The sequence below is a fragment of the Actibacterium sp. genome (genome assembly GCF_055134745.1).
This window is the reverse complement of record NZ_JBSRVX010000015.1, coordinates 1-56,436: the sequence shown is the minus strand read 5'-3', so window position 1 is coordinate 56,436 and position 56,436 is coordinate 1. Positions and strand designations below refer to the sequence as shown.

Sequence of the window (56,436 nt, the reverse complement as noted above, 5' to 3'; positions counted from 1 at the left end):
GTTCGGGGTCGATTTCCGATGGGGCGATGCGCAGGATTGCCGCCGTTTCCGCCACCAGCAAATCGCGCACGAATTCGCGGGCTTTCGTTTCGCCGCGTTCGGCCACGAGTTTGCGGATATCGACCGCCGTGCCGGGCCGGGCCGTTTGCCCGTGATCGTCAACGCATTCGAACAGCGGGCCTGCAATCACCGCAAAATTCGACCGCTGGCGACCCCAGTTCATCGGAGCGATGGTAATGGTTGCACGATCGGGATCGCAGGCCAGAACCTGCCCCAAACTATCCAGCGCGGCCTTTGCGGTCAGCAATGTGCCGAACTGGCGCTCCAGCGTCTGGCGGGTCTCGTCATGCCGGGTCAACAGGCCGACATCGGCAATGGGGCCCCAGGCGATGGTCAATCCCGGCAGGCCCCGGGCGCGCCGGTTACAGGCGATTTCCTCAAGCCCCATATTCGCCGCCACATATGACGATTGCCCCATCGACCCAAAGCGGGCTGCGACCGATCCGAACATCCAGAAATGATCCAGATCGAAGCCGGTGGACAGATCATCCAGAATGATCGCACCTTCCAGCTTGGGTGCGATCACCCGGCGCAGCCGAGCCTGCGACAGGTTAGCGAAATTGTCATCCTCCAGAACCATGGCGGCGTGAACGATACCTGAAAGCCCCTGACCGGCCGCCGCGATCTGATCCATCAGTTCGCCCATTGCAGCGCGATCGGTGACATCGACGGCGCGCACCTCGACCCGGATGCCCGATGCCACAAGGGCGGCCTGATCTTCGGGTGCCATAACCCCGGACCGGCTGATCAGCCACAGGGTATCTGCCCCCTGCCCGGCCAGCCATTTGGCCGTTTCCAGGCTGAATCCGCTTGTGCCTCCTGTGACCAGCCAGGCACCCCGTATCGGGCGCGGTTGGACTTGTGACATGGCCCGCACAGCGGGCGGTGTGACCAGAACCTTGCCGATATGACCCGAACGCTGCAACAGCCGGAACGCATCACCGACCATCGCACCCGGAAATATCCGAACCGGCGGCACTTCAAAGTGGCGGTTGGCAAAGCCCGTCACTACCCGGCGCATGACCCGATCTGCCGCAGCGGGGCGGTGGTGCAGCAACTGGTCCACATCCACACCGAAATAGGCAATATTGTTGCGCAACGGGCGCATCGACAGCGCCGAATTCATATAGAAATCTTTCTTGCCCAACTCGATGAACCGCCCGAACGGCGCAAGACAAGCCAGCGTCTTTTCCATCGCCTCGCCGGCAAGCGAATTCAGCACGACATCGACGCCGCGCCCGCCGGTCAACTGCATCACCTGATCGGCAAAGGCCAGTGTCCGGTTGTTCAGAACGTGATCGGCGCCGATTGCCCGCAACAGGCGTCGCTTTTGCGGCGAGCCCGACGTGGCAATGATCCTTGCGCCAATAGCCTTTGCGATCTGGATCGCAGCCAGACCAACGCCGCCGGCGCCGCCGTGGATCAGCACAGTCTCGCCCGGTGCAAGCTGGGCCAGTTCGACCAGAGAATAATCAGCGGTGAAGAAGGTCACCGGTATGGATGCGGCCTGGATCAGGTCGATATCGCCGGGCAGCGCCATCACGCTGGCCGAAGACACCGTCACATGGCTGGCAAAGGCGGCCGGGGCGAAGGCAAGCACGCGGTCGCCCGGCGCAAAGCGCGCCTGCGGCCCGGCGCGGGTCACGGTTCCGGAACATTCCATGCCCAGCGTTGCGCCCGCAAAACCGTTTTCCAGTGCCTCGGGTGGCAAAAGACCCTGCGCCCACATCACATCGCGGAAATTGAGACCTGTGGCCGCAACCTCGATCTCGACCTGATCGGACAGGGGATCTTGCCGCGCGGCGCTGCGCCACTCAAGCCGCTCGAACGAACCGCGCCGGTCCTGTGTCAGAACCATGCGACCCGCTCCCGCAGCCCAGGCCGCAAGGCGAACCGGCTTGACCCGCGTCGACTGCGCGTCTTCGCCGTTCAGCATCAGTTCCTGTTCCGCGCTGGTCGCGATCAGGTCGGCCACCGTTCTGGGGGATGTGCCCGGGGCAACGCACAGGGTGCGAATATCGCGGCCGGTTTCGTTGACAACCGCCCGGCGCCAGCCTTTCAGGCTTGCGCCTCCATCAAGGCCTTCCTGTATGATCCAGCAAGGGGCGCTGCGGGCAGCGTCATCGCGGAACGCCTCGGACTGGCGCATTGCGATCTCATCCAGCCCGCCTGTTGCGGTGAAGACCCGCACCTGCAAAGGCTGGCCTTGTTCAGCGGAAAGCGCGCGCAAACCATCGGCCAGCGCACCTTGCCCCGATACATCGAACCGTGCCGCGGCGGGCGCCGGAACAGTGGTTCTTGTGGCGGATATAAACCTGACGCCACCCGCGCCGACCCATGCCGATTCCTGCGGAATGCAGCCCTGTGCCGCTAGCAGGGTCTGGAAACGCTCCAGCGCGTCCAGGCGATCCTGCCGCCGGGCCAGCAGCGCCAGATAATCCGGGACTGGTTCGACCGACAGCAGCGCCCCGCCCTTGCGCAGCAATTCACCCGCAGCGGCCTGATGGGCCGGGGCAAGGCGCGTGGTCATGTCAATTCCGATGACCAGATCGAAACCGCCGTCACTTTGTGCCTGTTCGATGGTGCCGATCCGCACCCCCAGATCATCAGGCAAGGTTACCGACAGTGCCTGAACCCGATCCTGATCTGCCCCGGCGACCATTACATGGCCGGCATCGCGGGCCAGTCGTTCCACGATGGCGGTATCGACCTGTCCCAGCGTCAGAACCCGCAAACCGGCCAGATCGGTTTTGCGCAAAACCGCCAGCGCCGCCTGGGACAACACATTGCGGGCGGGTGGTTGCACAGGCGGCGCATCGACGGGGATCTCCAGCGCATCCAGAATGTCGAACAGATCATCCTGCGCACCCGGCGCCACCTGAACCAGTAACGACAGCAGCGTATCCATATCAGGCCAGGGACAGTCACCATTGCCGGGTTTCTCGACCCCCAGCGCGGCCAGAATGCCCAGCGCGGTTTCATTGCCAGCATCGTCCTGCAGGGCTGAGGCGGTCACGCGATCCCAGGCCAGACGACCCGCCAGCGCCTCGCGCAAGACGGTCAGATCGTCTGGTTCGGCCCCGTCTTCGGCGGACTGGGCGGCAAGGGCATGACGCAGGTCACACAGGGCGGCGGTGGCGACAGGAACGGGCTGTTCGTCCCACAGGGCCGCCGGGCCATCGGATGTGAAAGCCGCCGGTCGCAGGCGCAGTTCATCAATAGTAGCGACCACCGCGCCGGTCGCGTCGACATAGGCCACATCGGCGCAGATACCATCGAGGCTGGCCCGCACGAGTGCCACGCGCGCACCGTGGATGGGACCGGCACCGAATAGTCGCACGCGGCCCATACGGGCGGGGACATAGGTGAACCCCGAACCCGAACCGTGTTCATCAAGTATCAGGATCAACGCATGCAACCCTGCATCGGCGCGCATGGGGTTCAAGTGGAACCCGTCATCCGCGTCACAATCCGCCAATATCGCGTCAACCCGCTGCCCGTGTCGCGACGCGGCGGCGACCAGCGCGAAGTGCGGGCCATAGTCAAGCGTGACATTGGCCATTGCCTGATACACGACGCTGCCCGATTCCGCGGCACAAAGACCGATTGCGGCGGGTGTATCATCCGTGGGCGTGGAGGACAGCGCATATGCCGCCAATGCCCAATGCCCACGTTCATTCGTTTCCAGACTAAGGCGACGGGTTGCCGGCTCATATCGCACGCGAACCGAAACGGCAGTGCTGTCATCCAGAAAGATCGGGCGCAGGATTTCCATATCCTGCAATTCCACCCTTGTATCGCCGGACAATTGAGTTGCGGCGGCGATCAGCATTTCAAGCATTGCGGTGGCGGGAAAGATGATCCGTCCGCCCGCGCGGTGATCGGCCAACCAGGGCAAACGGGCCAGCGACAATGTCGCCGTCCATACCGGCGTATCCAGCGACAGACGGCCACCCAGCAAGACGTGCTGCGCCGTTCGGCCAAACAGGTCGATCCCGCCATCAGGTTTCAGTTCGTATCTGGTTTTGTCGAACGGATAGGCCGGCAATCTTTCGCGGAACGGACGCGGCGCCCCCATCAGAATATCCTGTTGCATCTGCGCGCCCCCGGCCAGGGCCGCAAGCGCAACGGTGCGCGCATCGCGTGTTTCATGCGGACCAGTTTCCAGGCTGCCGATAACCGTGGCCGACAGGCCCACATCCTCGATATTGTCGCGGATATTGGCCTGCAGGATCGAACGCGGCGATATCTCGACGAACATACTGATGCCGTCACGTGCCATGGCCTGGACCGCAGCCCGGAACTGCACCGTATCGCGCGCATTGCGCCACCAGTAATCGGCATCCAGTTGCTCGCCCTCGACACGAGTTGCCAGACAGCCCGAATACAGGCTGATCGGCGAGGCATGGCCGGATATCTGCGACAGGTCGGCATACATCTCGTCTCGCAGCGGATCTACCATTCTGGAATGATAGGGGTGCCCTATGGAAAGCATCTTTCCGGCGATGCGCGCCTTGCGCGCGGCGGCGACTAGTGCGCGGATATCTGCATCGGCCCCTGATACGGTCACATTCGCGGAGGTATTGTCGGCCGCTATATCGACTTGCACCCCCAGGTCAGCGATCAGCGCCTCGATGCGCGGCCGACCCGCTGCCAGCGCCGCCATGGTGCCGCTGCCTGCCAGGCGGGACAATGTGCGCGACCGGCGGTGGATGATAAGGACGCCCGTTTCAAGGGTGATCTTGCCGGCGGCATATGCGGCGGCGACCTCGCCCACCGAATGACCCAGCGTCGCCTGCGGCTTCAATCCGAAAGCGGCCAGCGCATCAACCAGCGCCACCTGAATTGCGAACAGCAGGGGCTGGGCGATCACGGCTTGCGACAGCAATTCTTCCAGCCCGTCCTGCATCAGATGATCCGACACATTGATGCCGCCCTGCGCCACGAACAGCGCACTGATGCGGTCAAGGCCGTCGCGGAAGACGGGGTCGGTCGCATAGAGGTGCCGGCCCATCCCTTCCCATTGCGCGCCATTGCCTGAAAAAACAAAGCCGACCGCGGCGGTTTCACTGCCGGATGTGCCCTCTGCGATGCCGCAAGCCTTGTTGCCGGTCAGCCATTGCGACAGGTTTTCACGCAGTGTTTCCGCCGAACCCGCCGCCAGGCAAAGCCTGTGGCGGCGTACGGGCAACCGGGTATTGGCCGCCAGAACCTGCGCGGACAATGCCGCGTTTTCATGTTGCGCCAGGTCGCGCCATTCCTGCGCCAGGGCGCACAACGCCGTGGGGCTGGCGGCGGTAATGCGCAGGGCCTGCGGCAGTTCCGGGGATGTCTGGCACGCAACCTGCACATGGCCGGGCTGCCGGATGACCGCATGTGCATTGGCGCCGCCAAAGCCAAAGGAATTGACCGCCGCATACCATGGCCGGTCGCGGGCCGGAATAACCGACTGAACCCGCGCCAGCCGGATATTCAACGCCTCGAAATCAATATTCGGGTTCAGCGCCTTTGCATGCAACGAGGCCGGAATAACCCCGTGTTCCAGCACCATCTGCGCCTTCAGCAACCCCACCAGCCCGGATGCGGGCTCCAGATGGCCGAAATTGGTTTTGGCCGAGCCGATCATCAAGGGCGTCGATCGCTTCTGGCCATAGGCGCGCCCGATCGCCAGGGCCTCCAGCGGGTCGCCGACTTCGGTTCCGGTTCCGTGCGCCTCAAGATAGGCCAGATCGTCGGGGGCGATATCGAAATCGGCGATGATGCTCTCGATCAGTTCGGCCTGACGTTCACTTGAGGGCAGCACCACGCCGGCTGTGCGCCCATCGGTATTGACCCCGGTTGCCACCAGTTCAGAACGGATATGATCGCCCTGCGCAATCGCCAGATCGCTCCGCCGCAGGATGAAGACCACCGCGCCCTCGGATCGGACATAACCATTGCCATCCTTGGCAAAGGCCTTGCACAACCCATCTGGCGACAACATGCCGGCCCGCGAAAAACCGATGAACGGCAAGGGCGACAACAAGAGATTGACCCCCGCGACCACAGCCGTGTCGATCTCGCCCGACGCGATGGCCCGCCGCGCCAGATCCAGCGCCACGAGCGAGGACGAACAGGCGGTATCAACCGTGAAACTGGGGCCGTGCAGATCCCAGGTATATGAAATGCGATTGGCCAGAATCGACAGCGTGTTGCCCAACATGTAGTGGGCTTCGACCAGCGTGGAGTCCTGCAGCGCCGTCGTCGAATGGTCGGCCGCAGAGGCGCCGACATAGACGCCGGTGCGTTCCTTTCCCAGTTTCGCCGGGTCGATACCCGCGTGATCGAAGGCCTGGGCGACGACCTCTAGCAGGATGCGCTGTTGGGGGTCCATTTGCAGGGCTTCGCGCGGGCTGATGCCGAAATAGCCCGCGTCGAAAACGAACGGATCCTCCAGCGTTCCCGCGCGGTTGACATAGGTCGTGCCGGCGCGGTCGCGGTTGGTGTCGTGAAACCGCACCTCTGACCATCGGCCCTGTGGCATTGTGTCAACGGTGCAGCTTCCCCGACGCAGCACCGACCAGGCCGCATCGCTGTTGGCCGCACCCGGCAAACGGGCGGCATAACCAATAATCGCCAAACTGTTCGAAGATAGCTTCAATAATCCTGCTCCGAAGGCCGCGACATGTGCCCGTCATATCTACGGATCAGTATGCTGCTTTGCGGCATTTTCACAAGCTGCTTCGCGCGCAAAGACCGCGCAGACCCATCGGCATCGCACAACAAGACGCGTGAAAGCGGGGGGATGTGAAAATACATATTCACGGATCGAAGCCAGCCAGGCATCGAATACCTCTTACAAAGATCAATCACTTACGCACCTTAGCGTTGAGGCCCCAGTAAAGTATTATCACATTGCGAAAACGCACAAAGGGTTGACTAAATATTAGGCATCATTTCGCGCATCACGATACTTCACCGGCGGTTAGTCGCGCCAGAATCTGCGATCTGTCAAGAAGCCACAACGACATGAATCTTTTGCAAGAGCCTGCATAATATACAAAAAACGGCCCGCGCCGCCGCAATTTAGGGCTTGGTTCGCAAGTTGTCATATGACTATCGCATTTTGGGTGCAGCTATCGACAAGAGGCACGCACCTGTGCCAAGAAATAGCGCGATCTTATGCTTGGAAGATCGTTTTTGAAGAACAAAGCGCGTAATTAAGGGCTGTCGCACAGGCAATGATTTTAAGATATTTTCAAAGTAAGACAACGCGTCGCAACGCCCAGCTTATCGGCGAACATTTTGATAGGGACTATTACCTCAAGGCGAATCCGGATGTCGCGGAAGCGACCATTGATCCCGTCAAGCATTACATGATGTATGGCTGGCGCGAGGGGCGAAACCCGCGGCCGGATTTTTCAACATCTGACTATCTGGCGGCCAATCCGACATTGCTGGAACGCGGAATCAACCCGTTCCTGCACTATCTGACGATTTCCGCCGCCACGGCGAACACGGTCCAGGCTGGCGAAGCCCATGACGACCCCGTGCAAGACACGCCTGACGAGGCCGAGAGCAGAGTTGCCGCAGCCATCCACGATCACTTTGATGCGGGCTTCTATGCGGCCAGCTATCCAAGCGCTGCCGCCAGCGGCCTTGATCCGGTGACCCATTACCTGCGGATCGGCTGGAAACAGGGGCTTGATCCCACACCTGACTTTTCGACAAGCTATTATCTGCAGGCCCATCCGGATATTGTCGCGGCCGGCGTCAATCCGTTTTGGCATTATGTGGTTTCCGGCCAGTTCGAAGGCCGCCTGACGGCCCAGCCTGGCGGATACAAGGCGCTGGCGCTAAAAAAACTGCAGCCGCTGGAAAAAGAGGTGCAAAGCTGGATCGAACACTCTGCCCCGCCCCCCGAAGCGGTTACGCTCGATCAGGTTCAGGCGGCGGTGCATGCCGCGATTGCGACCAGTAAAAAGCTGGTCGTCAGCTTTGGCCATGACAACTTTGTCAAGATAAGCGGCGGTGTGCAGTTGTGCATCCAGCGCGAAGCCGAGGCCGCGCAGCAATGCGGCTTTACCTATCTCAACATCCGCCCGGCCCAGCCACTGCCCCGTCTGGCCAAGGCATCGGATGCCGACGAACATCTGGTCTGCCCGATCCTGGACGGGACAGAGCTGGGAACGATGCCCTTTTCCGATCTGATCACTTTGGCGGGGGCATTCGAATCCTGGGGGCTTCAGACCGATTTCGTGGTGCACAGCCTGTTGGGGCACCGCCCCGAAATGATCGCCGACATGATTTCGGCGGCGGGCGAAAACCGATGCTGGTTCTGGCTGCATGATTTCTTTTCAATATGCCCCAGTTATGTTTTGCAGCGTAACGATGTCGCGTTCTGCGGGGCACCGGCAACGAATTCGATGGCATGCTCGATTTGCCGGTATGGCGAAGAACGGCGTGAACATCGCGAACGGATCAAGGCCTTTTTCAGTCGCCTGTCGGTAAATGTCCTGGCCCCATCCGCCCCGGCCCGAGATTTTTGGCTGGAGCGTGCCGACTTGCCCTGTGCCAGCATCGCAACGCGGCCACATGTTGATCTGACCATCAGGAAAAAGCGCAAGGCGGAAACCCGGATTCGAAGCGATGTCGTGCGCATCGCCTATATGGGTACGCCAATGGCCCATAAGGGATGGCAGGTTTTTCAGAATCTATGCCGTCGGTATGGCAATTCCGGCCGGCTGCAATTCTATTACTTCGGCAATCACGATGTGGACACGACCGCCCGCAAGATCAATGTTCACGTCACCAAAGAAACCCCTCTGGCAATGGTTCAGGCGTTGGCCGAACATGACATAGACATCGTTCTGCACTGGGCATCATGGCCAGAGACGTTTTCCTTCACGACATACGAGGCCGTTTCAGGCGGAACCTTTGTGATAACAAACCGGCAGTCTGGGAATGTCGCGGCCACCGTATCCAAGCTGAAACGCGGCGCAGTGCTGGAAAGCGAGAATGATTTGGAAGAGCTGATGAAGGGCGATGGGATCATGATGCTTGCGGCGTCGCGGCGTTCTGAATGCGACCGGTCAACCGTCACCTATTCACTGGGCAGCATGACAGTGCCTTCGCTGGAACGGGAGAACGCCTGATGGCCATTCACGCATTCACCAGCTTTTCCTACAGCTATCTGAACCGCGCGCGCGTCTGGGCGCAGTCCCTGCGGGCCCAGCATCCTGACTGGGTGATCTGGGCGGTGATGACCGACAAGGAGCCGGAAGGTTTTCGCTTTGATCTGGCAAGCGAAGACTTTGATCGCCTCATCACGGCGGAAGATCTGTTTGGCGAGGTGACTGACCCATGGCTGTTCGGCATGGATATCGTCGAGGCCTGCACAGCCGTCAAAGGCCGCGCATTGGTCGAGATCATGAAAGAGCCCGACGCCGAACAGGTTTTCTATTTCGACCCGGATATCGCCGTCTTCGCACCGATGACGCCTGTCGTGGAACTGCTGAACGACTATTCGATCGTGCTGACCCCGCATCAGCTTGACCCGGATGACCGTAAAGTCGCGATCATGGATAATGAAATCACCTCACTGCATTATGGCGTGTTCAATCTGGGCTTTGTGGCGGTGAAGAATGACGATGAAGCAAAGCGCTTCGCGGCCTGGTGGGAACAGCGCCTGTTCGACTGGTGCCATGACCGGCTGGATATCGGGCTGTTCGTCGATCAGAAATGGTGCAACCTTGTTCCATGCTTTTTCGACAATGTGAAAATTCTGCGCGATCCCGGCTATAACGTCGCCAGTTGGAACCTGAGCCGGCGCAAGATGTCGATCACGCCCGAAGGCGAACTGCTGATCAACGGCCATTTGCTGCGTTTCTTTCACTTCACCAAACTCGGCCCGATCGGCGACGTGATGACCCAGCGCTATGCCGGGGACAATACCGAGATTTACGAGCTGTGGACATGGTATCGGGCACAGATCGACCGCAAGACCGATGACAATATTCCCAAAGGCTGGTGGTATTACGGAACCTATGACAATGGCGAAAAAATCGCCAAGGCGACACGGGTCATGTATCGCACCCGAAAAGACCTGCAAAAAGCATTCACCCAGCCGCGTTTGACCGGGCCCGGTTCGTTTTTCGAATGGATGAATGCCAATGCCCGCGCGGCAGGATGAGGATGGGCGCCCAGAACGACGTTCAGGGCGCGCTCCTTTCATCTGGAGTCACGCCGCACATTCCAGCAACATCGTGCCCGCACCAGTGTTCGAGATCGGGATGTGATAATTCTGGCTGCGCAGCGTAACCTTGTCGCCCAGCGCGCCGCGCATCATCATCCACATCAGAAATTCGGTGCCCTGCGCGCCAGCCTGGCGCACCAGTTCGTGGCGGGTGATGCTGGTCAGGCTTTCGGGATCATCTACGATCTTTTCCATGCACATCTTGTCGAAGTCGCGATTGATAAAGCCCGCCCGCTGTCCGTCCAACTGATGTGACAGGCCCCCCGTGCCCAACACGACGACCTTTACATCCTGTGGATAGCTCAAGATCGCCTTGCGCAACGACTTGCCGAAATTCAGCGCGCGGCGCAGCGTGGGGATCGGATGTTGAACGGTGTTCGCACTGATCGGAATGGCGCGCGGCATCGCCGGATTGTCAATCAGGCCCGGCCAGAACAATTGCATCGGTACTGTGAAGCCGTGATCGACCGCCAGTTCCTGGCACGATGTGATGTCGAACTCGTCTGCGACCATTTGCTCGATGATATGCCACGACATGCGCGGATCACCGGGAAAGGGCGGTAATGGCTTCAGGCCCCAGCCTTCGTCTTCGTTGCGGTATTCATGCGCTGCGCCAATCGCAAAGGTGGGCATCTTGTCCAGAAAAAACCCAAGGCCGTGGTCATTATATATATTGACCACGACATCCGGCTTTACCCTTTCCAGCCATTCATGCACCGGCGGATAACCGTCGAAGAACGGCTTCCAATACGGGTCGTCGAACATATCATTCGCGATGGCATTTCCGACGGCGGGGATATGCGATGTGGTGATACCGCCAAGAATTCGTGCCATGTCAGCGCCCCGCATCCAGAAGTTTCTGTTTGAATTCGTCGGTGGTCATGCCTGTCTGCTGGGCACCGACATCCTGAACCGACAACTGGTAAATTCCGGCGAATTTCGCCAGGTAATAAATGTTGCCGCCCGCTTCGATCATGGCCAGAACGTTCTTGTCGCGGCAGGCCTGTTTTTGCTGTTCGTTCAGGCCGTATTTTTCAAAATAGCCCTCGGGGTCTTTCAGATACGCTTGTCGGTTTTCGGCCCTGTTGAAAGAATAGCACATCTTGTTCAGGGCATAGCCCTTCATGGCCTGTTCGCCATCGAACAATGTGGTGCCCGGAATATCGGCATGATGGTCAAATTCGGATATGTCCATCCCGTCCTCCTGTCGGTTCACGCCCAATACAGGCGCATGGGGTTATCCACGAGCAGCTTTTGTTGCTGTTCGGGCGTTCGCGCGATCCTTGGAATATAATCGACCAGCGCCCCGTCATCGGGCATATGGGTCGTCATGTTGGGGTGCGGCCAGTCGGTTCCCCACAAGACACGGTCTGGAAAACGATCAACCACCGCAGCACAGAACGGCACAACATCATCATAGGGCGGCCCCTGCAGCGACAGGCGTTCGGGGCAGGTTACCTTTGACCAGATGTTTTCGTTTTCCGCCATGATCCGCAGGAAACGCTGGAAATCCGGATGGTTTACCCCTTTGGCCACATCGGGACGGCCCATGTGATCGACCACGATCGTCGTGGGCAGCTGTTTCAAAAACGGTTCCAGTTCGGCCAGATCCTGGGCTTCGAAATAGACCACGATATGCCAACCCAGATCCTTGATCTTGTCGGCGATGCCCAGGAACACCTCTTTGGGGGTGGCATCTACCAGCCGTTTGACAAAATTGAACCGCACGCCGCGCACGCCCGCAAGATGCATGTCTTCCAGTTCGGCGCGGGTGATATCGGGGCCGACGCTGGCGATGCCGCGCGCCATATCCCCGGCCGCACGGCAGGCATCGACCATGGCGCGGTTATCCTTGCCGTGGCAGGTGGCCTGAACGATCACATTGCGTTCAAACCCCAGAAAATCGCGCAGTTCAAACAGCTTGTCCTTGCCTGCATCGCAGGGCGTGTATTTGCGTTCGGGCGCAAAGGGAAACTGTGCCGCCGGGCCGAACACATGGCAATGCGCATCAACCGCCCCCTTGGGCAGCTTGAAATCCGGTTTTTTCGGATCAGGGTGAAAGACAAGCCAGTCAGCGTCCATCGTTCTTTCCTTATGCGAAAACGGTTCCGTCCATCAGTTTGCGGGCGGTGCGCAGGATCGCGGCTGCCTGGACGGATCCGGTATCATCCAGTGTCGCCACGACCGTCATCTCGCCTGTCGGGTGTTCGATCGACAGGCTGCGTTCGCGACCCTGGCCTGTTGCCGCCAGATCATGGGCCGAACTGCCCTTCAGCAAACAGGCCGTGGCGACGCTGACAGCGCCGAGCACCCCGATCGTCTTGTGACAGCGATGCGGGATGAAGGTGCGGGTCGAAATGGTGCCACCCTGGCGCGCGGCGCTTACCATCGTCATTTTCGGCACCGATTTCTTTTCGACATCGCCCAGGTTCATCAGCGGCCCGCATAGCAGGCGGATGCGCTCCAAGCGGGCGCGCAGGGCTGTGTTTGTCTCCAGCGCCTCGGGGGTTTCGTCGCCAGTGATCCCCATATCGGTGGCACGCATCACCACGCAGGGCATACCATTGTCGATCATGGTAACGGCGATACCGTCAATCACATCGACCGCATTGCCGGTGGGCAACAGCGCGCCACTGGACGATCCGGCCGTATCCTTGAATTCGATCGGCACGGGGGCGGCTGTGCCCGGAACGCCATCAATCCTGGCGGTTCCGTCATAGCGCACCTTGCCGCCAGGGGTTTCCACCCGGGCCACACCAACCTGACCTGTGTTTTCCATGAAGATCGACACGGGTGTCACGTCGCCCATTGGGGTGACAAGGCCACGTTCAATGGCAAACGGGCCGATGCCGGCAAGGATATTGCCGCAGTTCTGGGCGTCAGTGACAATGGCCTGATCGACAAAGACCTGCAGAAACAGGTAATCGACATCAACGCCGTCGCGGGCCGATTTGCGCACGACAGCCACTTTCGATGTCAGCGGATCCGCGCCACCCATCCCGTCAATCTGGCGTGGGTCGGGTGAGCCCATCACCCGCAACAAGATCGCGTCACGGGCCGCCCTATCGGCAGGCAGGTCGTCGGCCAGGAAATACCCGCCCTTCGAGGTGCCACCGCGCATCCACATGGCCCGCACGCCATCAGACATATTTCAGCCCCTTTTCGGCAAGACGGGCGCGCATGTCATAAATGTCCAGTCCCAGCTCGCCTTTCGCCAGACGGTCGCGCTTGGCTATCTCGTTGGCCTCGCGTTTTTGCGCCTTGATCAGAACGTCTTCGGCCTCGTGGCGGCGCACGACGCAGACACCATCATCATCGGCGACGATGATATCGCCGGGATTGACCAGCGCCCCCGCGCACACGACCGGGACATTGACGCTGCCCAGGGTTTCCTTGACCGTGCCCTGCGCAAAGATCGCCCGAGACCAGACCGGAAAGTTCATTTCCTTGAGATCACGCACATCGCGCACCCCCGCATCTATGATCAGGCCCCTGACCCCGCGCGCCTGGGCCGAAGTGGCCAGAAGATCGCCGAAATAGCCATCCTCGCAGGGGCTGGTGGGTGCCAGCACCATGATATCGCCAGCCTGGCATTGTTCGATGCAGACATGCACCATCCAGTTGTCGCCCGGCGGCGCGCTGATGGTCACGGCAGAGGCCGCCAGGCGGACACCGGAATAGATCGGGCGCATATGGCTGGCCAGCAAGCCCTTGCGGCCCTGGGCCTCGTGCACGGTGGCCACGCCGCATGCCCCCAATGCATCAACCACCTTGGCATCGGCGCGTTCGATGTTCTGAACGACGATGCCGGCCTGTCCGATCAGCGTGCTCATACCAGCTCATCCACGGTTTGCGGAAAGATCGCCTGAAAGCCTTCGGCGTATTTCGCATTGCGCCCGCCTGACTGCCCGCCAGAGTTGCGGCGGAAATGATTACCGCGGTTTTCGGCGACGTTTTCATAGAAGTGCCACAGATGCTCCTGGCCCTGCATGCACTGGATCGCGGCCCATTTCTTGTCCCAGACATCGGTGATGTCCAGAAACACATTGGGTTTCCATTCCATCTGTTCGGTCTGGTGCGGCTCGAACAGATACAGTTGCGGCGCGCCCAGAACCTTTTGTCCGGGGTTATGCCCCCAGGCCTGCGCGATCATCCGGCATTCCAGCGCGAATTGCGTCGTGTTCATGTGATCGGTGTTATAGGGGTCCCATTTGGAATGGCTCATCATCCATTTGGGCTGAACTTCGCGGATCACATCCACCATGCGATCCTTGGTTTCGCGGCCCAGATCCAGCGGATAATCCCCCACATCGAAAAAACGAATGTCGTTCACGCCCAGCGCGGCGGCGGCGTTTTCGGCCTCGGTGCGGCGCTCGGCCTTGACCTTTTCAAGGGTCATGCCCGCCTGTTTCCACAGCTTGGCGCTTTCGCCACGTTCGCCGTAAGACAGGCACACAACGGTGACTTCATAACCCAGCTTTTGATGCAGGGCGATTGCGCCACCCGCACGCCAGACGAAATCGGCTGAATGTGCACTGATGACCAGAGCGGTTTTTTTGTCGGACATGATGGTTTCCACTTCCCTCGGATTCCAGATGGCTTGGCTGGCGCGAACATGCCCGCCCGAAAGGTGCTTGCCCATTTCAAACCGATATCAGAGTATAATATTTCGCTATAGCACGTCATACGAGGGGCTAATGAACGCTGGAATTCCCAACATCCGGCACCTGCGCGTATTCCGCGAGGTCGCGCATCGCCACTCCATATCGCTGGCGGCAGAGGCATCGCATCTGTCACAACCCGCCGTGACACAGGCAATAGCCAAATTGGAATCCCAATTGGGCACAGAGCTGTTCCACAGACGGCGCACGGGTTTCGTTACGACAGAGATCGGGACAACCTTTCTTATGCGGATCGAAAGAGCGCTTGCGTTGCTCAATACTGGTGCCCGCAATGCTGTCAGGATTGGCGACCGTTCCGCGCGCAGCGGTTTCAAGGGGTTTGACCGGCTGGTTACATCGGCACAGTTGCGCGCGCTGGTCGCGGTGTCTGATACGCAAAGTTTCAGCCTGGCCGCGCGCCATATCGGTATATCCCAACCGTCCCTGCACCGCTCGGCGCGCACACTGGAAAGCCTGTCGGGCGTTGCGCTTTTTTCCCGTACCAGCACACGGGTAGAATTGACGCCTGCCGCCGAGGCGCTGGTCATGAATGTCAAACTTGCGTTTTCTGAAATTCGCCAGGCCCTGGACGAGGTGAAGGAATTTCAGGGCCACGACGACAGCCGCGTCGTCATTGGCAGCCTGCCGCTGGCGCGCACCTTTATTTTGCCAAGGGCAGTGCATGACATGATTCAAACTACGAAGGCTGTTCAGATCAGGGTTGTCGACGGCCCGTATGAAGAACTGTCAAAGGGACTGAAGCATGGCGAAATCGATATGATCATCGGCGCGCTGCGCAGCATTGAACAATCGGAAAACATCGTTCAGGAAACACTGCTGCACGATCCGCTGGCGATTGTTGCAGGCACCGGGCATCCCCTGGCGGGGCGCGATCACGTGACATTGGCGGAAACGCTGCGCTATCCATGGATCGCCCCGCCCCTGTCGACACCTGCCGGGCAATATCTGTACGATACACTGCGCATCCAAGACCTGCCACAAACCCCGGTTCGCACCGTTTCGTCGTCTCTGATCTTTCTGAGGGGGATGCTGGCCCAGGGCAACTACCTGACGATCATCTCACGTCACCAGATACGCGAGGAAGAGCGCCAGGGATTGCTTGTGCCGCTGGCAGTGGATCTTCCCAACAGCGAACGCGCGATCGGCCTGACATTCCGGCGCGGCTGGCGCCCGACAAGCATCCAGTCGCGGTTCATCGAGCTGTTGCGCGAAAGCAGTCGAAATGTTGAGTGCGACAGCGCAGCCTTGTGATGTCCTATTGCAAAAATCAATATTGGCCCCGTGGTTTTTATTGGGCCGAACCGGGCTGCGCTGATATCTGCGGTTCGAAACTGCATGATTGAAAACATGTCCGGAACCTCGCAATCAAATTTCGGCAATGCCCCGCTTATCGCCTTTATCGGCTTTGGCGAGGCTGCCGGTGCCTTTGTCATTGGATGGCGGCAGGAAGGTCTTGCCCCCAAGGTGCGCGCCTATGACATCAAGACAGACAGTGATGCAACCCGTGCGGCGAAACTGGCCGAGTATGCCGCAGCGGGGGTTGAGGGCTGCGACAGCCTGAAACAGGTATTGGCCGGGGCGACATTGATCTTTTCGACAGTCACGGCCGATCAGGCCCATGCCGCGGCGCAGTCCGCAGCGCGGTACCAGTTGGCCGACGCGCTGTATCTGGACTGCAACTCCTGCGCGCCAGGCACCAAGCGGCACGCGGCCGTTCTGATACAGGCGGCGGGCGGGCGATATGTAGATACGGCTGTGATGGCACCCGTGCACCCCAGGCTGCACAGAACGCCGTTCATTCTAGCCGGGCCAGATGCAGGTGCCGCGCTGGAACACCTGAATTCAATGGGCATGTCCTGCACGACGGCGCAGGGCGATATTGGCGCCGCCTCGGCAATCAAGATGACGCGCTCCATCATGATCAAGGGGCTGGAAGCACTGGTTGTGGAATGCGTTCTTGCCGGGCGAAAGGCCGGTGTTGACGATATTGTTCTGGAGTCTCTCGACGTCAGCTTTCCCGGGTTTGGATGGCGCGACAGATCGGCCTATATGTTAGAACGGGTCATGACACATGGCGTTCGGCGCGCAGCCGAGATGCGCGAGGTCGCCCTGACCGTGGAAGAGTTGAACCTTGAAGGCCTTATGAGCACCGCAACCGCCGCGCATCAGGAAAAGATCGGCAACCTGAAACTGAATGCTGCCCGGATCGGCGAAGGCGATTATGCCAAACTTGCAGATGCGATCCTTGCGGCGCTGGAACAGCAAGGCCGGAATTGAAAGGAACCGAACCGTGACCGTAAAAAAGGAATATGACGATATTCCAGGCACATACGTCTTTGATGCGGACCGTTCGCGCGAAGGCTATCACCTGAATATGTTCTGCATATCGTTGCGTCTTGCTGAAAACCGGGCGGCGTTTCAGGCTGATGAGAGGGCCTATCTTGATCGCTATCCCATGACCGACGCCCAGCGTCAAAGCGTGCTGGACCGCGACTGGAACGAGATGCTGCGGTTAGGTGGCAATATCTATTACACATCGAAACTGGCCGCCAATGATGGCATCACGTTTCAGGAACTGGCCGCCAGAATGACCGGCGTCACGTCGGAAGAATACCGCGCGATGATGTTGTCGGGCGGGCGGTCAATCGACGGCAATCGCTATACATCTGAATGGGAAGGTAAGGACTGATGGCACGTATTACAGCCGGGGTCGGTTGCAGCCATGTGCCCGCGATCGGGGTCGCGATGGACACAGGCATTACCGAACAGCCCTATTGGAAACCCGTGTTTGAAGGGTTTGAAAAATCCCGCGAATGGATGGCCAAGCAGAAACCCGATGTGGTTTTTCTGGTCTATAATGATCACTGCACAGCCTTTTCGGCGGAAATGATCCCGACATTCGCCTTGGGATGCGCTGCCGAATTCAAACCCGCCGACGAGGGCTGGGGCCCCCGCCCGGTGCCTGTGGTCAAGGGGCATCAAAAGCTGGCCAGCCATATCGCGCAATCGGTGATCCTGGATGAATTCGACCTGACGATCATGAACGCGATGGAGGTGGATCATGGCCTGACCGTTCCGCTGTCACTGATGTTCGGGCAAGTTGACGAATGGCCCTGCCTTGTGATCCCGCTTTGTGTGAACGTAGTTCAGTATCCACCCCCGACAGGAAACCGCTGCTTCAACCTGGGCAAGGCGATCCGTCGGGCGATCGACAGTTATGATGAGGACCTGAATGTCGTCATCTTCGGCACCGGCGGCATGTCGCATCAGTTGCAATACAAGCGCGCCGGCCTGATCAATGCCGAATGGGATCAGCGCTTTCTTGATATGCTGACCGAGGATCCTGTCGCCGCCAGCAAAATACCGCATGTCGAATATCTGCGTGAGGCCGGATCGGAAGGTGTGGAAATGGTCATGTGGCATGTCATGCGGGGTGCGCTGGACGATGATGTAACCGAGGTGCACCGTCATTATCATGTGCCGGCATCGAACACAGCCGTCGGTCATATCATTCTGGAAAACAAGACGAACTGAGGACAGTCATGAGAGTTTGCATAGCTGGTGCCTATGGTGCCTTCGGGATCAAGCATCTGGATGCCATCGCCGCGATTGATGGTGTGAGCGTGACCAGCGTGATGGGGCCAACCCGCGCCAAGATCGACGCATTGGCCGCCGAGCGCGGAATCGGTCACGCCGCAACCGACATGGCCGATTGCCTGGCCCGCGACGATGTCGATGCTGTCATCCTGGCCACACCGACGCAACTGCACGCCGAGCAGGCAATTGCCTGCATGCGGGCGGGCAAGCCGGTTCTTGTCGAAATTCCCATGGCCGACAATCTGGCTGACAGTCAGGAAATCGTCCGCGTTCAGGAAGATACCGGCATTCTGTGCATGGCGGGCCAGGTGCGCCGGTTCAACCCGTCGCATCAGTGGATTCACAACAAGATCGTGGCCGGAGAGCTGAAAATCCAGCAGATGGATGTTCAGACCTATTTCTTCCGTCGATCGAACATGAATGCCAAGGGCGAACCGCGCAGCTGGACCGATCACCTGTTGTGGCATCACGCCTGCCATACCGTCGATCTGTTTCAATATCAGACCGGCGAAACCGTTTCGGAATGTTTTGGCCTTGAAGGGCCGCATCATCCCGAACTGGGGATCGCTATGGATATGTCGATCGGCATGAAAACGCCGTCAGGGGCCATTTGCACCTTGTCGCTGTCGTTCAACAATGACGGCCCTTTGGGGACGTTCTTCCGCTATATCTGCGATAACGGCACCTATATCGCCCGATATGACGACCTTTATGACGGCAAGGAAAACCCGATTGATCTGAGCGATGTCGCCGTTTCGAACAATGGCATAGAGTTGATTGATCGCGAATTTTTCGCTGCGATCCGCGAAGGGCGTCGTCCCAATGGCGATGTTCGCGATGTGCTGCCTGCCATGGAAACACTGGACCGGATCGAGCGTTCATTCAAATAGGCATAGGGGCTCGCAAACGCCGGGCTCGCTCCAGAACTCTGTTCAATTTCGGCGCGTGGCTGCGAAGAACCACGCGCCGCATATGTATCAGTTCGCAATCATGTGCAGACGATCCTTTATGATGCTGTTCGCATCCGACATGATCCGGTTGACCAGCTCGGCCACGGTCGGAATGTCGTGGATCAGCCCCATGACCATGCCGGCGCTCCAGACTCCGTAATTGATATCGCCCCGACGCTGCCCCTCGCGCCCACGCGTGCCGACGACAAGATCGCGAACATCGTCGAACGTGCAGCCGGCGGCCTCCATCTCGACCACCTTCTTGCTGATATCGTTTTTGACCACGCGCACTGTGTTCCGCATGGTGCGGAACATCAGTATCGTGTCACGCTCGTCCTGATCGACCATGGCCTGTTTGAAATTCTGGTGGGTATTGGATTCCTGCGTGGCGCAGAAACGGGTTCCCATGTTGATGCCATCGGCCCCCAAGGCCAGTGCGGCCACAAGGCCCCTGCCATCGCCGAACCCGCCAGAGGCAATCATCGGAATGCTGATCTTGTCCGCTGCGGCCGGGATCAGGATCAGGCCGGGAATGTCGTCTTCACCAGGGTGGCCAGCGCATTCGAACCCGTCGATGGATATAGCGTCGACACCCAGTTTTTGCGCCGAAACGGCATGGCGGACAGCGGTGCATTTATGAATGACCTTGACCCCATGCGCCTTGAAGTCGTCAATATGTTCGGCCGGGGCATAGCCGGCGGTTTCGACGATCTTGATACCGCTGTCGATGATCGCGCGGCGATATTCGGCATAGGGCGGAGGTGTGATCGTGGGCAGAATGGTCAGGTTTACCGCCAGTGGTTTGTCGGTCATTTTCTGGGCGCGGGCTATTTCTTTGGCCAGATCGGCGGGGGTTGGCTGGGTCAGCGCGGTAATGGTTCCCAGCCCGCCAGCGGCTGACACCGCGGCGGCCAGTTCGGCGACACCAACCCACTGCATGCCACCTTGCATGATCGGATGCTGTATTCCGAACAGCTCTGTAAATCGTGTTTTCATCGGTTTTCACTTCCACAATTAGCCGAGCATTCTGGCCGAGACGACCGGCCGAAACAAACGACGTTCTAATCACTGGACAGTAAAGACTGGAAGTCTTCAGTCAAGAGATACCGATGCCGCCCTGTCGAAACGACACCTCACTGATGTTGACTTATTTAGAACAGCGTCCCATACATATTCGATAAGCCAGCCTTAGCTATGTAAGGCTATTTATCAATTGTCGGCTGATTGATCCAGATATCGCCACATATTGCAAAAAGAAAAGTGAACGATGATCGTACCCCCTGACGCCAGGCTGAAACTCGACCCGCAGGACGAATACACGCATGTCCCCGAAGCGGCCTCTAACTATAACGAAAGCATGTATTTCAATGCCTTCGATCTGGCTGCAGGTGGCGGTGTGTGGATGCGTATCGGGAATCGGGCGAATGAAGGCCATGCCGAGGTATCCTGTTGCGTCTACCTGCCCGGCGGCGAAGTCGGGTTCATACACAGCCGCGCAGGCATATCCGACAACAAGGAGATGAATGCGGCCGGCATGCGCTTTGAGGTAATAGACCCCTTTCGGCGGCATATGGCGCGCTATGAAGGCGAACTTCTGGTGATGCAAAACCCGCTGGACATGGCCAACCCAAGCGTTGCCTTCAAGACCAACCCAAAGAAGCACGCCCTGATTGAACTGGAGTTCGAAGGCGTATCACCCATGTATGGCGGTGAAATCGTCAAGAAGGACGGCTCTCCCTATGATCTGGACCCAAAGACGGCAGTCTTCCGGGGGCACCTTGAGCAGCACGCGGTGGTGACGGGGCATATCACGGTAGACGGTCAAAAGATGACGCTGTCCAACGGCACCGGGTATCGCGATAAATCCTGGGGGCCACGGTTCTGGCACAGTTTCTTCTGGTATCGCTGGATACCCGTCACGTTCAACCGTGATTTCGGCTTTCTGTTGTCGGTCAACGGGCGCCCGGACAAGGCCCCGGTGATCAATGGCAATGTTATGCGCAATGGCGTTTTCGAACATATCGAGGCGGCAACAATCAAATCCGAATGGGACGCGGGGTATTACCATCGTGGCTTTGTAGCGAAAATCGAGACGGCAGAGCGATCATACGAGGTGACAGCAAGGGTGCGGTCGCTGATCCCCTTGCGGCACAAGGCGCAGGCGGGTCAGGATCCCGGCACGTTCACCCGTATTTCCGAAGCGCTGACCGAATATGAATGCGATGGAATGACAGCCTTGGGAATGTCAGAATTTTGCGATGTCGTCACCAACGGCATTCCCAAGTCGATCGAACAGGGGCACGACTGACCAAACTCTTTCAACATATCCTGACAGACAGAACGACCCGGGGACCAGAATGCGTATGTTTGAAGGACTGAAAGTCATAGATGCGGCTGGTTATATTGCGGCCCCGGCCGCAGCAACCATTCTTGCGGATTTCGGTGCTGATGTCATCAAACTGGAACCACCCGGCGAAGGAGATGGCTTTCGCAAGGTTTACAAGCTGCCCAATATGCCTGTGTCAGAACATAACTATATGTGGATGCAGGTTGCCCGCAGCCGGCGTGGAATTGCGCTCGATCTGCGGACACAGGCAGGCCAGGCAGTGTTGCATCGCCTGATCGAAGAGACCGACGTCTTCATCACGAACGCCCCTCCCCCGAGCCGAAAGCGCCTGGGAATCACCTATGATCAGTTGTCCGGTATCAACCCGCGTTTGATATATGGATCGTTGACTGGCTATGGCGAAACCGGCCCCGAGGCGGGCAGGCCCGGTTTTGATGCAACAACCTATTGGGCACGCAGCGGACTGACAGATATCGTGCGCACCTCTGCCGATGCCCCGCCCGCGAGTGCGGCCAATGGCATGGGCGACCAGCCCGCGGGCGCGATGCTGTTCGGCGGGATTGCGGCGGCGCTGTATCGGCGCGAACGCACCGGAAAAGGGGCGGAAGTCACGACATCCCTGATTGCCAACGGCGCCTGGGCCAATGCGATCATGATACAAGGGGCACTGGTCGGCGCCGAGGTTGAATACCGTCAACCCAGGACAGAGCCCAGAAACGCCCTGCAGAACTTCTATCTATGCGGCGACGGGCGGTGGTTCATTCTCAGCCTGATTGCCGAAGAAAAGCTGTGGCCTCTTTTCGCGGAACAGATCGGGCGCCCGGATCTGATCAGCGATCCAAGGTTTGCGCTGCTTCCTGATCGCCGGAAAAACGCGCGCGATCTGACGGTTGTTCTGGATCAGATTTTTCCGACCCGCAGCAGCGCGGAATGGCAAAAGCAATTTGACAGCATCGGGTTGACCGCCAGCGTAATCGCCAAGACAGGCGATGTCGCGCATGATCAGCAGATGCGCGCGGCAAAAGCCCTTCTGCCAGGAGAGGGCATTCCAGGAACGGGACTGACTGTCGACAGCCCTGTTCAGATATCAGGTGAAGAAAAGCGATTGCCACAGCGCCCGCCGGAGCTGGGCGAGCACAGCGAGGAAATCCTGCGGCAGGCGGGCTTTTCTGCCACCGAGATCGCGGAATTGCGCGCGGCCGGCGCTTTTGGCGCATAAGCAATGTCGGCACGTTCATTCCTGCGCGATCCAGCGCGGATTGTTGACCGAGAGCGCGGCCTTCAAAGAAGCGCGCAGGTGGTTGATCAATTGGGGGTCTGACAGCGACAACTGCCCGTCACGGATCGCGTCCGCAAGTTCATGCCTAAGGTCTTCCAGTTCGCCAGTATGTCCAAGCATGCAGGATAATGAGCGCCCCTCCTGGCGCTCGATATCATCGCGCAATTGAAGATCGCGCTGAACTTTTCTCAAGACATTGATCGTCACCAGCGTCTGAAAGCGATGATATCCTTCAAGCTCGGGCAGCAGCTTTTGCTCCAGATAGTCTGCCGCGGCCTGAACCAGAACATCATTAGATGGAACCGAGCTGCTCATACCGTTTCTCGCGTCTGACTTTGTGGGGTGATCGGGCTCATCGGTGCAGCGGTGCACCTGATCCGCCTTACGCAATTGATCAATCCGGCGACAACCACACGAAAGTCAGACCCGCGCATCAGGCAGCGCTTTCTACAAGTTCGAAAAAATCCCATAATGGCTCCTCCATCCTGCGCCCGATTGCGCACAGTTCGACGCCAGCCGGACGCCCATCCTGCGTTCTTGCCGTTCCGCGCCGAACACAGGAAATGGCCCATTTAAGATTCGCGAACGCCTCCCAGAACCGCACGTGTTTTGGATCGACTGGCGCCCCGCCCGAATTTTCATAGGCGCCGAACAGGTCATCGCGGCTTCCGAAGCCACCAACATGACCCTCGCCGCCGAAACGCCAGGTGCGCATGCACAGGACACCAAAATCCTGCACCGGATCGCCGATACGCGCGATTTCCCAATCCAGAATGCACCGAAGGCCGGTATCGGGGTCGACGATCAGGTTACCGGTTCGGAAATCGGCATGTGTCAGCGTCTGGCGCGAGGTCTGCGGCAGGTTTTCACGCACCCAACGAAGCGCATATTCAAACGCCGGATGCCCCAATTCCATATCGTCGATCACGCCGCCATACAGCGACAGTTCCTGTGCGGGGGTAAGCGTCTGCAGGAATCCCAGGTTGGTGGTCGGGGTGGCATGTATACGCGCCAATGCGACACCGCATTGGCCAGCCAACAAACGGCGCGCCGGCGCGAATGAAGCGTCACGTGTTATGCGCTTTCCCAAAGTTTCGCCATCAACCCGGACTGTGACATACCCATCGTCAAGCCCATCTTCCGGGGAGAGAACGCAGATCACTTCGGGGGTCTGAACGCCATTCATGGCCGCAGAAATCATCACAGACGCGTCTTCCTCGGCGCTGAGTTTCGGGGTTTTCCTTGCATCTGCACCTGCGGCGGGCCGAGCAGGGCCAGACTCTTCCGGCGTCGATGTCTGTTGCAGGATAAGTGCCTGACGCCCCTTTTCTGAAATCAGATCGAATGCCCATGTCAATTTGGTCGCACCCCCCGACAGGCGCACAAGATTTTCGACCCGTCCCGTAACGCCTGCGTGGCGCATCAGTGCGTTTTCCAGGGCCAGCGCGACATGTTCAACCTTCATAAAATGTTCCTGTCTTCCCGGACTGCAACGACACAGGTGCAGATCAAAGCGGCCAGCCGTGATCAAACCAGACCTGACATGCCCACATTATGAATGCATTACCGGAAAAGCGTGCTATTTGAAACGCTATATTAATTAGCTCGTATTGCGTTGCCAGCCCTGTATCCAACTGTACGAGCAACATTTGCAGCGAAGAGGACGCCGGTGACAAAAGTGCCCGAGAAAAACAGGACCGCAGCCAACATGATTGATCCGATCAAACTTGGCGGATTCTTGCGAGACAATGTAACGGATTTCGCGGGGGAAGCTGATGTCGTTCAGGTGGCCGGCGGCCAATCGAACCCCACCTTCATCGTCACCGCTGGCGCGAATAAATATGTTCTGCGCGCCAAACCGCAGGGCAAACTGCTAAAGTCCGCCCATGCCATTGATCGCGAATTTCGGGTCATGGGTGCGCTGCATGCCTCGGACGTGCCGGTTCCAAATGTACGCATCTTCTGTGAAGACCCCACAGTATTAGGCAGCGCATTTTATATCATGGATTTCGTCGATGGCCGCATTTTTGGCGATCAGACCCTTCCTGGTTTTGACGTGGCGGAACGCAGGGCGATGTATGAAGATATGAACCGCGTTATCGCATTGCTGCACGGCGTCGACTACAAGGCAATCGGCCTGCAGGATTTCGGACGCGACGGAAACTTTGTTCAGCGGCAGGTCGATCTGTGGACCCGGCAATACAGGGCCGCTGAAACCCGTTCGATCGAAGAAATGGAGCAGTTGATCCGGTGGCTGCCTGACCACATCCCCCCCCAGGGCGAGACATCAATCGTTCATGGCGATTTTCGTCTGGATAATGTCATTTTTCACAAGACCGAGCCCCGGATCATTGCAGTGCTGGACTGGGAGCTTTCAACCCTGGGCGATCCGCTGGTGGATTTTGCATATCATTGCATGACCTGGCGATTGCAGCTGGCCACGCGCAAATCGCTTGTGGGGATTAATCTTGAACCTTTGGGAATTCCGAATGAAGCCCAGCATGTAGCGAATTACTGCCGCCGCACCGGGCGCGACCATATCGCGAACTGGGATTTTTACATGGCGTTCAACATGTTCCGCCTTGCCGCCATTCAACAAGGTATTGCCAAACGTTTTCTCGATGGGAATGCCGCGCATCCACGCGCAGGCGAGGTTGCTGCGGCAGTTCAGTCGAGCGCGCGTGCTGGTTGGGCTGCTGCCTTGCAGGCCCAATGCTGAACCACGATCCTGCATCATAAGAAACGGCGCCCGAGCCAAGGCCCGCGCGCCGTTTCCATATTGCGTTTCTTAGTTGCGGAATAACATCTTTGCCCGACAACCGCGATCAGCTGGACATGTGCATGCCACCGTCGATACCCAGATTTTGGCCCGTGATATACGATGCCGCATCAGACAACAGGAATGCCACCGGCTTTACCACTTCGGACGGTTGCGCCCAATAACCGCGCGGGATGCGCGCCAGCATACCGTCACGGAATTTTTCGCCGCGTACGACCTCGGTCATAGGGGTCTCGACGACGCCGAAGGACACGGAATTGGACCGGATGCCATAGCGCGCCCATTCCTTGGCCGCCGTCATCGACATGCCGAACATGCCGCTTTTGGCCGCTGCATAGTTGATCTGGCCGATGGAGCCGCTCTTGCCTGCAATCGACGAAACAAAAATGATGGAACCCGCATTCTTGTCGCTCTCGCCAGACCGCTGAATGATCGCGCGGCCAACGGCCTGGGTCCACAGGAACGCGCCCTTCAGATGAACATCGACCACGCTGTCCCACTGCTGCTCAGTCATCTTTGCGATCATGGCGGGGCGGACGATACCGGCATTGTTGACCAGGCCGGTCAGAACCACACCCTTCTGCGTCAGCGCTGCAACGGTGTCGGACGCAAAGCTTGAATCAGACACATCGCCGACGAAGGTTTCCACATTCGGCGTGGCATCCTTCAACGCCTTCAGCCCATCGCCATTCATATCAACGGCGATGACACTTCCACCCAGCGTCACGATCTGCTCGGTCAGGGCTTTGCCAATCCCTTGGGCCGCGCCGGTCACAATGATTGTCTTGCCCTTGAGTGTTACGAATTCATCCATAGTGCGCTCCAGTCGAAAAATTTGCCGTTTGTGATACTGTCCCTACCGTGAACAGGTCGGATTGATACAGCGTTTCATATGGCAGCGCATTCTTAAAGGGTAGAGACAATCGTGCCAAAAAGACATTTTTCGCATGCAGGCGCGACCAGGCTGCGGCAACCGGCCGAAGAGAATGATCCGACGGCGAACCCTTCTGCGCGATATTCAACCGATATAATTGCCCAAAATAATATATCAGAATGACTTGCGACCGGCCGAAAGCAACGTCACGCGGCCGAATATCAGTTGTTGAGGAGGAATGGCGCGCTGGGGAGGATTCGAACCCCCGACCCCTTGATTCGTAGTCAAGTACTCTATCCAACTGAGCTACCAGCGCGTGGAGGCGTGATTTAGCGGCGGGGTGCGGGGTTTGCAAGGGGGAAAAGGCAAATCATTCTGCGGCACGTTCCAAAACCGCTTCGCCCTTGGGCAGACGGATCACGAAAATCGTGCCGCCCTCGTCCGAACGCAAAAGGTCCAGCCGGCCGCCATGTCCACGGATCAGGTCGGCTGAAATTGCCAGCCCCAGACCAGTGCCGCCCTTGCGGCTGCCACCCTGAAAGGGCTGGAACAGATATTCACGGGCGCGCGGCGGCAGGCCGGGACCGGTATCCGTGACATAGATCATCCATTCGTGTTGATCTTCGTCTGCACGAATGCTGATCTCGCCGGGCTTGCCATTCGCCATGATGGCCTGCCGTGCGTTGCGGATCAGATTGACCAGCACCCGATACAGCTGCTCTGCATCCGCGCGCAGTATCATGCCGCCCGGCACGTCTTCACTGAAACTTATGTCATACTCGCCGCTGGCCAGCCGTTCCCCTTCGACGACATCGTTGACGATGCTGGCCAGACCGACCCGGTTCAGGCGCGGCGGAGGTTCTTCCGCCTTGCCAAAGGTCAGGGTGGTTTCGCATAATGACACCGCCCGCGAGATTGACCCCAGCATCTTGGGCATGGCCCGTTTCACCATCGGGTCATCACTTTGCTCCATCCTGTCGGCGAACAGTTGCGCCGTGGTCAGTATGTTGCGCAGATCGTGGCTGATCTTGGCAACGGCCCCTCCCAGCTGTGCCAGGCGTTCCTTTTGCCGCAGGGCCGCAGTCAGCTGGGTTTCCATGGACTGAAGCGCCTGTTCGGCCTCTCGCAATTCACGCACATCCGATGTGGGCGTGATGATGCGGCGGGCATCTTCGGGCGCGCTGGCATAGCTTTGCATGGCCTGAACGACGCGTTTGATCGGCGTGACCAGAATACGGCGCACAGCCAGAAACAACAGCACCGCCACAATGGCCGAAATGACTGCTGACAGCGCCAGAATCCGCAACCCGTAATCAATCATCGCCGTGCGCAGGTCTGCCGTGTCCATCGTGACCTCGATCATCAGGCCCGCCTTTTGCACCGGGTCGCCCATCACGCGGATGATCCGGTTTTCTGGGTCGACCAGACAGGCGACCGCATCGCGGATCAGCTGGAACGAACTGGCGTTGCGCAGGTCATAGCTGCGATAGACCGGCCCGGGAATCGGGGATGACAGCACCAGTTCGCGCGCCTGATCGCGTTGCAATACAACGTTGAACACACCGGCATTGGTCAGCAGTTCCCTTTCCAGCGCATCGTCGATCATCCCGTCTGCAGCCAGCACAGACAACGATGCGATCTGTGCCCGTTCCAGCCGGGACAACAGGAAATCCTGACGGAATCGCGCGATCGAGGGCACGAAAATCATCACCTCGGCCAGCATCACGAAGGCCATGGTCAGCATCAGGAAACGCCCCGACAGGGTATTCAGCACTTTGCCCATTCTTTGCCCCCGGGGGGCCTAGGGCAGAATCTTCTGCACCGTTCTGACCGCCCGTTTGACCCAAGGATTATCAAATAACTTGGGAGAGAAATAGGCACCAGCTGCGCGCTTGTTAAGTTCCCCCAGCGTTGGATAGGGCGCAACCATATTGGCCACCGCACCAACCTTCAGCCCGTTGGCGATGGCCAGAGCCCAGATCCCGATCAGATCGCCCGCGCCTGCGCCCACAATCGACGCGCCCACCGGACGCCCCGCCGCGATCATTACCTTTATGCCGCCCGCGGTCTTGCCCGTGGCCACCGCGCGGTCATTTGCGGCCATGTCGGCCCGGGCGACGGTCAGCCTGTCGCCATATTTCGCGCGCGCCTGCGCCTCGGTCAGGCCGACCTGTGCCAGCTCGGGATCGGAATAAGTCACCCAGGGGATATGATCGTTGCGCGCCTTCGACGGCAGGCCCAAAAGGGCCGAACGGATGATAATGCCGGCGTGATACCCGGCAACATGGGTGAATTGCAGCCCGCCCGCCACATCGCCCATTGCATAGACCCGCCGGTTGCTGGTGCGCAGCCCGGCATCCACCTTGACGCCCGTGCGGGTGGTTTCCACCCCCGCCGCATCCAGATTCAGCCGGTCGATATTAGGCTTGCGCCCGACGGCAATCAACAAATGCGTGCCGGTATGCCGCGTGCCGTCGTCGGTTTGCACCGAAATCGCACCCGCCTGCCCGCTGATCTGCGCCGCCTGTCGGCCTTCGACAATTTGCACACCTTCGCGCCGCAGATGATCCAGCACCACGGCGGCCATATCCGGATCATCCTTGCCCAGCGCACGGGCGCCTTCGATAACCGTCACCTGACAGCCCAGCCGCACATGCGCCTGCGCCATTTCCATGCCGATCGGCCCGCCACCAATGATGATCAGATGGCCGGGGCGATCGCGCAGATCGAAGATGGTTTCGTTGGTATCATGCGGCACCCCGTCCAGCCCCGGGATCGGCGGCACCAGCGGCGATGACCCGGTGGCGATGACGAAGCGGCGCGCAGTGATGGTGTCCCCACCCGCCTGCACCTGCCGGGGCGAAACGAATTTGCCCCAGTCGCGGATGACCTGCACGCCCAGCCCTTCGAACCGTTCCTGACTGTCATGCGGGGCAATCGCCGCAATCACGCTGGCCACATGATCCTTGGCTGCGGCATAATCCACCTGCGGTGTAACCGGCGCGACCCCGAACCGCGCCCCGCGCAGCGCCTGTGCCTTTGTGCCCGCCGCCAACAGCGCCTTGGACGGCACACAGCCATAGTTCAGACAATCGCCACCCATCTTGTGGCCCTCGATCAAAACCACGCGCGCGCCCATCTGAACCGCCCCGGCCGCAAGCGCCAGACCGCCGGAACCGGCCCCGATGATGCACAGGTCAGTCTTGATATCCGCCATGATCTACAGTTCCTTTCGGCCACGCAGGGCCTTTATGATGATCGGCAGGGCGGCCAGCGCGCACAGCCCCAGAATTGGCCCCAGTATCTGCGGCTGAAAAATAATGCCAAGGTTCGGAGTTTCACCCCGCGCAAAGACTTCGCCCAACCCCGCGCCCACCCAAGTATAGACGACGCCACCGGGAATGATCCCGAAGAATGTGGTAAATATGAACCGCCCCACATGCACGCCAACCAAAGCCGGCAGAATGTTGGCTACGAAAAACGGCACCGCCGGCACCAGCCGGATCAGAAACAGCATCGAAAGCTCGTTCTCGGCCAGCGCCGCCTTCATCTGGCCTATCCGGCCCGGGTTTGCCTCCATCCGTGCGGCCAACCGGTCGCCCAGCCCCCAGCGCGCGGCCAGAAAGATCGCCGTGGCCCCGATCGTGGCGGCCGTGACATTGAACAGCGCCCCGGGAAACAGCCCGAACAGAAATCCGCCGGTCAGCGTGGCCAGCGTGGCCCCTGGCAAGGAAAACGCCACGATGACGATATATGTGCTCATGAAGGCCAGCACCGTCCAAAGGTAATGCGCATCACGAAACGCAATCAATGCCTCGCGGTTTTGGGCAAGCGCGTCGAATGTCAGGTGATCGCGCAGCGTCGCCGCGCCGATAATGGCTGCCACCCCGATCACGATCAGCGGCACAAATCGTGCCCGCCCGGCCTTGCCTGCCTGCGCCGTATTGCCCATCGGCTGTTCCTGTTCTGGTTTCATCGCCGGGGCAAGATGTGCCAAGCTTGTCTCTGGCGACAGCCCCCTCACGCGGCCTTGATCCGCAGTGATGTTCAGACCTGCATAGCGCCGATTTCAGAGCGTTTTTGTAACATGGCACATTTTGGCTGTGCAAATTGTTGCAGATTTTCCCCGTTGAACGAATTGACTTGCCCAAGCCAAGCCCCTAAAGGACGGGCTTCAAGCATTCACGGCCCTCGAATCCACTATGGTTCGGGCCAGACGAGACGGAGCGAAGCGCGATGAAACGCACCTATCAACCCAGCAACCTTGTGCGCAAACGGCGCCACGGCTTCCGCGCGCGCATGGCGACCAAGGGCGGGCGCAAGATTCTGAACGCACGCCGTGCACGCGGTCGCAAGACACTCTGCGCATAAGGTCTGCCGAAAGGCATAGCGAATGACACCGCCGACGGCACAGGTGGCAGGCGATACGCCGGATGCCGCAGTTGTGCCGCCGGCGGTTTCCATTTGTCTGCAAACCTTGACCAAACGCGCCGATTTCCTGCGCGCGGCACGGGCGCAACGGCAGGCGATGCCCGGCTTCGTGTTGCAGGCCCGCCAGCGTGATGCAGATGAAGCCCTTCCCCATCTGACCCGGATCGGGTTCACCTGCTCCAAAAAGGTTGGAAATGCCGTCGCGCGCAACCGCGCCAAACGCCGCCTGCGCGCCATAGCGCGCAGCATTTTGCCGCAGCATGGCCAGCCCGGTTGGGACTATGTTCTGATCGGTCGCGCCGGCGCCACGGCCATGCGCCCCTATCTGGAACTTGAAACCGATCTGCAACGCGCGCTGGACAAGATCCACGGAATTGCCCGATGACCCCCCTCGCCTATCTGCTGTCCCTTCCCGTTCGCGCCTATCGGCTGACGTTGTCACCCTGGGTCGGACATAGCTGCCGTTATCAGCCGTCCTGTTCAGCCTATGCACTGGAAGCGCTCGAAAAACATGGGGGGCTGCGCGGCGGATGGCTGACCCTGCGCCGCATTGGCAGGTGCCACCCCTTGGGTGGATCGGGGTATGATCCCGTGCCGCCGCCCCGGGACAACTAATCCGTTCATGCCCGTTGAAAACGCGCAATGAGTATTTGGACCAAGAAGATGTGAACAGGAGCTGTCCACTCACCTTGGCTAAAATACTCCCGCCGGAGGCGCAGGCCGCAATTGCAACGCCCCTTGCCGGTTCGCCACAACTCTACTAAGCCCGTTTCATGCTTGATGAAGCCGATGAGATCCACCCGCTGTTCCACGGCGCCCCACAGGGCACCGAATTCAAGAAGCTGCGCAAACGGATCATCCGCCATGTGCGCGAGGCTGTCGAACAATACGGCATGATCGAGCGCGGCGCGCGCTGGCTGGTCTGCCTGTCAGGCGGCAAGGACAGTTATACGATGCTGGCGGCCCTGTATGAGCTGCAATGGCGTGGATTGCTGCCGGTGGAGCTTCTGGCCTGCAATCTGGATCAGGGTCAGCCGGGGTTTCCGGCAACCGTACTGCCCGAATTTCTGCGGCGCATGGGTGTGCCGCACCGGATCGAATATCAGGACACCTATTCCATCGTCATGGACAAGGTGCCGCAGGGGCGAACCTATTGCGCGCTGTGTTCACGTCTGCGGCGGGGCAATCTGTATCGCATCGCGCGCGAGGAAGGTTGTTCGGCAGTGGTTCTTGGCCATCACCGCGACGACATCCTGGAAACCTTCTTCATGAATCTTTTCCATGGCGGACGGCTGGCCACCATGCCGCCAAAGCTGATCAACGAGGAGGGCGATCTGTTTGTCTATCGCCCGCTTGCCCATGTGGCCGAAGAGGACTGCGAAAGATTTGCGCGCGCGATGAATTATCCGATCATCCCCTGCGATTTGTGCGGCTCGCAAGACGGGCTGCAGCGGCAACAGGTCAAACAGATACTTGATGTTTGGGAAAAGAACAGCCCCGGTCGCCGCCAGGTAATGTTTCGCGCGCTGATGAATGCGCGCCCTAGCCATCTGCTGGACCCCAGGCTGTTCGATTTCGCAGGTCTTGTGCGTCAACCGGGCGCATTCGATGAAAATTCCACGCAAATTCCAGACCTGCGTTAACTTCACACTCATCGCTGGCCGCCATCCTGCACATGTCCTGGCCCTGACTGCCGGGTCAGAACAAGGACGCTTGCCGATGACTCTGTCGCCCGGTCCAATTTTTGCCCATGTCCGCCCGGCCCTTTTGTCGGCATTGACAGGGCCACAGGTCGTCGGTTGCATTCCCGCCTTGACCTTGGCTGCGTTCTGGCTGGGCGGCGAACGGGCGCTGCTGATTGCGGCGCTGGCCCTGCCCCTGCTGCTGATGCTGGCACAAACGCAAATGCGCGCCGGGCAATCGAACAGTCGCCTGTCATCCCGTGGCAGCCTGGCCCAGGCATTGCAGCGTGATCTCGCCGCCCCTTCTGGCATGGTGACCAGCGCGATCGCCATCGCGCTGGAGGATCTGACCGACCTGTCTGACCGACATGGAAGCAAGGCTGCGCAACATGCGCTGTCCATGGCCGAACAGCGCATCAGATCGGCCCTGCGCGGTGGCGATACCGTTGCGCGGCTTGGCGATACCGTCATTGCGGTGGCTCTGGCCCCCATGCGGCTGGGGGATCTGGAAACAGTCCTGCAAATCTGCTGTCGGTTGCAGGATGCCATACGCGAACCGATCAGCCTGGATGGGGGCACGGTTCACTTGTCCAGCAGCATCGGGTTCTGCCTGCAAAGCCGCAGCCCGGCGCCGGATGGCACAACGCTTCTGGCTGCCGCCGAGGCCGCGATGAAAGAGGCGCAAAATAACGGTCCCGGCGCCATTCGTGCCTATTCATCCGAGATCAAACTGGTGTCACCCGGTCGTCGCGACCTGACGGATGATATTGCCGCCGCCCTGGAGGCAGGGCAGATCCGCCCGTGGTTTCAGCCCCAGATCTCGACCGACACCGGCGCGGTATCGGGCTTTGAAGCGCTGGCGCGCTGGACGCATCCAAGGCTGGGCCAGATCGCGCCGGCTGATTTCCTGCCGGCGATGGCGCGCGCCGGACTGTCCGAACGGTTGAGCCGCGAGATGCTTTTTCACGCTTTCAACGCTCTTCGTTGCTGGGACAGGGCCGGCCTTGCGGTCCCAAGCATCAGCGTAAACTTTTCCAGTGAAGAGCTGCGCAATCCGCGCCTGCTGGACCGTATAACATGGGAGTTGGACAGGTTTGATCTGTCCCCCGACCGGCTGACGGTCGAAATTCTGGAAACCGTCATGTCTGATGCCGGCGATGACATCGTCATCCGCAACATCGCCGCATTGGCCGATCTGGGCTGCGGCATTGATCTGGACGATTTTGGCACCGGCCATGCCTCGATCGCCGCGATCCGGCGTTTTGCCGTGCGTCGCCTGAAAATCGATCGCTCGTTCATCACCAATGTCGACCGGGACCGCAACCAGCAGGATATGGCGGCGGCAATCCTGACCCTGGCAGAGCGGCTTGGTCTGGAAACCGTGGCAGAGGGGGTCGAGACGGCGGGCGAGCACGCGATGATGGCACAGTTGGGTGCGGATCATGTTCAGGGGTTCGCCGTGGCGCGCCCCATGCCCTTTGAGGAAACACTGGCGTGGATTTCACAACATCACGAAAAACTGACCCCCAGCGGCCTGCCCGGGCGGCGAACCGGCTGACGGATCGCAGCGCGAAACCCGAAAACCGCTTGACCTTCCCGCCCCCGTTCTGTTGAACCTCCATCACCTTCCCAAGGACAGATGGCGCGCTTTATGGACGATCAGAACAAAAACCTCATCTTCGCGACGGTCCTCAGTTTTCTGGTGATACTGGTCTGGTTCTTCGCCTTCCCGCCGAAGCCCGTTGATACCCCACCAACCCAGACCGTTTCCGAACAGGCTGCCGGCGCACCGGCATCGGTTGCCCCGCCTGTCACTGCACCATCCGGCGCGGCCCCTGGTCCGGGGGCGGCCAATGCCGCCGAAGAATCCGCTCCGCGGATCAAGATCGACACCCCTCGGCTGACCGGCTCGCTGTCCCTGCTGGGCGGGCGTATGGATACGCTGGCGCTCAAGGATTACCACGAAGAGCTTGATCCGACATCGCCCAATGTCACGCTGCTGTCATCGGCCAGCGCCGAACATCCCTATTACGCCGTTTATGGCTGGGGTCCGGCCGGCGATCTGGATGCGGCCGACCTTCCCGGCCCTGACACGCTTTGGTCTATCGAGCGCGGCGGGGATCTTATTCCCGGCCAATCGGTCGCCCTGCGGTGGGACAATGGCAAAGGCTTGATATTCCACCGGGAAATCGCGGTTGATGACAATTACATGTTCTCGATCACCCAGCGTGTCGAAAATACGACGACTGCGCCGGTGCGGATGTTCCCCTATGGCATTGTCGCCCGTTTCGGCGAAATACCGAAAAGCAATTTCTTCATCCTGCATGAAGGGGTGGTCCGGCAGGCCGACAATGAACTGAAAGAAATCAAGTATAAGAAGATGCCTGACATGGATGTCAGTCCGACCGAAGGCAGCCCTGCGGACACGGCACAGGTCGCTGAGAATGGCTGGATCGGGTTCACGGATAAATACTGGATGACGGCCCTGATCCCCAACCCGGGTCAGGCCTTTACGGCGGTTGCCAAATATGTGCCCGGCGCCGAGATTTATCAGGTGCAGACCCGCTTGCCGGTGGTCACGGTCGCTGCGGGTGAAACCGCGCAGTCGCAGACGATGCTGTTTGCCGGCGCCAAGGAATGGGAAACCATCCGCCATTATCAGAATGATACCGGCATTTACCGCTTTATCGATTCGATTGACTGGGGCTGGTTCTTTTTCCTGACCAAGCCGATCTTCTGGGTTCTGCATTTCCTGCATGGATTCATCGGCAACATGGGCTGGTCGATCATCGCCCTGACACTGTTCTTGAAGGCGCTGTTGTTCCCGCTGGCCTATAAATCCTATGTCTCGATGGCCCGCATGAAGGAATTGCAGCCGGAAATCGAAAAGCTCAAGGAACGCGCCGGCGAGGATCGTCAGAAGTTGCAGCAGGAAATGATGCAGCTTTACAAAGCCAAAAAGGTGAACCCCGCGGCGGGATGCCTGCCGATGCTGTTGCAGGTGCCGATCTTCTTTTCGCTCTACAAGGTGATCTTTGTCACGATCGAACTGCGCCACGCGCCCTGGCTTGGCTGGATCCGTGACCTGTCTGCTCCCGATCCGACCTCGATCCTGAATCTGTTCGGGCTGTTGCCCTATGCGCCGCCCTCGCCCGACAGCATGATTGCCATCGTATCACTGGGCGTGCTGCCGATCCTGTTGGGGATTTCCATGTGGCTGCAGCAAAAACTGAACCCGGCCGCAACTGATCCGTCGCAAGCGATGATCATGGGCTGGATGCCTTGGGTGTTCATGTTCATGCTGGGCCGTTTTGCCAGCGGGCTGGTGCTGTACTGGATCACGAACAATACCATCACGTTCATCCAGCAATATATCATCATGCGCAGCCATGGTCACAAACCGGATGTGTTTGGCAATATCCGCTCGACTTTCCGCCGCAAGTCCAAGGCGGGCACGAAGTAACGGCGCGACCCGTCCCGGTTCGGGGCGGGTCGCATGCCGGACCAACGCTGGCCAGAGGTTCCGACATGCAACTGCCCTTTCCCCTGGCCCAAGAGCCTGACGAACCAACCATCGAGCTTGGCCGAAAATTGTTTGCCGGTGACACAGAGTTCGTGAAGGGCGTGGTGGCCATGGACGGTCTGCCCCCCGCCGACCGGCTTGAGGTCTGTTTTGCCGGGCGGTCCAACGTCGGAAAATCAAGCCTTATCAACGCGCTGACCGGGCGAAAAGGGTTGGCGCGGGCATCGAACACCCCCGGCCGGACGCAGGAAATCAATTTCTTCACCCAGGGCCCGGATCTGTTTTTGGTCGATCTGCCCGGCTATGGCTATGCCGAAGCGCCGGTTGCCGTCGTCGCAAAATGGCAGCGCCTGTTGCGAGCCTATCTGTCGGGCCGCCAAACCCTGCGCCGGGCCTTTGTGCTGATTGATGCCCGCCACGGCGTCAAGGCCGTGGATGAAGAGATCATGACGTTGCTGGATCAGTCGGCCGTGACCTTTCAGGTGGTCATGACCAAATGCGACAAGAAAGCCGCCGCCGTTCTGGACAAGACGCTGGATCAGGTGCGTGCCGCTTTGGCCAAACATCCGGCCGCCTATCCCGAAATCGTGGCGACAAGCGCCGAAAAGGGCGAAGGCATCGCGACGTTGCGCGCTATCATCGCCGCGCTCGATTAGGCTGGCACTTGCTGCCCCCGCCCCGCCCGTTTACCACTGATCGCCAAAGGACCGTTGCCATGAAAAAGCAGGACGCCATGAATCGCGACCCCATCGCCACCGCCCGCACCCTGTCCGAGGCCGTGCCTTATCTGCAGCGCTATGATCAGGCCACGGTCGTGGTCAAATTCGGCGGCAATGCCATGGGCGACGATGCGGCGATGGATACCTTCGCGCGCGATATCGTTCTGATGCAGCAGGTAGGCGTGAATCCGGTTGTCGTGCATGGCGGCGGGCCGATGATCAACGAAATGCTGGATCAACTTGGCATCAAGTCGGACTTCGTGCGGGGCAAGCGCGTGACCGATGCCGCAACCGTGCGCGTGGTTGAAATGGTGCTGTCAGGCCTGGTCAACAAGCGGATCGTGCAGGCGATCAACGGTCAGGGCGGCAAGGCGGTCGGGCTGTCGGGCAAGGACGCAAACCTGATGATCTGCGACCAGACCAATCCCGATCTGGGTTTTGTCGGCACCCCGGTCGAGGTCAATACCGAGGTGTTGCGCCATCTGCACAAGGCCGAGATGATTCCGGTCGTCGCCCCGTTGGGAATGGGGCGCAACGGGGAAACCTTTAACGTGAACGGCGATACCGCGGCGGGCGCCATCGCGGCGGCGCTCAAGGCTGACCGGCTGTTGCTGCTGACCGATGTGTCGGGGGTCAAGGATGCCAGCGGTCAGGTCGTGACCGAGTTGACCCCGCAACAGATCATCGAGTTGACCGAACAGGGTGTGATTGCGGGGGGAATGATCCCCAAGACCGAAACCGCGCTGGATGCGATCGCAGGCGGTGTGCGTGCCGTGGTCATTCTGGACGGGCGCGCGCCCAATGCCTGTTTGCTGGAACTGTTTACCGAACATGGGGCTGGGTCGCTGATCCGCACGCCGCGTTGATCGCGGATGCCGCTGCGCCTGATTCTTGTTCGCCACGCCAAGTCGAGCTGGGATAACCCCCTGCAAGACGATCATGACCGCACGCTGAATGCGCGGGGTCGGCTGGCGGCACCTGCCGTGGCACAATGGTTGGCAGCGCGGGGGTATCATCCCGCGCAGGTCATATGCTCTACCGCCCGGCGAACCCAGGAGACATGGGAGCGCATGGCCCCGGCCTTCGCCCCCGACACACCGCTGCGGCGTGAACCGGCGTTATATCACGCATCTGCGGACCGAATGCTGGCAGTGCTGCGCGGCTGTTCGGCCTCACCTGTGTTGATGCTGGGACACAATCCCGGCATTGCCGAGTTTGCCGTGCGCTTGTTGGCCGTGCCGCCCACCCATCCGCGATTTTTCAGCTATCCGACCTGCGCCACGCTGGTTGCAGAATTTGACGTCGATGACTGGGCCGATCTGCGGTTTGGCAGCGGCCGCGCACTGGATTTCGTCGTGCCGGGCGATCTGGGCACGGATTAGTGGCCCAGAATCTGGCTGAGGAACAGCTTGGTCCGATCTGATTTCGGGTTGTTGAAGAATTCTTCGGGCTCGTTCTGTTCGACGATCTGCCCTTGATCCATGAAGATCACCCGGTTCGCCACCTGACGGGCAAAGCCCATCTCATGCGTGACGCACAGCATTGTCATGCCTTCTTCTGCAAGCTGGATCATGGTTTCCAGTACTTCCTTTATCATCTCGGGGTCCAGGGCCGATGTGGGTTCGTCGAACAACATGATGCGGGGCTTCATGCACAGTGACCGGGCGATTGCCACGCGCTGTTGCTGGCCGCCCGACAACTGACCGGGATATTTATTGGCCTGTTCGGGGATCTTGACCTTGGTCAGGAAATGCATGGCGATTTCTTCGGCCTCTTTCTTGGGCGTTTTACGCACCCAGATCGGGGCCAGCGTGCAGTTTTCCAGAATCGTCAGATGCGGGAACAGGTTGAAATGCTGGAACACCATTCCGACTTCTGACCGGATTTTATCAATGTTTTTCAGATCATTGGTCAGTTCGACCCCATCCACGATGATCTTGCCCGCCTGATGTTCTTCCAGCCGGTTGATACAGCGGATCAACGTCGATTTTCCTGATCCCGAAGGCCCGGCGATGACAATGCGTTCACCCCGGTTCACAGTCAGATTGATGTCACGCAGAACGTGGAAATTGCCATACCATTTGTTCATCTGCGATATCTCGATCGCAACTTCGTCGAGAACCTGCAGCTTGCTGCGATCCACGGCGCGGTCGATGGCTGAGTCTGACATGATGCCCCCTTAGCGGTGATCTGTGGCGAGCTTGCGCTCCAGATATTGCGAATATTGCGAAATCGAATAGCAGACGATGAAGAACAGCAGGGCGGCAAAGCCCAGCAATTCCCAATAGACGCCGAACCATTCGCTTGTGTTCATGATCCGCTGGCGGGTCATGCCAAGAATATCGGCCATCGAGATGATCGAAACCAGCGTTGTATCCTTGAACAGGCCCAGCGCGATATTCACGATCGACGGAATAGAGATTTTCAGTGCCTGTGGCAGGATGATCAGCCGCATCGCCTGCCAGTAATCCAGCCCCAGCGCATCGGCGGCCTCGTACTGGCCTTTGGGCAGGGCGGCCAGCCCGCCCCGTATGGCCTCGGCGATATAGGCCGAGGCAAACAGGGTGATCATTATGATGACGCGGATGATCAGGTCGAAATCGACCCCCCCAGGCAGGAAAAAGCCCAGCATGACCGAGGCCACGAACAACAACGTGATCAGCGGCACCCCGCGCACGAATTCAATGATGATGACGCACAGCCCCTTGATAAAGGGCAGATCCGATTTTCGGCCCAGCGCCAGCGCGATGCCCAGCGGCAGTGACAAGGACAGACAGGTGGTGCCAAGGATGAAATTCAGCAAGAAGCCACCGATGCTGCGGCTTTCGACCGGTTGCAGCCGGATCGTCGCGATACTGTCCAGAAGGGCAACCACCGGCCCGCCCAGCACTATCGAGACCACAACGAACACGATTAGGGCCGCAACGATGGCACCAAAGAACGACCGGCTTTCAAGGGCGCGAAACACCAGCCAGGACAGCAGGATCGTTGCGATCGTGAACAGCGGCACCCAGATCGACCCGCCCCAGATCAGCCAATAGGCCAGAAACGGATACAGCGCCGTAAACCATAGCAGCCGGCGGGGCAATTCGCTGAAAAGCACCGGCGCGGCTGCCAGCAGCAGCAAGAAGAAAGCCATTGTCGGGCGGATCAGCAAATTCGAGGGATAGCTGCCGAACAGCAATTGCGGCCACCGCTCGCGGATCACCGCGAAACAGCCGCCCGTCGCGCCATCCAGCGCCGCGCGGCAATCGCGGATCGAGTCGCCAGACCAGACGCCGTTGAACAGCCATGGAACAACCGATGCCAGCAAGACATAGATCACATAAAGCGACAGCAGGGTCATGATCGTATTGGGGATCGTCGAAAACATGTTCTCGCGCAGCCATTTCACAAGCCCGCGCTGCGTAACCGGCGGCTCTGCCTGCGGCAGCATTTCATTCCGCACGAAGGCGATGGCGTGAGTATCCGACATCCTAGCGCTCCTTCAGTTTGACGGAATTGTTATACAGGTTCATCACCAGTGAGATCAGAAGCGAGATCGTCAGGTAAATTGCCATGATCAGCAGAACCGCCTCGAACGACCGGCCGGTCTGGTTCAGCGTAACCCCACCCAGCGTGCCCATGATATCGGGATAGCCGATGGCAGCAGCCAGCGAGCTGTTCTTGGTCAGGTTCAGAAACTGCGATATCAGCGGCGGGATGATCACCCGCAACGCCTGTGGCAGGATGACCAGCCCCATGATGCGGCGGGGCCGCAGGCCAAGGGCGGCGGCGGCCTCGGTCTGGCCCTTGCTGACAGACTGAATGCCACCGCGCACGGTTTCGGCGATGAACGCCCCGGTATACAGCGACAACGCCGCCCACAGCGCGATCAGCGCCCCGGTCAACTGTACGCCGCCCTGAAACGTGAATGCCCCGGGTCGCGGGTAATCGAGCGTAATTGGCTGTCCCATCACGAAAAAGGCAAGCAGCGTTGGAATCACGAAAAGCGCCAGCATCACAGGCATCACCGGCAACAGCCGCCCCGTGCGAAACAACAGCCGCCGCGCATACCAGCGCCATCCCAGCATGGCCGTAATCGACGCCAAGAACACCATGACAACAACCGACGAACCAGCCCCCCACACGGGTGCAGGCGCGAAAATGCCCTGATTGGTAAAGGCGAACGCCCCGAATTTCATCGTGGCGGCGGGATTGTCCCCCTTGAAGGCCAACGGATTGGGAAAGCTGTAGGCAAAAATCGAAATCAGGATCACGATCCAGATCAGCACCGGCACATTGCGGAAAATCTCGACATAGGCCGCCATAAGCTTGGCGACGATCCAGTTTTTCGACAGGCGGGCAATGCCGACGACAACGCCGATCACGGTAGCCGCAAGGCACCCAAGAAAGGCCACAAGCAATGTGTTCAGAACGCCGGCGATGGCAACACGCAAGTGGGTGTCTCGGCTGTCCAATTCGATCAGTTTGGGAGAGATGTCATAGCCTGACGGCTCTAGCAGGAACGCATAGGAAATATCCTTGCCCTGAGTTTGCATGTTCACATAGGCGTTGTGACCCAGCCAGAAGAACAGGGCAATCACGGCCCCCAGCGCGATGACCTGAAAGGTATAGCCGCGATACCGTTTGTCGTTCAGCAACATCGCGGGCGTGAAACCTGACCTGCGCATTGGTTCGGCTGTCACTGACATTCAATAGCCCCCTGTCATGAAAGGTCTTGTTCGTGGATCAGGTCATGACCGATCTGATCTGCAAATATCGGGGGCGCGGCAGAACCGCGCCCCCGAAAAACCTTAGCGGAACGGCGGCGAATACAGCAGTCCGCCATCGGTCCATTGGGCGTTCAGCCCGCGCGCAAGGCCGATGGAAGTGCTTTGACCGATGAATTTTTCGAAAATCTCGCCATAATTGCCATTCGCGGCAATGGCATTTTTGGCCCAATCCGCCGACAGACCGAACATGGCGCCCAAATTACCCTCGGTGCCCAGCAGGCGGTTGATTTCGGGATTTTCCGTGGGGGCGGCGCTCATCTCGGTCAGGTTGGCCGATGTCACGCCCAGTTCTTCGGCCGCGATCAGCGCGTTCAAGCTCCAGCGCACGACATCAGCCCATTCGCTGTCGCCGTGGCGCACCAGCGGGCCCAGCGGTTCTTTCGAGATGATCTCGGGCAGGATGACATGATCGGCCGGGTTCTCGAATGCGGCGCGTGTCGCCGCAAGGCCCGACGCATCCGTCGTGTAAACCGCACAACGCCCTGCCAGATAGGCCTGTGTTGCCTCGGCTGCCGTAGCAATCGAGATAGGCTGATAGGTGATATTGTTGATGCGGAAGAAATCCGCCAGGTTCAGTTCGGTCGTCGTGCCAGCTTGGATACAGACCGGGGCACCGTCCAGATCCTTGGCGGATGTCACGTTCAACGACTTGGGCACCATGAAGCCCTGGCCATCATAATAGTTCACCCCGACGAAATCGAGCTTGAGATCGACATCGCGCGAAAAGGTCCAGGTCGTATTGCGCGACAGCATGTCGATATCGCCCGAGTTCAGGACTTCGAACCGTTCCTTGTTGGTGACGGGCCGGAAATCGACCTTGGTCGGGTCGCCAAAGACGGCTGCTGCCACGGCCTGGCAGATCGCGACGTCGAAACCTTCCCATTCATTCTGCTTGTTCTGCATCGCGAAACCGACAAGGCCGGTGCTGATGCCGCAATTCAGCTTGCCGCGCGCCTTGACGTCATCCAGCGTTCCGGCAAAGGAGGCGCCCGCCACAAGGCTGGCCGCCGCCAGTGCACTAAAAAATACGGATTTTTTCATTTTTACCTCTTCCTGATGATGCACCCGATAGAGGGTGAATTATCCCCACCCCGACCGGGCAGAGGCGACAGCGTGAGAGTTTTTCCCACTCAACGCCTTAAGTTTGGGCGAATATTCCGCAATGCGTCAAGCGAGCCGTGGATAAATCACACGTGACGTAACGAAAATCGGGCGTTTACTGCCCGTTAATTACCAATTCGGCCTCGCAAAGATTAATTCGATGGCCCTGTCATGGCATTGCTCAATTCAGCAAACCGATGCGCATGCATGAAATCGCGACGTTTCAATTCGGCCATCTGGGCGGCATCTTCGTCCGCACCCCAGACTTCTTGTTGCCAGTCTTCGTCGATACGTGAGGCGCGCCACAGATCTTGCGGCGGCGCATATCCTGCCAGTGCCGCAAGCCCGATTACCAGCGATCCCGACAGGGCCACGAGATCATGCAGGGCTGTCAGGGCGAAAGGGTCCAGCGCCCTGACATGACCCTGCAGCACGGCGATGCTGTCGGCTGGCTGCGATTGATGAACGATTCCGGTCGTGGCCGTCAGCGGCGCCTTCAGAACGTCGCGCGACCAGCCCAGCAGCGGATCCCACGCCTGGGACTGGCGTGCCACCAGATCATCGGGGGCCGCGGCGCGATAACACAGCAGATCGGTTTCGCCATAGGCGGCAATCAGGGCGGCCACTTCGTCGAATTGCTGGCTTACCTTGTCGATCGCGGCATTGGATGACCTGGTAAAGGGCATGGTCAGCGGGCGAACCTGTTCGGCCTGTGCATTCCATTCCTGCGCGATGGCTTCGGCCAGGGCGGGTGTCGGCACGGTCAGCGGCGCCTTGGCTGGGGTTTTTACCAAACGTCCATCCAGACTGATCCCAAAGCCGCCGTCCTGCGGCACAACGGCAGCGTCCTGCCAGAAACGCTTGACCGTCCAGCCGCTCATTCGTCTTCCTCGAATGGATCAGCGGGCACATCGCTTTCGCGCCAGTCGAAGGCGGCCCAGGTCTGGGCCATATGCGCTGGCAGCGGGGCCGTGATCTGAAGCAGCGCGCCTGTAACGGGGTGGATCAGACGGATGCTGCGGGCGTGAAGGTGCAGCTTGCGCGACATCTCGCCCCCCATCTGGGCGCCCCAGCCATCGCCCAGATTTTCCTGCCCCGATCCGCCGTATTTGCCGTCGCCGATGATCGGATGCCCCATTTCGGCCATGTGGGCGCGCAACTGATGCGTGCGCCCGGTGACCGGCACCATCGCCACCCAGGACACGCGCCCGCCAAGATTTGACAGAACCGCATAATCGGTCTGCGCACGTTTGGCGCCTTCGGTGCTGTCCACCTCGGAGGGATGTATGCACAGCATCTTTTCGGCCTCGCCCCTGGCGCCATGGCCGGGGGCCTTGACCAGGCCGAACTTGATCGTGCCCATTTTCGGGCTGGGGGTGCCGGCAACGACGGCCCAGTAAATCTTGCGCGTCTCGCGCGAGCGAAAGGCGGATGTCAGCGCGCTGGCCACGGTTCGGGTGCGCGCCAGCAGCAGCACGCCCGATGTATCCTTGTCCAGCCGGTGAACAAGGCGCGGCTTGTCCTCCAGCCCGAATTTCAGCGCCTCGGCCATGCCATCGACATGGCGGCTTTGCTTCGATCCGCCCTGGGTGGGCAGGCCCGGCGGCTTGTTCAGCGCGATGATATGATCGTCGCGATACAGCACGCAATCGCGGATCATGCGGGCATCGGCATCAGATACGGTGCTGCGCGGCGGGGCGGGCTGATGTTCGGTGGCGGCCAGCGGCGGGATGCGAACCGTCTGGCCGACCTCGACCTTGGTCGCGGCCTTCACCCGGCCCCCGTCAACACGGATTTCACCCTTGCGGCACATCTTTTCGATGCGCCCCTGCGCCACGTGCGGAAAGCGGCGGCGCAGCCAGCGATCAAGCCGCTGATCGCCCTCGTCGGGGGCAACTTCCAGCATTTGAACACCACTCATGCGATTATCCCCCGACCGAGCCAGAGGCCCAGCGCAATTGCCGCCAACGATACCAGCACCGATGCCAGGACATAGCCCGCCGCCAATCCAAGCTGTCCGCGTTCATATAGTGTCAGCGCATCCAGTGAAAACGCCGAAAACGTGGTGAAGCCGCCCAGAACACCGGTCATCAGCAAGGGTGCGAAACGGGTGCCCCCCTTATGCGCCAGCACCACCACCAGCACCCCCATCAGGAATGATCCCACGACATTCACCGCAAATGTGCCCCAGGGATAGCCATGACCCATCACCCGCGTTGCGGTGATGCCCGTCAGATACCGGCATGACGCGCCGAAAGCGCCGCCGAGTGCAACTTGTAGCAAGGTCCAGATCATCGTGCCTCTGTCTTCTGGCGCTGCGGGCTTGTCAACCACCCTGCCGCTTGGCACGCAGCTTGACGAAGTAATCGAGACGTTTTTTCAGCTCTCGCTCATATCCGCGTTCGACCGGGGTGTAATAGACGCCGTGTTTCATCCCGTCCGGGAAATAGTGCTGGCCGGAAAACCCGTCTTCGGCGTCGTGATCATAGGCATAGCCGGCGCCATACCCCTGATCCTTCATCAACCCGGTGGGGGCATTCAGGATATGCTTGGGCGGTGGTTCCGATCCGGTGGCCCTGGCTGCCTTTCGCGCCGCACCAAAGGCCATATATCCGGCGTTTGATTTGGGGGCCAGCGCCAGATAGATCACGGCCTGGGCCAGCGCCAATTCGCCCTCGGGGCTGCCAAGGCGTTCATAGATTTCCCAGGCATGCAGGCACAGGGTCTGGGCCTGCGGATCGGCCAGCCCGATATCTTCGATCGACATGCGGGTAATGCGGCGGGCCAGAAACCGGGGGTCTTCGCCGCCTTCCAGCATGCGGGCCAGCCAATAGAGGGCGGCATCCGGGTCTGACCCGCGCACCGATTTGTGCAGCGCAGAGATCAGGTTGTAATGCGCATCGCCGGACTTGTCATATTGCGCCGCACGCCGCGTCAGCCGCTGTGCCAATGCTTCGGTATCCAGCGGCTTTTCCACTGTCCAGGCCGCCACCTGTTCAATCAGGTTCAGCAAGGCGCGCCCGTCGCCATCGGCCATTTCCAGCAATGCCTCGCGCGCCTGACCGGTCAGCGACAATTTGCGTGCCAGTTCCTGTTCGGCGCGCTGCGCCAGCAGTTCCAGGTCGGCCAGTGTCAGCCGTTTGAGCACCAGAACCTGTGCGCGCGACAACAGCGCGGCGTTCAGTTCAAAGCTGGGGTTTTCGGTGGTGGCACCGACCAGAAGGATCGTGCCGTCTTCCATATGCGGCAGGAAGCCATCCTGTTGCGCCTTGTTGAAGCGATGGATTTCGTCCACGAACAGCAACGTGCCCTGCCCGTTCGCGCGGCGGATTTTCGCGGCTTCAAAGACCTTGCGCAAATCGGGAACGCCAGTGAAGATTGCGCTGATCTGGACGAACTGCAGATCGCTTTCATCGGCCAGAAGACGGGCGATCGTCGTCTTGCCGACCCCGGGTGGCCCCCACAGAATCAACGACCCGAGACTGCCCGCCGCCAGCATCGCGCCAAGTGGCCCGTCCGGGCCCAGAATGTGATCTTGGCCGATTACCTGTGACAGGGCCGTTGGGCGCAACCTGTCCGCCAGCGGGCGCAAAGCCTGCCGGGGCGTCTCGGTCGGGGGATGCTGATCAAACAGGTCGGCCATTGTTCCAACCTAAGCCAAGCCAGCATCCTGGGGAAGAGGATGGATCGGGGCGCCAGCCGCAAGACAGACGGCCGGCGCCTCGGCCCGGTTCCTAGTGCAGGTTATCGGTCAGGTTGATCGATACGCACTGATAATCGCCATCATCGATAAAACGCTTGGGTCCGATCGCGGTGGCATCCAGCCCGCAGCGCCCTGTCCACATGGGCCAACTTGCTGCGGTCAGTGCGATAATATGCGATGCCCCCAGCTCCCGCGCCGATGATGCCATGGCCAGAATCATTGCCGAATGCACCCGCAGACGATTGGCCAGCGGGGTTCTGTTCGACACGAAGACACGGGAACACTCCCAGATGCCTGGATCAACCGGCGCGTCTTCGTAAAGCAGATCCTGGGGGATCGTCCCAAGCAATCCGCGCTGTGCGTCGCGGATCATATAGGAATATATCCCGCATGTCGCCGTCGTGGGTGTCAGCCGGATGCCGGCCAGAACATGCCCCATATCGTGCACCGCGATCCAGCGGCTGGCCGGGGTATCGTACTGGTCGTATTCCATGCCCAGTGCCTCGGGCAGGTCCCATTTTTTTTGAATGATAAAGCTTTCGCGCCGCGCGCGAAGAAGGTTGGCGAAAAGCTCTCCATGGTTGTGCAGGTTGGCAAAAGATAGGGTTGTGGTTTGCATAGTCACAGTCTCCAGTTGGGTTGAGGAACTTTGGTCCCTGCAGTGGAGGAGACGTGACGCTTAGAGCAGCCTGAAATCCTTGGCGCGCTGAATGGCTTCTGCCGTGGTCCGGGCCATGAGGCGGCGTCGCGCGGCGGTCAGCCTGGCCTTAAGCGCACTTTCGGATATACCGAGTTTGTCCGCCGCGGCCGCGTGACGATCTCCTGCCGCTATAAGGCGCAGGGCTTTTATTTGGGCGTGTGTCAGGCTTTCCTGAGGTTCGGTTAGGTCATGCAGAATATTGACCATATCGTTTAACCGCGACATTTCCTCTTCGGTAAATTCGCGGTCCTGACGGGCAGCAGACCCTATTGTGCGTGACGTAATTTCACCGCAGCTTATTGTAACACCATATTTCAAGCCGAAGTCGGCGGCCTGATCCAGAATCCCGAATGGATCGGGAAGGGTCATCTCGCTCCACCGTGTCGAACCGGTGCAGGAAAATCCCCATGCCGTTGTCGGGTCACGCAAGGCGTAGGCCCGTTCGGTATAGTGATCGACCCATTCTTGTGGATAGGCATTGAACGTCATCAAAGGCGCCGCAACGCGGATGTGCACGCCGATATAATATCCGGCAGGCGACATTGCCCCCAGCTCTCTGATGAGACGATCTATTTCAAGCTTGCTGCCCATGTCTTTTTAGACAAGTTGCCAATACTGCAGTCAACCTTAAATTGATAGAGAGAGTCGCCCATAAGATGATGACGGAGTACCCAGTGAAATCCATACATCCAGATCTTTTCACCCAGGTGATGCAGTTGCCGCAAAGTGCCAGAACTGATCTGCTGGAGTTTCTTGGAGCAACCCCTGTCGAAGATGCGCTGCTGCGGCAAATGATCCAGGACGTCACCACCTATTTGAAAAGATGCGACGAAATAACTCAATCTGCCGCCTGATCTTATCAAGCCTGAAAATGACAAAGCCCGCCGAAAATCCGGCGGGCTTGTTTTATTTCACATCCGGCGCGGTGCTTATTCGGCGGCTTCTTCCGCGGCAACACGCGCGCGATCAGCGGCACCCTTGGCATCAAGATCACGATCAACGAATTCGATGATCGCCATCGGCGCCATATCGCCATAGCGAAAGCCTGCCTTCAGAATGCGCACATAGCCACCCTGACGATCCTTGTAACGCGGGCCAAGCACATCGAAAAGCTTGGCGACATACTGATCCTGCTTGAGTTGCGAATCAGCCATGCGACGGGCGTGCAGGTCGCCGCGTTTGCCCAGAGTGATCAACTTTTCGATGATCGGGCGCAGTTCCTTGGCCTTGGGCAAGGTGGTCTTGATCTGTTCGTGTTCAATCAGCGAACCGGCCATGTTGGCGAACAGCGCCTTGCGGTGTTCGTGGGTGCGGTTCAGGCGGCGGTATCCGCGAGCGTGACGCATGGTAATCTCCTAAGTCGTCGTTTTGCTTTGTCCGGCGGCGCCTGGTCCTGGCCCGCTCACCTTGGGGCGTTATGCCCGAATATTCCCCGCCTGCGCGGGCATTGGGGGGCCGTTTAGACCACGGCCCCCGTATCTGTCAATCTCAGAACTGGTCCTCGAACTTCTTGGCCAGATCCTCGATGTTTTCCGGCGGCCATTCCTCGACATCCATCCCCAGATGCAGCCCCATGCCCGACAGCACTTCCTTGATCTCGTTCAGGGATTTGCGGCCAAAGTTCGGGGTGCGCAGCATCTCGGCTTCGGTTTTCTGGATCAGATCGCCGATATAGACGATATTATCGTTCTTCAGGCAGTTTGCCGAACGCACCGACAGCTCCAGCTCGTCGACCTTTTTCAGCAGCAGCGGGTTGAATTCCAGCCCGTCATCCTCGTCGGCACGACCGCCGGTTTCCGGCTCGTCGAAGTTGACGAAGATACCCAGCTGATCCTGCAGGATACGCGCGGCATAGGCCACGGCATCGTCGGGGGTCAGCGAGCCATCGGTTTCGATCTTGATGGTCAGCTTGTCATAATCCAGCACCTGCCCTTCGCGGGTGGGCTGAACGTCATAGGCGACCTTTTTGACCGGCGAGTAGATCGCGTCGATCGGGATCAGCCCGATCGGGGCATCCTCGGGGCGGTTCTTGTCGGCGGCAACATAACCCTTGCCGATATTCACGGTCAGTTCCATGAACAGGTCGGCACCCTCGTCGAGATGGCAAATCACGTGGTCGCGGTTCAAAATCTCGATGCCGGCCGATTCCGAAATCTGACCTGCGGTAACAACACCCGGCCCCTTGGCCGAAATGCTCAGCCGTTTCGGGCCGTCGACATCCATACGCAGGGCGACACCCTTCAGGTTCAGCACAACATCGGTGACGTCTTCACGAACGCCGGCGATCGACGAGAATTCATGCAACACATTGTCGATTTGCACGGCGGTGATCGCGGCACCCTGAAGCGACGACATCAGAACGCGGCGCAGCGCGTTGCCCAGCGTCAGACCGAAACCGCGCTCCAGCGGTTCGGCGATCACGGTTGCCTGACGCTGCGGGTCATTACCCGGCTTGACGACCAGTTGCGCCGGTTTAATCAATTCTTGCCAGTTCTTTTGGATCATGCTTGTCTCCTCAATTCCTGCCAACTGCCCATGTCCAAAGCCAGCCAGCGCCCGAGGTTTATAAATGACGGACTCGGGCCGCGCGAATGCCGCACGGCCCGGTCAAAATACCTAGACTTAGACCCGGCGGCGTTTCGGCGGGCGGCATCCGTTATGCGCCATCGGGGTCACATCACGGATGGATACAATATTCAGACCGATCGCGGCCAGCGCACGCAGTGCGCTTTCACGGCCTGAACCCGGCCCCTGCACCTCGACATCGAGGGTTTTCACGCCGTGTTCCTGTGCCTTGCGGCCTGCATCTTCGGCTGCCATCTGGGCGGCATAGGGGGTCGATTTACGCGATCCCTTGAAGCCCATGGTGCCGGCCGAAGACCAGGCGATCGCGTTGCCCTGGACATCGGAAATCAGGATCTTGGTATTGTTGAACGAGCTGTTCACATGCGCCACGCCGGCGGCGATGTTCTTGCGCTCTTTCTTTTTGATACGTGTCTTTTCGCGTGCCATTCTACCAGCCCTCTCTTATTTCTTCTTACCGGCAATGGCCTTTGCGGGGCCTTTGCGGGTGCGAGCGTTGGTGTGCGTGCGCTGACCGCGCACAGGCAAGCTGCGGCGATGGCGCAGACCGCGATAGCAGCCCAGATCCATCAGGCGCTTGATGTTCATCTGAACTTCGCGGCGCAGATCGCCTTCGACAGTCAGGTTGGCATCAATATATTCACGGATGGCCAGAACTTCGGCATCCGAAAGATCATTCACACGGCGGGCCGCGTCGATACCAACCGCTTCGCAGATCGAAGCGGCATGGGCCGGGCCAATGCCATGGATATAGGTCAAAGCGATGGGAACACGCTTTGCAGTGGGGATATTTACGCCAGCAATACGGGCCAAGACGGTTTTTCCTTTTTGGTTGCGGTTCCGTAGCGCCAGAACCTTTTTTCACAACTCAGCCCCACCCGCGGTTTGCTTGTGGGACCGTGTCTTTCACATCAGCACAACAGGCGTTTGGCCACTTTCGCACTGACGATTCTAATCCGAGACGCTGTGCCTATGGCGTTTTTTCACCAAGGTCAAGTGGCCCGTTCACGACTTGTCAAGCTCTGCCCTGATCGCACTTCCGACGGCATCCATCTCGGCCAGACCATCAATCACACTGAGGGCGTCCTTGGCATAATAATAGCCGATCAGCGGCGAGGTCTTCTTGTAATATTCCATCAACCGCTGCTTTAGGCTGTCTTCGTTGTCATCCGCCCGGCGTTTCAGGTCGGTTGACCCGCAGACATCGCATTTGCCTGCGACCTTCGTGGGCTTTGTCTGGTCGTGATACACCTCACCGCAATTCCCGCAGGTGAAACGGCCGGTGATCCGTGCGACCAGCGCCTTGTCGTCAACGCGCATTTCAATCACGGCATCCAGGTTTTGCCCCAGCTTGTTCAGCAATTCACCCAGTGCGTCTGCCTGGGCCAGCGTTCGCGGAAACCCGTCGAAGATAAAACCGCCGCCCTGTTCGCCGCTCAGCTTTTCCTCGATCAGTCCGATAACGATTTCATCCGTGACCAGTTCACCGCGATCCATGACAGCCGCGACCCGCTTGCCCATCTCGGTGCCTGAACTGCGCGCATCACGCAGCATGTCACCGGTAGACAGCTGAATCATGCCGCGCTCTTCCACCAGCTTGCGGGCCTGTGTTCCCTTGCCGGCACCCGGCGGTCCAAGAAGAATGATATTCATCGACGGGCTGTCCCTTTCTTGCCGCCACGGCGTTTGCCCCGCAGCTGTGATCTTTCGATCAGCCCTTCATACTGATGCGCCAGCAGATGCGACTGAACCTGTTGTATCGTATCCATCGTCACCGAGACGACGATCAGAACCGACGTTCCGCCGAAATAGAACGGAATAGACATCTGTGTGCGCAGGATTTCCGGAAACAGGCACACGAAGGCCAGATAGCCCGACCCCAGCACCAGAATACGCGTCACGACATAATCGAAATATTCCGCCGTTCGCTTGCCCGGGCGGATGCCGGGAACAAAGCCGTTCTGGTTCTTGAGGTTATCGGCCACCTCATCGGTCTTGAAGGCAACGTTGAACGTATAGAAATACGTGAAGAACACGATCATGCCAGTGAAGAACAGCAGATACAGCGGCTGCCCCGGCCCGAAATAGGCCAGGATCGTCGACATCACCGGACCGGTCTGCGACTGCGAGAAGGTCGAGATCGTCGTAGGCAGCAACAGCAGCGATGAGGCGAAGATCGCCGGGATAACGCCGGCCGGGTTCACCTTGACCGGCAGATGGCTGGACCCGCCGTCATAAATCTTCATGCCGACCTGACGGCGCGGATATTGAATATGCACTTTTCGCAAGGCCCGTTCCATGAACACCACGAAGGCCAGCAAACCCAGAACCATCACCAGAACCGCCAGAATTACCAGCGGCGAAACAGCGCCGGACCGGCCCTGCGACAGGAACTGGGCGATGGCCGCGGGAATCTGGGCGATGATCCCCACGAAGATGATCAGCGAGATGCCGTTGCCGACGCCGCGCGCGGTGATCTGTTCGCCCAGCCACATCAGGAACATCGTGCCGCCCACCAGCGTCACAACCGTGGATGCACGGAAGAACCAGCCCGGATCGGTGGCGAATGACCCCGCTTCCAGGCTGGCCGCCAGACCGTAGGCCTGGAATGTGGCCAACAGAACCGTGCCATAGCGCGTGTACTGGTTGATCTTCTTGCGGCCCTGTTCGCCCTCTTTTTTCAGGCTTTCCAGCTGCGGCACCATCGATGTCAGCAACTGCACGATGATCGAGGCCGAAATATAGGGCATGATCCCCAGCGCGAAGATGCCCATCCGCTCCAGCGCGCCACCGGTGAACATCGACAAGATGCCCCCCAGCCCGCTCGCGGCCTGTTCCATGAAATCGCGCAATGCGCCGCCATCAATACCCGGCACCGGGATATAGGTGCCCAGCCGGTAAACGATCAAAAGGCCGATGGTGAAGAATATCCGCTGCCGCAGCTCGGTCGCCTTGCCGAAGGCGCCCCAGCTCATATTCGCGGCCATTTGCTCTGCTGCCGAAGCCATGGATTGTCTCTTTCATGACAGCGCCGCCAGAACCGTTTTCCGGTCAGGCGGCGCAGGAAAACTATGATGTGATGTAAGCGGCGCGGGGCCAGCCCACAACCATTTATTCAGCCGCCACCGCAGTCGTGACCGAAAGCGATCCGCCAGCCTTGGCAACCGCATCAATCGCCGATTTCGACGCACCGGTTACGGCCAGATCCACCTTGGCGCTGAATTCGCCCTTGGCCAGAACCCGGATCCCGTCCAGCTTGCGCCGCACCAGGCCGCTGGCGATCAGCGCGTCTTCGGTGATGGTCGATTTTGCGTCCAGTTTGCCCGCCTCGATGAACTTCTGGATCAGGCCCAGGTTCACCACGGCATAGGATTTGCGGTTCGGCTTGGTAAAGCCACGCTTGGGCAGGCGCTGATAAAGCGGCATCTGGCCGCCTTCATAGCCCCCGATCGACACACCCGAACGGGATTTCTGACCCTTGATCCCGCGCCCGGCGGTTTTGCCCATGCCCGACCCGGGACCACGGCCCACGCGCTTGCGCGGCTTGGTTGCACCGGGATTGTCATGCAGTTCATGCAGTTTCATGTCGCTTCTCCTTGCCGGATGCGGCCCCCAGCGACGGGAGCGGCCGAACGCGGCTTGATTGATGAGTCGTGGCACTATCGGGCCACCGGGGGCGTATAGACGTTGGCGGTCGTCCATGCAAGGGGCGAGGCGCACCCGCGTTAGTGACAGTGGACCTGTCCGGTGCTTGTCTGCATATGGCAACACTTACCCGGCGGAGAACTTTTTCGACAACCACCACCATGCCAGATCGTTGTTGTTCCGGCTGACCATGTATCGCTAAACGAAATCGGGGCTGCAGCATATAACGGCCCATAAGCACCCACTACGAACCCAAACACAATCAGATATCGCAACATCACCACCTCCATGGCTGCAAGAGTTATTAACTTAGGCTTAACAACGGCTCGCAAGCAACAGATTTACGCTCTTCGCGCCAACACAGGGCGGCGCCCGGCCCAACGGACTGGGCGAACCCATTCAAGTGCTGCAAAAGTGAAAACGCCCCGGCCTTTCGACCGGGGCGTTCTATATCAAACCTTGATCCGTCAGAATTGACGATTTCAGCCTTTTTCTTCGATGATCTGCACCAGATGCGGGATCTTGTTGACCATACCGCGAATGCAGGGCGTATCTTCCAGTTCCCGCGTGCGGTGCATCTTGTTCAAGCCCAGGCCGATCAGTGTCTGGCGCTGAACGGCGGGGCGGCGGATCGGGCTGCCGATCTGCTTGACGACGATGGTTTTTGCCATGTTCCCGGTTCCTTACGCTTCGGCCGCGACAGGCGCTTGCGCGTCGTCGGGTTTTCTCAGGATGTCGGCCACTTTCTTGCCACGGCGCTGCGCCACCTGGCGGGGCGAGCTTTCCTTGGTCAGACCGTCCAGCGTGGCGCGGATCATGTTATAGGGGTTCTGCGAACCGATGGATTTCGACACCACGTCCTTGACGCCCAGCATCTCGAACACGGCGCGCATCGGGCCACCGGCAATGATCCCGGTTCCTTCGGGCGCGGTGCGCATCACCACACGACCGGCGCCATGGCGACCTTCCATGTCGTGATGCAGCGTGCGGCCTTCACGCAGGGCAACGCGCATCATGTTGCGCTTGGCCTGTTCGGTCGCCTTGCGGATTGCTTCGGGCACTTCCTTCGCCTTGCCCTTGCCAAACCCCACGCGGCCTTTCTGGTCACCGACCACCACCAAGGCTGCAAAGCCGAAACGCTTGCCGCCTTTCACGGTTTTCGATACCCGGTTGATCGCCACGAGACGATCGGCGAATTCCGGGGTTTCCTCGCGCTGTTCGCGGCGATTTCCCCGGCGGTTCTCACGTTCTGCCATATCCCGTCTCCTTAGAACTTCAGGCCGCCTTCACGGGCGGCATCGGCCAGGGCCTTGACCTTTCCGTGAAAGAGGAAGCCGCCACGGTCGAAGAAACATTCCTCGACGCCGGCCTTTTTTGCGCGCTCGGCGATCGCCGCGCCTACCTTGGCGGCTGCATCGACGTTGTTCTTGCCGACCACGCCCAGATCCTTCTCGAGCGAGGAGGCCGAAGCGATGGTTACGCCATTCACATCGTCAATCAGCTGCACGCTGATATTCTTGTTGCTGCGGTGAACCGACAGGCGCGCACGCCCGTTGGCCATCGTTTTAAGCTTGTTCCGAACGCGCAGGCGGCGCTTGAGGAACAGATCCCGTTTGCTGTTTGCCATTTTTTCGCGTCCTTACTTCTTCTTGCCTTCCTTGCGGAAGATGAATTCGCCCTTATAGCGAATACCCTTGCCCTTATAGGGCTCGGGCTTGCGCCATTCGCGGATATTTGCGGCAACCTGGCCGACCAGTTGCTGATCCTGGCCTTCGACCACGATCTCGGTCTGCTTGGGGGCCGTCACGGTGACGCCGTTCGGGATCTCGAAATTCACTTCATGGCTGTATCCCAGCGACAGTTTCAGGACATTGCCCTGAACCGCGGCGCGATACCCCACACCCTGAATTTCCAGCTCGCTCTTGAAGCCCGTGGTCACGCCCTGAACCAGGTTGCGCACCATGGAACGGGACATACCCCATTGCTGGCGTGCCCGCTTGGACGAGCCGCGCGGGGTTACGGTGACAGTATTTTCACCAACGGTCAGCGTGACATCGTCGGTTGCGGTAAAGCTGCGGGTGCCCTTGGGCCCCTTCACTTCGATGGTCTGGCCAGAGACGGATGCCGAAACACCCGACGGCAGCTCGACCGGTTTCTTACCAATACGAGACATTCGCCACCCCCTAGAAGATCGTGCAGAGCACTTCGCCACCAACATTGGCGGCACGTGCAGCTGCATCCGACATCACGCCCTTGGACGTGGACACGATCGAAACACCCAGGCCCTGACGGACCGACGGGATATCCTTGACGCCCATATAAACGCGACGGCCCGGCGTGGACACACGCTTGAGCTCGCGGATAACGGGGGTGCCTTCGAAATATTTCAGGCTGATTTCCAGCTCGGGCAGGCCGGTCTTGCCGTCCACCTTTTCATAGCCGCGAATATAGCCTTCGTCTTTCAGCACATCCAGAACCCATGCCCGCAGCTTCGAGGCCGGGGTTCGCACGGTGGATTTGCCGCGCATCTGCGCGTTGCGGATGCGGGTCAGCATATCGCCGACAGGATCGTTCACTGACATCTCAAACTCTCCTTACCAGCTCGACTTGACCATGCCGGGGATCTGACCATCCGAGGCCAGTTCACGCAGCATGATCCGCGATATTTTGAGTTTCCGATAATATGCTTTCGGACGACCGGTCAGCTGGCAGCGGTTGTGCAGCCGGGTGGCCGAGCTGTTGCGCGTCTGAAACTGGCGAAACTGCCGCGCA

The 56,436-nt window shown here is 59.4% G+C and carries 57 protein-coding genes and 1 tRNA gene (1 of these 58 only partly in view); 20 read left to right on the top strand and 38 right to left on the bottom strand.

Going from position 1 to position 56,436, the window contains the following annotated elements; all coding sequences use genetic code 11:
- Nucleotides 1-6,700 carry the 5' portion of a type I polyketide synthase gene (locus ACTCHC_RS03360; RefSeq protein WP_463021039.1) on the bottom strand. 263 nt of this gene lie to the left of the window's left edge, so 6,700 of the gene's 6,963 nt are visible here — the first part of the coding sequence; it begins with the start codon at nt 6,698-6,700; the stop codon falls past the left edge of the window.
- A 580-nt stretch (nt 6,701-7,280) separates the two neighbouring features.
- Here ACTCHC_RS03360 and ACTCHC_RS03355 point away from each other — a divergent pair.
- Both ACTCHC_RS03355 and ACTCHC_RS03350 read left to right on the top strand, forming a co-directional pair.
- A complete protein-coding gene (locus tag ACTCHC_RS03355; protein ID WP_463021038.1) occupies nt 7,281-9,194 on the top strand; it encodes a glycosyltransferase family protein in 1,914 nt (637 codons plus the stop codon).
- The gene (locus ACTCHC_RS03350; protein WP_463021037.1) at nt 9,194-10,231 is read left to right on the top strand and encodes a hypothetical protein; all 1,038 of its coding nucleotides are present in this window, start codon (nt 9,194-9,196) and stop codon (nt 10,229-10,231) included. The genes ACTCHC_RS03355 and ACTCHC_RS03350 overlap by 1 nt, the downstream gene beginning before the upstream one ends.
- Before the next feature lie 48 nt (nt 10,232-10,279).
- Here the strand turns inward: ACTCHC_RS03350 and ACTCHC_RS03345 are convergent, their stop codons facing one another.
- Genes ACTCHC_RS03345 through ACTCHC_RS03320 form a run of 6 tightly spaced genes read right to left on the bottom strand, consistent with a single transcriptional unit; the run spans nt 10,280 to nt 14,861 of the window.
- On the bottom strand, nt 10,280-11,128 hold the full coding sequence (locus tag ACTCHC_RS03345; protein WP_463021036.1) for a class III extradiol dioxygenase family protein: 849 nt from the start codon (nt 11,126-11,128) through the stop codon (nt 10,280-10,282).
- Between the two features lies 1 nt (nt 11,129).
- A complete protein-coding gene (locus ACTCHC_RS03340) occupies nt 11,130-11,489 on the bottom strand; it encodes a protocatechuate 4,5-dioxygenase subunit alpha (RefSeq protein ID WP_463021035.1) in 360 nt (119 codons plus the stop codon).
- A 17-nt stretch (nt 11,490-11,506) separates the two neighbouring features.
- Nucleotides 11,507-12,376, bottom strand: a complete 870-nt coding sequence (locus tag ACTCHC_RS03335) for an amidohydrolase family protein (RefSeq protein ID WP_463021034.1) — start codon at nt 12,374-12,376, stop codon at nt 11,507-11,509.
- A 10-nt stretch (nt 12,377-12,386) separates the two neighbouring features.
- On the bottom strand, nt 12,387-13,442 hold the full coding sequence (locus tag ACTCHC_RS03330; protein ID WP_463021033.1) for a 4-oxalomesaconate tautomerase: 1,056 nt from the start codon (nt 13,440-13,442) through the stop codon (nt 12,387-12,389).
- Nucleotides 13,435-14,127 carry a 4-carboxy-4-hydroxy-2-oxoadipate aldolase/oxaloacetate decarboxylase gene (locus ACTCHC_RS03325; RefSeq protein ID WP_463021032.1) on the bottom strand — a complete coding sequence of 231 codons (693 nt, stop codon included), beginning with the start codon at nt 14,125-14,127 and terminating at the stop codon, nt 13,435-13,437. Before ACTCHC_RS03325 ends, ACTCHC_RS03330 begins: the two co-directional genes overlap by 8 nt.
- Nucleotides 14,124-14,861 (bottom strand): PIG-L deacetylase family protein, encoded by a 738-nt coding sequence (locus ACTCHC_RS03320; protein WP_463021031.1) that lies wholly within the window; start codon nt 14,859-14,861, stop codon nt 14,124-14,126. The genes ACTCHC_RS03325 and ACTCHC_RS03320 overlap by 4 nt, the downstream gene beginning before the upstream one ends.
- 130 nt (nt 14,862-14,991) lie before the next feature.
- Between ACTCHC_RS03320 and ACTCHC_RS03315 the strand changes: the two genes are divergently transcribed.
- The 5 genes from ACTCHC_RS03315 (at nt 14,992) to ACTCHC_RS03295 (ending at nt 19,463) form a co-directional block, all read left to right on the top strand.
- Nucleotides 14,992-16,227, top strand: coding sequence for a LysR family transcriptional regulator (locus tag ACTCHC_RS03315; RefSeq protein WP_463021030.1), 1,236 nt, complete (start codon nt 14,992-14,994; stop codon nt 16,225-16,227).
- 96 nt (nt 16,228-16,323) lie between these two features.
- The gene (locus ACTCHC_RS03310; protein ID WP_463021029.1) at nt 16,324-17,253 is read left to right on the top strand and encodes a DUF1932 domain-containing protein; all 930 of its coding nucleotides are present in this window, start codon (nt 16,324-16,326) and stop codon (nt 17,251-17,253) included.
- Nucleotides 17,254-17,266: 13 nt separating this feature from the next.
- Complete coding sequence (gene ligA, locus ACTCHC_RS03305) at nt 17,267-17,665, top strand: protocatechuate 4,5-dioxygenase subunit alpha (protein WP_463021028.1); 399 nt, start codon at nt 17,267-17,269, stop codon at nt 17,663-17,665.
- On the top strand, nt 17,665-18,510 hold the full coding sequence (locus tag ACTCHC_RS03300) for a class III extradiol dioxygenase subunit beta (protein ID WP_463021027.1): 846 nt from the start codon (nt 17,665-17,667) through the stop codon (nt 18,508-18,510). Before ligA ends, ACTCHC_RS03300 begins: the two co-directional genes overlap by 1 nt.
- A gap of 8 nt (nt 18,511-18,518) precedes the next feature.
- Entirely contained in the window at nt 18,519-19,463 is a 945-nt protein-coding gene (locus tag ACTCHC_RS03295) for a Gfo/Idh/MocA family oxidoreductase (protein ID WP_463021026.1), read from the top strand.
- An 87-nt stretch (nt 19,464-19,550) separates the two neighbouring features.
- On the opposite strand, the gene ACTCHC_RS03290 is transcribed toward ACTCHC_RS03295, so the two are convergent.
- Nucleotides 19,551-20,519: an NAD(P)H-dependent flavin oxidoreductase gene (locus tag ACTCHC_RS03290; protein ID WP_463021025.1), complete on the bottom strand. Its 969-nt coding sequence runs from the start codon at nt 20,517-20,519 to the stop codon at nt 19,551-19,553.
- A 271-nt stretch (nt 20,520-20,790) separates the two neighbouring features.
- Here ACTCHC_RS03290 and ACTCHC_RS03285 point away from each other — a divergent pair, with 271 nt between their 5' ends.
- Both ACTCHC_RS03285 and ACTCHC_RS03280 read left to right on the top strand, forming a co-directional pair.
- On the top strand, nt 20,791-21,831 hold the full coding sequence (locus tag ACTCHC_RS03285) for a DUF7064 domain-containing protein (RefSeq protein WP_463021024.1): 1,041 nt from the start codon (nt 20,791-20,793) through the stop codon (nt 21,829-21,831).
- A 49-nt stretch (nt 21,832-21,880) separates the two neighbouring features.
- Nucleotides 21,881-23,089 carry a CaiB/BaiF CoA transferase family protein gene (locus ACTCHC_RS03280; RefSeq protein ID WP_463021023.1) on the top strand — a complete coding sequence of 403 codons (1,209 nt, stop codon included), beginning with the start codon at nt 21,881-21,883 and terminating at the stop codon, nt 23,087-23,089.
- Nucleotides 23,090-23,104: 15 nt separating this feature from the next.
- On the opposite strand, the gene ACTCHC_RS03275 is transcribed toward ACTCHC_RS03280, so the two are convergent.
- Together ACTCHC_RS03275 and ACTCHC_RS03270 are read right to left on the bottom strand one after the other, a co-directional pair.
- The gene (locus ACTCHC_RS03275) at nt 23,105-23,521 is read right to left on the bottom strand and encodes a DUF6285 domain-containing protein (protein WP_463021022.1); all 417 of its coding nucleotides are present in this window, start codon (nt 23,519-23,521) and stop codon (nt 23,105-23,107) included.
- 61 nt (nt 23,522-23,582) lie between these two features.
- Nucleotides 23,583-24,614, bottom strand: a complete 1,032-nt coding sequence (locus ACTCHC_RS03270) for a phosphotransferase family protein (protein ID WP_463021021.1) — start codon at nt 24,612-24,614, stop codon at nt 23,583-23,585.
- Nucleotides 24,615-24,764: 150 nt separating this feature from the next.
- Here ACTCHC_RS03270 and ACTCHC_RS03265 point away from each other — a divergent pair, with 150 nt between their 5' ends.
- Nucleotides 24,765-25,868 carry a phosphotransferase gene (locus ACTCHC_RS03265; protein WP_463021020.1) on the top strand — a complete coding sequence of 368 codons (1,104 nt, stop codon included), beginning with the start codon at nt 24,765-24,767 and terminating at the stop codon, nt 25,866-25,868.
- A gap of 106 nt (nt 25,869-25,974) precedes the next feature.
- On the opposite strand, the gene ACTCHC_RS03260 is transcribed toward ACTCHC_RS03265, so the two are convergent.
- The 5 genes from ACTCHC_RS03260 to ACTCHC_RS03240 all read right to left on the bottom strand — a co-directional run bounded on the left by ACTCHC_RS03260 (nt 25,975) and on the right by ACTCHC_RS03240 (nt 30,754).
- Entirely contained in the window at nt 25,975-26,742 is a 768-nt protein-coding gene (locus ACTCHC_RS03260) for an SDR family NAD(P)-dependent oxidoreductase (RefSeq protein WP_463021019.1), read from the bottom strand.
- 299 nt (nt 26,743-27,041) lie between these two features.
- Nucleotides 27,042-27,118, bottom strand: a tRNA-Arg gene (locus ACTCHC_RS03255).
- A 54-nt stretch (nt 27,119-27,172) separates the two neighbouring features.
- Nucleotides 27,173-28,576, bottom strand: a complete 1,404-nt coding sequence (locus ACTCHC_RS03250; RefSeq protein WP_463021052.1) for a sensor histidine kinase — start codon at nt 28,574-28,576, stop codon at nt 27,173-27,175.
- A 27-nt stretch (nt 28,577-28,603) separates the two neighbouring features.
- Nucleotides 28,604-30,019 (bottom strand): dihydrolipoyl dehydrogenase family protein, encoded by a 1,416-nt coding sequence (locus tag ACTCHC_RS03245; protein ID WP_463021018.1) that lies wholly within the window; start codon nt 30,017-30,019, stop codon nt 28,604-28,606.
- Between the two features lie 3 nt (nt 30,020-30,022).
- Complete coding sequence (locus ACTCHC_RS03240; RefSeq protein ID WP_463021051.1) at nt 30,023-30,754, bottom strand: TVP38/TMEM64 family protein; 732 nt, start codon at nt 30,752-30,754, stop codon at nt 30,023-30,025.
- A 284-nt stretch (nt 30,755-31,038) separates the two neighbouring features.
- Between ACTCHC_RS03240 and rpmH the strand changes: the two genes are divergently transcribed.
- The 9 genes from rpmH (at nt 31,039) to ACTCHC_RS03195 (ending at nt 38,539) form a co-directional block, all read left to right on the top strand.
- A complete protein-coding gene (gene rpmH, locus ACTCHC_RS03235) occupies nt 31,039-31,173 on the top strand; it encodes a 50S ribosomal protein L34 (RefSeq protein ID WP_463021017.1) in 135 nt (44 codons plus the stop codon).
- Nucleotides 31,174-31,195: 22 nt separating this feature from the next.
- Complete coding sequence (gene rnpA, locus ACTCHC_RS03230; protein WP_463021016.1) at nt 31,196-31,618, top strand: ribonuclease P protein component; 423 nt, start codon at nt 31,196-31,198, stop codon at nt 31,616-31,618.
- Nucleotides 31,615-31,848: a membrane protein insertion efficiency factor YidD gene (yidD, locus tag ACTCHC_RS03225; protein ID WP_463021015.1), complete on the top strand. Its 234-nt coding sequence runs from the start codon at nt 31,615-31,617 to the stop codon at nt 31,846-31,848. The genes rnpA and yidD overlap by 4 nt, the downstream gene beginning before the upstream one ends.
- Before the next feature lie 158 nt (nt 31,849-32,006).
- Nucleotides 32,007-32,876 (top strand): tRNA 2-thiocytidine(32) synthetase TtcA, encoded by an 870-nt coding sequence (ttcA, locus tag ACTCHC_RS03220; RefSeq protein ID WP_463021014.1) that lies wholly within the window; start codon nt 32,007-32,009, stop codon nt 32,874-32,876.
- Between the two features lie 76 nt (nt 32,877-32,952).
- Entirely contained in the window at nt 32,953-34,473 is a 1,521-nt protein-coding gene (locus ACTCHC_RS03215) for a putative bifunctional diguanylate cyclase/phosphodiesterase (RefSeq protein WP_463021013.1), read from the top strand.
- Nucleotides 34,474-34,566: 93 nt separating this feature from the next.
- Complete coding sequence (gene yidC, locus ACTCHC_RS03210; RefSeq protein WP_463021012.1) at nt 34,567-36,378, top strand: membrane protein insertase YidC; 1,812 nt, start codon at nt 34,567-34,569, stop codon at nt 36,376-36,378.
- Between the two features lie 65 nt (nt 36,379-36,443).
- A complete protein-coding gene (gene yihA, locus ACTCHC_RS03205) occupies nt 36,444-37,094 on the top strand; it encodes a ribosome biogenesis GTP-binding protein YihA/YsxC (RefSeq protein WP_463021011.1) in 651 nt (216 codons plus the stop codon).
- A 59-nt stretch (nt 37,095-37,153) separates the two neighbouring features.
- Nucleotides 37,154-38,023 (top strand): acetylglutamate kinase, encoded by an 870-nt coding sequence (gene argB / locus ACTCHC_RS03200; protein WP_463021010.1) that lies wholly within the window; start codon nt 37,154-37,156, stop codon nt 38,021-38,023.
- Nucleotides 38,024-38,029: 6 nt separating this feature from the next.
- Entirely contained in the window at nt 38,030-38,539 is a 510-nt protein-coding gene (locus tag ACTCHC_RS03195; RefSeq protein WP_463021009.1) for a SixA phosphatase family protein, read from the top strand.
- Here the strand turns inward: ACTCHC_RS03195 and ACTCHC_RS03190 are convergent.
- From ACTCHC_RS03190 to ACTCHC_RS03145, 10 genes are all read right to left on the bottom strand, one after another.
- Entirely contained in the window at nt 38,536-39,327 is a 792-nt protein-coding gene (locus ACTCHC_RS03190) for an amino acid ABC transporter ATP-binding protein (RefSeq protein WP_463021008.1), read from the bottom strand. The two genes, ACTCHC_RS03195 and ACTCHC_RS03190, sit on opposite strands and share 4 nt — an antisense overlap.
- 9 nt (nt 39,328-39,336) lie before the next feature.
- On the bottom strand, nt 39,337-40,632 hold the full coding sequence (locus tag ACTCHC_RS03185) for an amino acid ABC transporter permease (protein ID WP_463021007.1): 1,296 nt from the start codon (nt 40,630-40,632) through the stop codon (nt 39,337-39,339).
- Between the two features lies 1 nt (nt 40,633).
- Nucleotides 40,634-41,851, bottom strand: coding sequence for an amino acid ABC transporter permease (locus ACTCHC_RS03180; RefSeq protein ID WP_463021006.1), 1,218 nt, complete (start codon nt 41,849-41,851; stop codon nt 40,634-40,636).
- A 102-nt stretch (nt 41,852-41,953) separates the two neighbouring features.
- Complete coding sequence (locus ACTCHC_RS03175; protein ID WP_463021005.1) at nt 41,954-42,973, bottom strand: amino acid ABC transporter substrate-binding protein; 1,020 nt, start codon at nt 42,971-42,973, stop codon at nt 41,954-41,956.
- A 212-nt stretch (nt 42,974-43,185) separates the two neighbouring features.
- Nucleotides 43,186-43,914: an ATP12 family chaperone protein gene (locus tag ACTCHC_RS03170; protein ID WP_463021004.1), complete on the bottom strand. Its 729-nt coding sequence runs from the start codon at nt 43,912-43,914 to the stop codon at nt 43,186-43,188.
- Nucleotides 43,911-44,954, bottom strand: coding sequence for an RluA family pseudouridine synthase (locus ACTCHC_RS03165; RefSeq protein ID WP_463021003.1), 1,044 nt, complete (start codon nt 44,952-44,954; stop codon nt 43,911-43,913). The genes ACTCHC_RS03170 and ACTCHC_RS03165 overlap by 4 nt, the downstream gene beginning before the upstream one ends.
- A complete protein-coding gene (gene crcB, locus ACTCHC_RS03160) occupies nt 44,951-45,328 on the bottom strand; it encodes a fluoride efflux transporter CrcB (RefSeq protein ID WP_463021002.1) in 378 nt (125 codons plus the stop codon). The genes ACTCHC_RS03165 and crcB overlap by 4 nt, the downstream gene beginning before the upstream one ends.
- A gap of 31 nt (nt 45,329-45,359) precedes the next feature.
- Complete coding sequence (locus ACTCHC_RS03155; RefSeq protein ID WP_463021001.1) at nt 45,360-46,676, bottom strand: replication-associated recombination protein A; 1,317 nt, start codon at nt 46,674-46,676, stop codon at nt 45,360-45,362.
- Between the two features lie 91 nt (nt 46,677-46,767).
- On the bottom strand, nt 46,768-47,355 hold the full coding sequence (locus tag ACTCHC_RS03150; protein ID WP_463021000.1) for an acyl-homoserine-lactone synthase: 588 nt from the start codon (nt 47,353-47,355) through the stop codon (nt 46,768-46,770).
- A gap of 60 nt (nt 47,356-47,415) precedes the next feature.
- On the bottom strand, nt 47,416-48,027 hold the full coding sequence (locus ACTCHC_RS03145; protein WP_463020999.1) for a helix-turn-helix transcriptional regulator: 612 nt from the start codon (nt 48,025-48,027) through the stop codon (nt 47,416-47,418).
- Nucleotides 48,028-48,110: 83 nt separating this feature from the next.
- On the opposite strand from ACTCHC_RS03145, the gene ACTCHC_RS03140 reads away from it, so the two are divergent.
- Nucleotides 48,111-48,290: a hypothetical protein gene (locus ACTCHC_RS03140; RefSeq protein WP_463020998.1), complete on the top strand. Its 180-nt coding sequence runs from the start codon at nt 48,111-48,113 to the stop codon at nt 48,288-48,290.
- Between the two features lie 75 nt (nt 48,291-48,365).
- Here the strand turns inward: ACTCHC_RS03140 and rplQ are convergent, their stop codons facing one another.
- The 13 genes from rplQ to rpsN all read right to left on the bottom strand — a co-directional run.
- Nucleotides 48,366-48,782 (bottom strand): 50S ribosomal protein L17, encoded by a 417-nt coding sequence (gene rplQ / locus ACTCHC_RS03135; protein WP_463020997.1) that lies wholly within the window; start codon nt 48,780-48,782, stop codon nt 48,366-48,368.
- A 142-nt stretch (nt 48,783-48,924) separates the two neighbouring features.
- On the bottom strand, nt 48,925-49,941 hold the full coding sequence (locus ACTCHC_RS03130) for a DNA-directed RNA polymerase subunit alpha (RefSeq protein ID WP_463020996.1): 1,017 nt from the start codon (nt 49,939-49,941) through the stop codon (nt 48,925-48,927).
- A 117-nt stretch (nt 49,942-50,058) separates the two neighbouring features.
- Nucleotides 50,059-50,448: a 30S ribosomal protein S11 gene (gene rpsK, locus ACTCHC_RS03125; protein ID WP_463020995.1), complete on the bottom strand. Its 390-nt coding sequence runs from the start codon at nt 50,446-50,448 to the stop codon at nt 50,059-50,061.
- 15 nt (nt 50,449-50,463) lie between these two features.
- Nucleotides 50,464-50,832 (bottom strand): 30S ribosomal protein S13, encoded by a 369-nt coding sequence (gene rpsM, locus ACTCHC_RS03120; RefSeq protein ID WP_463020994.1) that lies wholly within the window; start codon nt 50,830-50,832, stop codon nt 50,464-50,466.
- Nucleotides 50,833-51,024: 192 nt separating this feature from the next.
- Nucleotides 51,025-51,672, bottom strand: coding sequence for an adenylate kinase (locus ACTCHC_RS03115; RefSeq protein WP_463020993.1), 648 nt, complete (start codon nt 51,670-51,672; stop codon nt 51,025-51,027).
- Nucleotides 51,669-53,027, bottom strand: a complete 1,359-nt coding sequence (secY, locus tag ACTCHC_RS03110; RefSeq protein WP_463020992.1) for a preprotein translocase subunit SecY — start codon at nt 53,025-53,027, stop codon at nt 51,669-51,671. Before secY ends, ACTCHC_RS03115 begins: the two co-directional genes overlap by 4 nt.
- A 103-nt stretch (nt 53,028-53,130) precedes the next feature.
- A complete protein-coding gene (gene rplO / locus ACTCHC_RS03105) occupies nt 53,131-53,604 on the bottom strand; it encodes a 50S ribosomal protein L15 (RefSeq protein WP_463020991.1) in 474 nt (157 codons plus the stop codon).
- A 542-nt stretch (nt 53,605-54,146) separates the two neighbouring features.
- Nucleotides 54,147-54,335 (bottom strand): 50S ribosomal protein L30, encoded by a 189-nt coding sequence (gene rpmD, locus ACTCHC_RS03100; protein WP_463020990.1) that lies wholly within the window; start codon nt 54,333-54,335, stop codon nt 54,147-54,149.
- 12 nt (nt 54,336-54,347) lie between these two features.
- The gene (gene rpsE, locus ACTCHC_RS03095) at nt 54,348-54,920 is read right to left on the bottom strand and encodes a 30S ribosomal protein S5 (protein WP_463020989.1); all 573 of its coding nucleotides are present in this window, start codon (nt 54,918-54,920) and stop codon (nt 54,348-54,350) included.
- Between the two features lie 11 nt (nt 54,921-54,931).
- Nucleotides 54,932-55,291, bottom strand: a complete 360-nt coding sequence (gene rplR, locus ACTCHC_RS03090; RefSeq protein WP_463020988.1) for a 50S ribosomal protein L18 — start codon at nt 55,289-55,291, stop codon at nt 54,932-54,934.
- Nucleotides 55,292-55,303: 12 nt separating this feature from the next.
- Nucleotides 55,304-55,837 (bottom strand): 50S ribosomal protein L6, encoded by a 534-nt coding sequence (gene rplF / locus ACTCHC_RS03085; protein ID WP_463020987.1) that lies wholly within the window; start codon nt 55,835-55,837, stop codon nt 55,304-55,306.
- 10 nt (nt 55,838-55,847) lie between these two features.
- On the bottom strand, nt 55,848-56,246 hold the full coding sequence (gene rpsH, locus ACTCHC_RS03080) for a 30S ribosomal protein S8 (RefSeq protein ID WP_463020986.1): 399 nt from the start codon (nt 56,244-56,246) through the stop codon (nt 55,848-55,850).
- Between the two features lie 12 nt (nt 56,247-56,258).
- A partial coding sequence (rpsN, locus tag ACTCHC_RS03075) for a 30S ribosomal protein S14 (protein WP_463021050.1) occupies nt 56,259-56,436 on the bottom strand: 178 nt, incomplete at its 5' end.

Bases quoted from the DNA above. Each gene is read 5' to 3' on its own strand.
- yihA (WP_463021011.1), top strand. From the start codon at position 36,444: ATGCAACTGCCCTTTCCCCTGGCCCAAGAGCCTGACGAACCAACCATC.
- ACTCHC_RS03330 (WP_463021033.1), bottom strand. From the start codon at position 13,442: ATGTCTGATGGCGTGCGGGCCATGTGGATGCGCGGTGGCACCTCGAAG.
- ACTCHC_RS03325 (WP_463021032.1), bottom strand. From the start codon at position 14,127: ATGAGCACGCTGATCGGACAGGCCGGCATCGTCGTTCAGAACATCGAA.
- ACTCHC_RS03175 (WP_463021005.1), bottom strand. From the start codon at position 42,973: ATGAAAAAATCCGTATTTTTTAGTGCACTGGCGGCGGCCAGCCTTGTG.
- ACTCHC_RS03335 (WP_463021034.1), bottom strand. From the start codon at position 12,376: ATGGACGCTGACTGGCTTGTCTTTCACCCTGATCCGAAAAAACCGGAT.
- secY (WP_463020992.1), bottom strand. From the start codon at position 53,027: ATGGCTTCGGCAGCAGAGCAAATGGCCGCGAATATGAGCTGGGGCGCC.
- rplF (WP_463020987.1), bottom strand. From the start codon at position 55,837: ATGTCTCGTATTGGTAAGAAACCGGTCGAGCTGCCGTCGGGTGTTTCG.
- ACTCHC_RS03115 (WP_463020993.1), bottom strand. From the start codon at position 51,672: ATGAATATCATTCTTCTTGGACCGCCGGGTGCCGGCAAGGGAACACAG.
- rplQ (WP_463020997.1), bottom strand. From the start codon at position 48,782: ATGCGTCACGCTCGCGGATACCGCCGCCTGAACCGCACCCACGAACAC.
- ACTCHC_RS03145 (WP_463020999.1), bottom strand. From the start codon at position 48,027: ATGGGCAGCAAGCTTGAAATAGATCGTCTCATCAGAGAGCTGGGGGCA.
- ACTCHC_RS03350 (WP_463021037.1), top strand. From the start codon at position 9,194: ATGGCCATTCACGCATTCACCAGCTTTTCCTACAGCTATCTGAACCGC.
- ACTCHC_RS03315 (WP_463021030.1), top strand. From the start codon at position 14,992: ATGAACGCTGGAATTCCCAACATCCGGCACCTGCGCGTATTCCGCGAG.
- rnpA (WP_463021016.1), top strand. From the start codon at position 31,196: ATGACACCGCCGACGGCACAGGTGGCAGGCGATACGCCGGATGCCGCA.
- ACTCHC_RS03240 (WP_463021051.1), bottom strand. From the start codon at position 30,754: ATGGGCAATACGGCGCAGGCAGGCAAGGCCGGGCGGGCACGATTTGTG.
- ACTCHC_RS03245 (WP_463021018.1), bottom strand. From the start codon at position 30,019: ATGGCGGATATCAAGACTGACCTGTGCATCATCGGGGCCGGTTCCGGC.
- ACTCHC_RS03285 (WP_463021024.1), top strand. From the start codon at position 20,791: ATGATCGTACCCCCTGACGCCAGGCTGAAACTCGACCCGCAGGACGAA.
- ACTCHC_RS03150 (WP_463021000.1), bottom strand. From the start codon at position 47,355: ATGCAAACCACAACCCTATCTTTTGCCAACCTGCACAACCATGGAGAG.
- ACTCHC_RS03155 (WP_463021001.1), bottom strand. From the start codon at position 46,676: ATGGCCGACCTGTTTGATCAGCATCCCCCGACCGAGACGCCCCGGCAG.
- rpsE (WP_463020989.1), bottom strand. From the start codon at position 54,920: ATGGCAGAACGTGAGAACCGCCGGGGAAATCGCCGCGAACAGCGCGAG.
- ACTCHC_RS03295 (WP_463021026.1), top strand. From the start codon at position 18,519: ATGAGAGTTTGCATAGCTGGTGCCTATGGTGCCTTCGGGATCAAGCAT.
- rpsH (WP_463020986.1), bottom strand. From the start codon at position 56,246: ATGTCAGTGAACGATCCTGTCGGCGATATGCTGACCCGCATCCGCAAC.
- argB (WP_463021010.1), top strand. From the start codon at position 37,154: ATGAAAAAGCAGGACGCCATGAATCGCGACCCCATCGCCACCGCCCGC.
- ACTCHC_RS03290 (WP_463021025.1), bottom strand. From the start codon at position 20,519: ATGAAAACACGATTTACAGAGCTGTTCGGAATACAGCATCCGATCATG.
- rplO (WP_463020991.1), bottom strand. From the start codon at position 53,604: ATGAAACTGCATGAACTGCATGACAATCCCGGTGCAACCAAGCCGCGC.
- ACTCHC_RS03180 (WP_463021006.1), bottom strand. From the start codon at position 41,851: ATGTCAGTGACAGCCGAACCAATGCGCAGGTCAGGTTTCACGCCCGCG.
- ACTCHC_RS03310 (WP_463021029.1), top strand. From the start codon at position 16,324: ATGTCCGGAACCTCGCAATCAAATTTCGGCAATGCCCCGCTTATCGCC.
- ACTCHC_RS03345 (WP_463021036.1), bottom strand. From the start codon at position 11,128: ATGGCACGAATTCTTGGCGGTATCACCACATCGCATATCCCCGCCGTC.
- ACTCHC_RS03300 (WP_463021027.1), top strand. From the start codon at position 17,665: ATGGCACGTATTACAGCCGGGGTCGGTTGCAGCCATGTGCCCGCGATC.
- ACTCHC_RS03355 (WP_463021038.1), top strand. From the start codon at position 7,281: ATGATTTTAAGATATTTTCAAAGTAAGACAACGCGTCGCAACGCCCAG.
- rpsK (WP_463020995.1), bottom strand. From the start codon at position 50,448: ATGGCACGCGAAAAGACACGTATCAAAAAGAAAGAGCGCAAGAACATC.
- ACTCHC_RS03130 (WP_463020996.1), bottom strand. From the start codon at position 49,941: ATGATCCAAAAGAACTGGCAAGAATTGATTAAACCGGCGCAACTGGTC.
- ACTCHC_RS03260 (WP_463021019.1), bottom strand. From the start codon at position 26,742: ATGGATGAATTCGTAACACTCAAGGGCAAGACAATCATTGTGACCGGC.
- ttcA (WP_463021014.1), top strand. From the start codon at position 32,007: ATGCTTGATGAAGCCGATGAGATCCACCCGCTGTTCCACGGCGCCCCA.
- ACTCHC_RS03320 (WP_463021031.1), bottom strand. From the start codon at position 14,861: ATGTCCGACAAAAAAACCGCTCTGGTCATCAGTGCACATTCAGCCGAT.
- crcB (WP_463021002.1), bottom strand. From the start codon at position 45,328: ATGATCTGGACCTTGCTACAAGTTGCACTCGGCGGCGCTTTCGGCGCG.
- ACTCHC_RS03280 (WP_463021023.1), top strand. From the start codon at position 21,881: ATGCGTATGTTTGAAGGACTGAAAGTCATAGATGCGGCTGGTTATATT.
- yidD (WP_463021015.1), top strand. From the start codon at position 31,615: ATGACCCCCCTCGCCTATCTGCTGTCCCTTCCCGTTCGCGCCTATCGG.
- ACTCHC_RS03190 (WP_463021008.1), bottom strand. From the start codon at position 39,327: ATGTCAGACTCAGCCATCGACCGCGCCGTGGATCGCAGCAAGCTGCAG.
- ACTCHC_RS03215 (WP_463021013.1), top strand. From the start codon at position 32,953: ATGACTCTGTCGCCCGGTCCAATTTTTGCCCATGTCCGCCCGGCCCTT.
- yidC (WP_463021012.1), top strand. From the start codon at position 34,567: ATGGACGATCAGAACAAAAACCTCATCTTCGCGACGGTCCTCAGTTTT.
- rpmH (WP_463021017.1), top strand. From the start codon at position 31,039: ATGAAACGCACCTATCAACCCAGCAACCTTGTGCGCAAACGGCGCCAC.
- ACTCHC_RS03165 (WP_463021003.1), bottom strand. From the start codon at position 44,954: ATGAGTGGTGTTCAAATGCTGGAAGTTGCCCCCGACGAGGGCGATCAG.
- ACTCHC_RS03340 (WP_463021035.1), bottom strand. From the start codon at position 11,489: ATGGACATATCCGAATTTGACCATCATGCCGATATTCCGGGCACCACA.
- ACTCHC_RS03195 (WP_463021009.1), top strand. From the start codon at position 38,030: ATGCCGCTGCGCCTGATTCTTGTTCGCCACGCCAAGTCGAGCTGGGAT.
- ACTCHC_RS03185 (WP_463021007.1), bottom strand. From the start codon at position 40,632: ATGTCGGATACTCACGCCATCGCCTTCGTGCGGAATGAAATGCTGCCG.
- rpmD (WP_463020990.1), bottom strand. From the start codon at position 54,335: ATGGCAAAAACCATCGTCGTCAAGCAGATCGGCAGCCCGATCCGCCGC.
- ACTCHC_RS03270 (WP_463021021.1), bottom strand. From the start codon at position 24,614: ATGAAGGTTGAACATGTCGCGCTGGCCCTGGAAAACGCACTGATGCGC.
- ACTCHC_RS03170 (WP_463021004.1), bottom strand. From the start codon at position 43,914: ATGAGCGGCTGGACGGTCAAGCGTTTCTGGCAGGACGCTGCCGTTGTG.
- rplR (WP_463020988.1), bottom strand. From the start codon at position 55,291: ATGGCAAACAGCAAACGGGATCTGTTCCTCAAGCGCCGCCTGCGCGTT.